At 67.0% G+C, this 55,732-nt stretch carries 50 protein-coding genes, 2 tRNA genes and 1 riboswitch (1 of these 53 only partly in view); of the genes, 16 read left to right on the top strand and 36 right to left on the bottom strand.

Annotated features, from left to right (window positions below; all coding sequences use genetic code 11):
- The 4 genes from ACXJLH_RS23250 to ACXJLH_RS23235 all read left to right on the top strand — a co-directional run.
- On the top strand, positions 1-270 hold the end of the coding sequence (locus tag ACXJLH_RS23250; protein ID WP_457446545.1) for an amidohydrolase family protein. 861 nt of this gene lie to the left of the window's left edge; 270 of the gene's 1,131 nt are visible here — the last part of the coding sequence; its start codon lies off the left edge, out of view; it ends in the stop codon at positions 268-270.
- Positions 267-1,745 (top strand): B12-binding domain-containing radical SAM protein, encoded by a 1,479-nt coding sequence (locus ACXJLH_RS23245; protein WP_457446544.1) that lies wholly within the window; start codon positions 267-269, stop codon positions 1,743-1,745. The genes ACXJLH_RS23250 and ACXJLH_RS23245 overlap by 4 nt, the downstream gene beginning before the upstream one ends.
- A gap of 16 nt (positions 1,746-1,761) precedes the next feature.
- On the top strand, positions 1,762-2,886 hold the full coding sequence (locus ACXJLH_RS23240; protein ID WP_457446542.1) for a glycosyltransferase family 4 protein: 1,125 nt from the start codon (positions 1,762-1,764) through the stop codon (positions 2,884-2,886).
- A 73-nt stretch (positions 2,887-2,959) separates the two neighbouring features.
- Positions 2,960-4,369 carry an oligosaccharide flippase family protein gene (locus tag ACXJLH_RS23235; protein ID WP_457446540.1) on the top strand — a complete coding sequence of 470 codons (1,410 nt, stop codon included), beginning with the start codon at positions 2,960-2,962 and terminating at the stop codon, positions 4,367-4,369.
- On the opposite strand, the gene ACXJLH_RS23230 is transcribed toward ACXJLH_RS23235, so the two are convergent.
- The gene (locus ACXJLH_RS23230; RefSeq protein ID WP_457446538.1) at positions 4,333-5,139 is read right to left on the bottom strand and encodes a class I SAM-dependent methyltransferase; all 807 of its coding nucleotides are present in this window, start codon (positions 5,137-5,139) and stop codon (positions 4,333-4,335) included. The genes ACXJLH_RS23235 and ACXJLH_RS23230 overlap by 37 nt on opposite strands.
- 11 nt (positions 5,140-5,150) lie before the next feature.
- Here ACXJLH_RS23230 and ACXJLH_RS23225 point away from each other — a divergent pair, with 11 nt between their 5' ends.
- On the top strand, positions 5,151-6,242 hold the full coding sequence (locus ACXJLH_RS23225; RefSeq protein WP_457446537.1) for a glycosyltransferase family 4 protein: 1,092 nt from the start codon (positions 5,151-5,153) through the stop codon (positions 6,240-6,242).
- On the opposite strand, the gene ACXJLH_RS23220 is transcribed toward ACXJLH_RS23225, so the two are convergent.
- Positions 6,218-7,447 carry a nucleotidyltransferase family protein gene (locus tag ACXJLH_RS23220; RefSeq protein WP_457446536.1) on the bottom strand — a complete coding sequence of 410 codons (1,230 nt, stop codon included), beginning with the start codon at positions 7,445-7,447 and terminating at the stop codon, positions 6,218-6,220. The two genes, ACXJLH_RS23225 and ACXJLH_RS23220, sit on opposite strands and share 25 nt — an antisense overlap.
- A gap of 13 nt (positions 7,448-7,460) precedes the next feature.
- On the opposite strand from ACXJLH_RS23220, the gene ACXJLH_RS23215 reads away from it, so the two are divergent.
- On the top strand, positions 7,461-8,468 hold the full coding sequence (locus tag ACXJLH_RS23215; RefSeq protein ID WP_457446535.1) for a hypothetical protein: 1,008 nt from the start codon (positions 7,461-7,463) through the stop codon (positions 8,466-8,468).
- Here the strand turns inward: ACXJLH_RS23215 and ACXJLH_RS23210 are convergent.
- Both ACXJLH_RS23210 and ACXJLH_RS23205 read right to left on the bottom strand, forming a co-directional pair.
- Entirely contained in the window at positions 8,458-9,858 is a 1,401-nt protein-coding gene (locus tag ACXJLH_RS23210) for a B12-binding domain-containing radical SAM protein (RefSeq protein ID WP_457446534.1), read from the bottom strand. The two genes, ACXJLH_RS23215 and ACXJLH_RS23210, sit on opposite strands and share 11 nt — an antisense overlap.
- Positions 9,859-9,913: 55 nt before the next feature.
- The gene (locus tag ACXJLH_RS23205) at positions 9,914-10,678 is read right to left on the bottom strand and encodes a PEP-CTERM sorting domain-containing protein (protein WP_457446532.1); all 765 of its coding nucleotides are present in this window, start codon (positions 10,676-10,678) and stop codon (positions 9,914-9,916) included.
- A gap of 205 nt (positions 10,679-10,883) precedes the next feature.
- Between ACXJLH_RS23205 and ACXJLH_RS23200 the strand changes: the two genes are divergently transcribed.
- Positions 10,884-11,873, top strand: coding sequence for a PEP-CTERM sorting domain-containing protein (locus ACXJLH_RS23200; protein WP_457446531.1), 990 nt, complete (start codon positions 10,884-10,886; stop codon positions 11,871-11,873).
- Positions 11,874-12,158: 285 nt separating this feature from the next.
- Positions 12,159-12,779, top strand: a complete 621-nt coding sequence (locus ACXJLH_RS23195) for a PEP-CTERM sorting domain-containing protein (RefSeq protein WP_457446529.1) — start codon at positions 12,159-12,161, stop codon at positions 12,777-12,779.
- Between the two features lie 41 nt (positions 12,780-12,820).
- On the opposite strand, the gene ACXJLH_RS23190 is transcribed toward ACXJLH_RS23195, so the two are convergent.
- The 3 genes from ACXJLH_RS23190 to ACXJLH_RS23180 all read right to left on the bottom strand — a co-directional run bounded on the left by ACXJLH_RS23190 (position 12,821) and on the right by ACXJLH_RS23180 (position 15,268).
- Positions 12,821-13,495, bottom strand: a complete 675-nt coding sequence (locus tag ACXJLH_RS23190) for a hypothetical protein (protein ID WP_457446527.1) — start codon at positions 13,493-13,495, stop codon at positions 12,821-12,823.
- Positions 13,496-13,854: 359 nt separating this feature from the next.
- The gene (locus ACXJLH_RS23185) at positions 13,855-14,481 is read right to left on the bottom strand and encodes a hypothetical protein (protein ID WP_056194817.1); all 627 of its coding nucleotides are present in this window, start codon (positions 14,479-14,481) and stop codon (positions 13,855-13,857) included.
- Positions 14,482-14,926: 445 nt separating this feature from the next.
- Positions 14,927-15,268 (bottom strand): zinc ribbon domain-containing protein YjdM, encoded by a 342-nt coding sequence (locus tag ACXJLH_RS23180; RefSeq protein ID WP_056194822.1) that lies wholly within the window; start codon positions 15,266-15,268, stop codon positions 14,927-14,929.
- Positions 15,269-15,477: 209 nt separating this feature from the next.
- Here ACXJLH_RS23180 and ACXJLH_RS23175 point away from each other — a divergent pair, with 209 nt between their 5' ends.
- Positions 15,478-16,245, top strand: coding sequence for a hypothetical protein (locus ACXJLH_RS23175; RefSeq protein ID WP_457446525.1), 768 nt, complete (start codon positions 15,478-15,480; stop codon positions 16,243-16,245).
- Between the two features lie 167 nt (positions 16,246-16,412).
- On the opposite strand, the gene ACXJLH_RS23170 is transcribed toward ACXJLH_RS23175, so the two are convergent.
- The 6 genes from ACXJLH_RS23170 to ACXJLH_RS23145 form a co-directional block, all read right to left on the bottom strand.
- Positions 16,413-18,293, bottom strand: coding sequence for a DUF262 domain-containing protein (locus ACXJLH_RS23170; protein WP_457446523.1), 1,881 nt, complete (start codon positions 18,291-18,293; stop codon positions 16,413-16,415).
- Positions 18,294-18,470: 177 nt separating this feature from the next.
- A complete protein-coding gene (locus ACXJLH_RS23165) occupies positions 18,471-19,142 on the bottom strand; it encodes a hypothetical protein (RefSeq protein WP_457446522.1) in 672 nt (223 codons plus the stop codon).
- A 133-nt stretch (positions 19,143-19,275) separates the two neighbouring features.
- Complete coding sequence (locus ACXJLH_RS23160; RefSeq protein ID WP_457446520.1) at positions 19,276-19,947, bottom strand: hypothetical protein; 672 nt, start codon at positions 19,945-19,947, stop codon at positions 19,276-19,278.
- 137 nt (positions 19,948-20,084) lie between these two features.
- A tRNA-Asn gene (locus tag ACXJLH_RS23155) sits at positions 20,085-20,160 on the bottom strand.
- An 86-nt stretch (positions 20,161-20,246) separates the two neighbouring features.
- Positions 20,247-20,322, bottom strand: a tRNA-Asn gene (locus ACXJLH_RS23150).
- 36 nt (positions 20,323-20,358) lie between these two features.
- The gene (locus ACXJLH_RS23145) at positions 20,359-22,497 is read right to left on the bottom strand and encodes a TonB-dependent siderophore receptor (RefSeq protein WP_457446518.1); all 2,139 of its coding nucleotides are present in this window, start codon (positions 22,495-22,497) and stop codon (positions 20,359-20,361) included.
- A gap of 66 nt (positions 22,498-22,563) precedes the next feature.
- Positions 22,564-22,665: riboswitch (TPP riboswitch) on the bottom strand.
- Positions 22,666-22,820: 155 nt separating this feature from the next.
- Between ACXJLH_RS23145 and ACXJLH_RS23140 the strand changes: the two genes are divergently transcribed.
- Together ACXJLH_RS23140 and ACXJLH_RS23135 are read left to right on the top strand one after the other, a co-directional pair.
- The gene (locus tag ACXJLH_RS23140; RefSeq protein WP_457446516.1) at positions 22,821-23,090 is read left to right on the top strand and encodes a helix-turn-helix domain-containing protein; all 270 of its coding nucleotides are present in this window, start codon (positions 22,821-22,823) and stop codon (positions 23,088-23,090) included.
- Positions 23,080-24,345, top strand: a complete 1,266-nt coding sequence (locus tag ACXJLH_RS23135; protein WP_457446514.1) for a type II toxin-antitoxin system HipA family toxin — start codon at positions 23,080-23,082, stop codon at positions 24,343-24,345. Before ACXJLH_RS23140 ends, ACXJLH_RS23135 begins: the two co-directional genes overlap by 11 nt.
- A gap of 117 nt (positions 24,346-24,462) precedes the next feature.
- Here the strand turns inward: ACXJLH_RS23135 and ACXJLH_RS23130 are convergent, their stop codons facing one another.
- The 12 genes from ACXJLH_RS23130 to ACXJLH_RS23075 form a co-directional block, all read right to left on the bottom strand.
- Positions 24,463-25,551, bottom strand: coding sequence for an NAD(P)/FAD-dependent oxidoreductase (locus tag ACXJLH_RS23130; protein WP_457446512.1), 1,089 nt, complete (start codon positions 25,549-25,551; stop codon positions 24,463-24,465).
- Between the two features lie 16 nt (positions 25,552-25,567).
- The gene (fdxA, locus tag ACXJLH_RS23125) at positions 25,568-25,891 is read right to left on the bottom strand and encodes a ferredoxin FdxA (RefSeq protein ID WP_056194839.1); all 324 of its coding nucleotides are present in this window, start codon (positions 25,889-25,891) and stop codon (positions 25,568-25,570) included.
- The gene (gene cobA, locus ACXJLH_RS23120; protein WP_457446510.1) at positions 25,888-26,676 is read right to left on the bottom strand and encodes a uroporphyrinogen-III C-methyltransferase; all 789 of its coding nucleotides are present in this window, start codon (positions 26,674-26,676) and stop codon (positions 25,888-25,890) included. Before cobA ends, fdxA begins: the two co-directional genes overlap by 4 nt.
- Complete coding sequence (locus tag ACXJLH_RS23115) at positions 26,676-27,962, bottom strand: sulfate adenylyltransferase subunit 1 (RefSeq protein ID WP_457446508.1); 1,287 nt, start codon at positions 27,960-27,962, stop codon at positions 26,676-26,678. The genes cobA and ACXJLH_RS23115 overlap by 1 nt, the downstream gene beginning before the upstream one ends.
- 79 nt (positions 27,963-28,041) lie before the next feature.
- Complete coding sequence (gene cysD, locus ACXJLH_RS23110; protein ID WP_457446506.1) at positions 28,042-29,007, bottom strand: sulfate adenylyltransferase subunit CysD; 966 nt, start codon at positions 29,005-29,007, stop codon at positions 28,042-28,044.
- Positions 29,004-29,762: a phosphoadenylyl-sulfate reductase gene (locus ACXJLH_RS23105; RefSeq protein ID WP_457446504.1), complete on the bottom strand. Its 759-nt coding sequence runs from the start codon at positions 29,760-29,762 to the stop codon at positions 29,004-29,006. Before ACXJLH_RS23105 ends, cysD begins: the two co-directional genes overlap by 4 nt.
- Positions 29,759-30,253, bottom strand: a complete 495-nt coding sequence (locus ACXJLH_RS23100; protein WP_457446502.1) for a DUF934 domain-containing protein — start codon at positions 30,251-30,253, stop codon at positions 29,759-29,761. Before ACXJLH_RS23100 ends, ACXJLH_RS23105 begins: the two co-directional genes overlap by 4 nt.
- 77 nt (positions 30,254-30,330) lie before the next feature.
- Positions 30,331-32,046: a nitrite/sulfite reductase gene (locus ACXJLH_RS23095; RefSeq protein ID WP_457446500.1), complete on the bottom strand. Its 1,716-nt coding sequence runs from the start codon at positions 32,044-32,046 to the stop codon at positions 30,331-30,333.
- 2 nt (positions 32,047-32,048) lie between these two features.
- Complete coding sequence (locus tag ACXJLH_RS23090; protein WP_457394181.1) at positions 32,049-32,816, bottom strand: sulfite exporter TauE/SafE family protein; 768 nt, start codon at positions 32,814-32,816, stop codon at positions 32,049-32,051.
- Positions 32,817-32,930: 114 nt separating this feature from the next.
- Positions 32,931-33,854: a DNA-binding protein YbiB gene (gene ybiB / locus ACXJLH_RS23085; protein ID WP_457446498.1), complete on the bottom strand. Its 924-nt coding sequence runs from the start codon at positions 33,852-33,854 to the stop codon at positions 32,931-32,933.
- A 70-nt stretch (positions 33,855-33,924) separates the two neighbouring features.
- Entirely contained in the window at positions 33,925-34,482 is a 558-nt protein-coding gene (locus tag ACXJLH_RS23080; RefSeq protein WP_056194856.1) for an outer membrane beta-barrel protein, read from the bottom strand.
- 229 nt (positions 34,483-34,711) lie between these two features.
- Positions 34,712-35,287, bottom strand: coding sequence for an outer membrane beta-barrel protein (locus ACXJLH_RS23075; RefSeq protein WP_457394172.1), 576 nt, complete (start codon positions 35,285-35,287; stop codon positions 34,712-34,714).
- A 209-nt stretch (positions 35,288-35,496) separates the two neighbouring features.
- On the opposite strand from ACXJLH_RS23075, the gene ACXJLH_RS23070 reads away from it, so the two are divergent.
- Complete coding sequence (locus ACXJLH_RS23070) at positions 35,497-38,430, top strand: HD domain-containing phosphohydrolase (RefSeq protein ID WP_457446496.1); 2,934 nt, start codon at positions 35,497-35,499, stop codon at positions 38,428-38,430.
- Here the strand turns inward: ACXJLH_RS23070 and ACXJLH_RS23065 are convergent.
- Both ACXJLH_RS23065 and ACXJLH_RS23060 read right to left on the bottom strand, forming a co-directional pair.
- The gene (locus ACXJLH_RS23065; RefSeq protein ID WP_457446494.1) at positions 38,418-39,323 is read right to left on the bottom strand and encodes a DUF4399 domain-containing protein; all 906 of its coding nucleotides are present in this window, start codon (positions 39,321-39,323) and stop codon (positions 38,418-38,420) included. The genes ACXJLH_RS23070 and ACXJLH_RS23065 overlap by 13 nt on opposite strands.
- A 341-nt stretch (positions 39,324-39,664) precedes the next feature.
- Positions 39,665-40,702 carry an ornithine cyclodeaminase gene (locus tag ACXJLH_RS23060; RefSeq protein ID WP_457446492.1) on the bottom strand — a complete coding sequence of 346 codons (1,038 nt, stop codon included), beginning with the start codon at positions 40,700-40,702 and terminating at the stop codon, positions 39,665-39,667.
- 125 nt (positions 40,703-40,827) lie between these two features.
- Between ACXJLH_RS23060 and ACXJLH_RS23055 the strand changes: the two genes are divergently transcribed.
- Genes ACXJLH_RS23055 through ACXJLH_RS23045 form a run of 3 tightly spaced genes read left to right on the top strand, consistent with a single transcriptional unit; the run spans position 40,828 to position 42,861 of the window.
- Positions 40,828-41,253, top strand: a complete 426-nt coding sequence (locus ACXJLH_RS23055; protein ID WP_056194870.1) for an Lrp/AsnC family transcriptional regulator — start codon at positions 40,828-40,830, stop codon at positions 41,251-41,253.
- 41 nt (positions 41,254-41,294) lie between these two features.
- Positions 41,295-42,224 (top strand): patatin-like phospholipase family protein, encoded by a 930-nt coding sequence (locus tag ACXJLH_RS23050; protein ID WP_457446491.1) that lies wholly within the window; start codon positions 41,295-41,297, stop codon positions 42,222-42,224.
- Positions 42,225-42,228: 4 nt separating this feature from the next.
- Complete coding sequence (locus ACXJLH_RS23045; protein ID WP_457446489.1) at positions 42,229-42,861, top strand: LON peptidase substrate-binding domain-containing protein; 633 nt, start codon at positions 42,229-42,231, stop codon at positions 42,859-42,861.
- Here the strand turns inward: ACXJLH_RS23045 and ACXJLH_RS23040 are convergent.
- The 3 genes from ACXJLH_RS23040 to ACXJLH_RS23030 are packed head-to-tail and all read right to left on the bottom strand — an operon-like array spanning position 42,839 to position 47,583.
- Entirely contained in the window at positions 42,839-43,669 is an 831-nt protein-coding gene (locus ACXJLH_RS23040; RefSeq protein WP_457446487.1) for an alpha/beta hydrolase, read from the bottom strand. The two genes, ACXJLH_RS23045 and ACXJLH_RS23040, sit on opposite strands and share 23 nt — an antisense overlap.
- Positions 43,666-44,577 (bottom strand): YihY/virulence factor BrkB family protein, encoded by a 912-nt coding sequence (locus ACXJLH_RS23035; protein ID WP_457446485.1) that lies wholly within the window; start codon positions 44,575-44,577, stop codon positions 43,666-43,668. Before ACXJLH_RS23035 ends, ACXJLH_RS23040 begins: the two co-directional genes overlap by 4 nt.
- Positions 44,578-44,628: 51 nt before the next feature.
- Positions 44,629-47,583 (bottom strand): TonB-dependent receptor plug domain-containing protein, encoded by a 2,955-nt coding sequence (locus ACXJLH_RS23030; protein ID WP_457446483.1) that lies wholly within the window; start codon positions 47,581-47,583, stop codon positions 44,629-44,631.
- Between the two features lie 247 nt (positions 47,584-47,830).
- On the opposite strand from ACXJLH_RS23030, the gene gntR reads away from it, so the two are divergent.
- Positions 47,831-48,871, top strand: coding sequence for an HTH-type transcriptional regulator GntR (gntR, locus tag ACXJLH_RS23025; protein WP_457446482.1), 1,041 nt, complete (start codon positions 47,831-47,833; stop codon positions 48,869-48,871).
- Here gntR and ACXJLH_RS23020 read toward each other — a convergent pair.
- The 6 genes from ACXJLH_RS23020 to ACXJLH_RS22995 form a co-directional block, all read right to left on the bottom strand.
- Positions 48,863-51,193, bottom strand: a complete 2,331-nt coding sequence (locus tag ACXJLH_RS23020; RefSeq protein ID WP_457446480.1) for a GH36-type glycosyl hydrolase domain-containing protein — start codon at positions 51,191-51,193, stop codon at positions 48,863-48,865. The two genes, gntR and ACXJLH_RS23020, sit on opposite strands and share 9 nt — an antisense overlap.
- A 5-nt stretch (positions 51,194-51,198) precedes the next feature.
- On the bottom strand, positions 51,199-52,554 hold the full coding sequence (locus ACXJLH_RS23015) for an MFS transporter (protein WP_457391657.1): 1,356 nt from the start codon (positions 52,552-52,554) through the stop codon (positions 51,199-51,201).
- A complete protein-coding gene (locus ACXJLH_RS23010) occupies positions 52,551-53,060 on the bottom strand; it encodes a gluconokinase (RefSeq protein ID WP_457446479.1) in 510 nt (169 codons plus the stop codon). Before ACXJLH_RS23010 ends, ACXJLH_RS23015 begins: the two co-directional genes overlap by 4 nt.
- 105 nt (positions 53,061-53,165) lie before the next feature.
- Positions 53,166-53,894, bottom strand: coding sequence for a LytR/AlgR family response regulator transcription factor (locus tag ACXJLH_RS23005; protein WP_457446477.1), 729 nt, complete (start codon positions 53,892-53,894; stop codon positions 53,166-53,168).
- A complete protein-coding gene (locus ACXJLH_RS23000; protein WP_457446476.1) occupies positions 53,891-54,955 on the bottom strand; it encodes a sensor histidine kinase in 1,065 nt (354 codons plus the stop codon). The genes ACXJLH_RS23005 and ACXJLH_RS23000 overlap by 4 nt, the downstream gene beginning before the upstream one ends.
- 1 nt (position 54,956) lies before the next feature.
- On the bottom strand, positions 54,957-55,685 hold the full coding sequence (locus tag ACXJLH_RS22995) for a LiaI-LiaF-like domain-containing protein (RefSeq protein WP_457325673.1): 729 nt from the start codon (positions 55,683-55,685) through the stop codon (positions 54,957-54,959).
- Positions 55,686-55,732 lie beyond the last annotated feature (47 nt).

Genomic DNA, 55,732 nt, shown 5'->3' with positions numbered 1-55,732 from the left:
GGCCGGCTTGACGTGGGGTTGCGCGCCGACCTGGTCGCGCTGCCGGCCGGCCTGCCGCTTGCCAGCGCGACGCGGGCCGACCTGCGCATGGTCGTCGTTGGCGGCCGGCCGCTGTATGCCGATGCCGATCTCGGCGAGGCCCTCGGCCTCGTGCCGGTTCGCATCGACGGCCGGCCCAAGGCGCTGGCGCCGCATCTCGTCGCCGCGCTGCAGGCAACGCCTTTGCGTGAGCCCGGGCTGGAGCTGCTGCAAGAGGAAGTGCTGGCATGAACCGCATACTGCTGATCAACCCGCGCATCACCTCCAATGCGCGCTTCCCGCTGGCCGTCATGCACCTGGCCGCGGCGCTCAAGGGCCGCTACGAAACGCGCATCCTTGACGGCAACCTCGACCGCCATCTGCCTGAGACCGCCGCGGCAGCGGTGCGCGACGGTGGCTATGCGGCCGTGGGCCTGTCGGTCATGGGCGGGCCGCAACTGCCGGCGGCGCTGGCCGTGTCGCGCGCCATCCGCGCCGTCGCGCCGGAGCTGCCCATCGTCTGGGGCGGCTATTTCCCGACGCTGTGCACGGACGCGGCGCTGAACAGCGACTGCGTCGACTACGCGCTGCGCGGCCAGGGCGAGCAGGGCTTCATGGAGCTGCTCGATGCGCTGAACAAACGCACACCGCTGGACGAAGTTGCCGGCCTGTCATGGCGCCGCGACGGCGAGATCGTGCACAACGCCGACCGCGCTTTCTCGACGGCACCGCTGCAACTCGACGTCAGCTACGCCGAGGTCGACGACCCGCAGCGCTATGTCGGCCCGACCTATCTCGGCCGCCGCACCACCGGCTACCAGGCGGCCCTGGGCTGCCGCTACCGCTGCACCTTTTGCGGCGTGGCCGCGATGTTCCGCGGCAAGACGGCGTTACCCGAGGCCGAACGCCTGGAGCGCGACCTGCGGCTATTGCAGACCCGCTTCGGCGCGGACTCGGTGCAGTTCTACGACCACAACTTCTTCGACCGCGAGGTCGACATGCAGCCGCTCCTGGAGGTGCTGGCGCGGCTGCAGATGCCGTGGTGGTGCTATGCCCGCGCCGATGCGCTGCAGGGCCTGTCCGTCGCGTCCTGGGCGCTGGTGCGGCGCAGCCGGCTGCGCATGGCTTATATCGGCGCCGAGTCGCCCAACGACAGCATGCTGCGCGACATGCGCAAGGGCACAAGGGTCGACCAGACCCTGGCCGTCGTCGAAACCTGCCGCGCCAATGGCGTGGTGCCCGAGCTGTCCTTCATGCTGGCGCCGCCGCATGACCCCGAGGGCGAGACGGAGAAGACCTTCGCCTTCATCCGCCAGGTCAAGCGCCTGCACCCGGCCGCCGAGATCATGCTGCACATCCACACGCCGTTGCCACCGCGGCGCATGGGAGAAGGCCGCTGGACACCGCGCGACCCGGCGCTGCCCAAGGGTTTCGTCTTTCCCGACAGCGCTGACGCCTGGGCGCAGAAGGAGTGGGTGGACTACTGGTGCCACAAGGACGCGCCCTGGCTCAGCGCCGCGCTGCGTGAGCGCATCCGTGACTTCCGCACCGTGCTGGGCTGCCGCTTTCCGACGCTGACCGACATCCGCGCGCCCGGCTGGCAGAAGGCGGCGCTGCGTGCCGCTTCGGCCTGGCGCTACCGGACGGCGCGCTACGACAGCCCGCGGGAACTGCGCTGGCTGGAGCGCGCCGTGAAGCTGTGGGATCCGCAGCTGCACGCCCTCTGAGCACCAAGGCCAGGCCATGGTCCGAGTTGTCCAGATCAACCCTTTCCTCGACACGCTTGGCAGGCCGCCGGAGCAGCTGTTGCAGGACTGGTCGACCCTGGTGCATTGCGGGCGGTCGGCCGCCGAGGCCGGCGCACGGGTCAGCGTCGTGCAATGCAGCACCCGGTGCGATCATCTAGCGCAGGACGGCGTGGACTATCACTTCCTGCCGCTGGACGCAGGCGATGGGCGCCGCCCGTCCGTACCTCTGGCGGAGTTGCTGGCGCGCCTGCGCCCCGATGTGCTGCATCTGCAGGGCCTGGACTTTGCACGCGAGATCCACTGGCTTGCCGCGCTGGCCCCCACGGTGCCGCTGCTGTTGCAGGACCATGCTGCCCGCCCACCCGGCAGGCCCTGGACGTGGTGGCGCTGGCGGCGTGCGCTCGCGCGGGCACGTGGCCTGATGTTCTGCGCCCGTGAACAGGCCCAGCCCTTCGTGCGGCGCGGCCTCGTCGCGGCCCGCACCCGGATCTACGAGGTGCCCGAGTCCAGCAGCGACTTCCGCCCACGCGATCGCGACGACGCGCGGCGCATCACCGGCCTGGCGGGCGCGCCTGGCCTGCTCTGGGTTGGGCACTTGAACGCGAACAAGGACCCGCTGGCGGTGCTCGACGGCATTGCCCTGGCGGTGCCGCGCCTGCCGGGCCTGCAGTTGTGGATGTGCTTTGGCAAGGCGCCGCTCTACGACGCCGTCCGCGAGCGGCTCAGGGACCCGCTGCTGGCCGGCCGCGTGTACCTGCTGGGCACCCAGCCGCACGCCGCCATCGAGCAGCTGATGTCGGCGGCCGACTTTCTCGTCCAGGGCAGCCACCGCGAGGGCTCGGGCTACAGCGTCATCGAGGCGCTGGCCTGCGGGCTGAGCCCCATCGTCACTGACATTCCCTCGTTCCGCGGCCTGCTCGGCACACTGCCGGGCGAGCAGGCGGCACGGCTGTGGCCAGTGGGCGATGCGGCACGGCTGGCCGACGCTCTGGTTGAGCTCGCCAACGAGCCGTGGTCGCAGCGGCGCCAGCGCGTGCGCGCGCGCTTCGATGCCCATTGCTCGCTCGCTGCGCTTGGCCGCAGCCTCGTGTCTGCCTACTCGGATGCGCTCACGGCATGAGCGCCGCGCCGGGCCGTCCCAAGCAAGCTCGCTCCCGCTTGGCGGGACAGGCCGCAGGCCGAAGGGTGCACCAATGAGCGCCGCGCCGCTTGCTCTGGGCCATGTCGACGTGCGTCGCGCCGCGCTGGGCAATCTGCTGTCCTCCATCGGCGAAACCGGCATGCGCTTCCTGCTGGGCCTGGTGCTGGCGCGCTTGCTGCTGCCCGCCGAGCTGGGCCTGTTTGCGCTGGCGATGGCGGTGTTCAGCGTCGCCCAGCTGCTGCGCGACTTCGGCGTGTCGGCTTATCTGCAGCGTGAACCCCAGCTGACGCCGGCACGCTTTTCTGCATGCCTGGGCCTGATGGTGTCCACGACGCTGGTGACGACCCTGGCGCTGGCGCTGCTGGCCGAGCCGCTGGCACGGCTGCTTGATCAGCCGGGCCTGGCGCCACTGTTGCAGGTACTGGCATTGGGCCTGCCGTTGTCGGCCTTCGGCAGCGTGATGGCGGCGCTGCAGCTGCGCGCACTGGCGGCGGCGCGCATTGCGCGCGTGTCGTGGCTGGGCGTGCTGACGCAGGCGCTGGTGGGGGTGGCGCTGTGCGCCAGTGGCGCGGGCGCGATGGGGTTGGTCTGGGCGCAGCTCGCGGCCGCGGCCGCCTGCGGCCTGGTCTACGCCGGCATGCGGCCCGAGGGCCTGAGTTGGCGGCCGGCCTGGCATGGCTGGAGCGGGATGCTGGGCTTTGGCGGAGCCACGTTGTTGTCCAGCAGTCTGGCCAGCCTGAACGGCCTGCTGCCGGACCTGCTGCTGGGGCGCCTGGGCGGGGCGCATCAACTGGGGCTGTTTGGTCGTGCGCAGGCGGTGGTGAGCCTGCTGCAGACGGTGGCCGGCCGTGCCCTGAGCTTCGGCGTATTGCCGCTGCTGGCCGACCGGCATGCGCGGGCGCTGGCGCTGGAACCGACGCTGYGCCGCGCGACGGCACTGCTGACCGGCCTGGGCTGGCCGCTGCTCGCCCTCACCGTGGCCTATCGCGAACCGCTGGTGCGGCTGCTCTACGGCCCGGCCTGGGCCGATTGCACGCCGGCTGTGCTGCCGCTCGCGCTGGTAGCGGCTCTGGGCCTCGTGTTTACGCAGCTCAACGCCGCGCTGGCCGCGGTCGGGCGGCCGGAGCTGGCCGCACTGCCGACGGGCGTGACGCTGGCCGCGCGGCTGGCGTTGGGCGCCGTGCTCTTTGATGGCAGCCTGCAGTCCTTCGCCTGGGCGCTGTGCGCGGCGGCGGCCGTCGCCCTGCCGGTGCAGCTCTGGCTGATGGCTCGGCATCTCGGCCAGCCGCCCCGTGCGCTGGGCGCGGCGCTGGGTGGCAGTGCGCTCGCGGCGCTGGCCGTGCTGGCCGTGCCGCTGACGCTGGCGCCCATCGCCTGTGTGGCGGCCTTGCGCTGGTGCCGCCACCCCCTGCTCGACGAGGTCGCTCAGCTCATGCGCCGGCGCATGACGAGCAGGAAATGATCACCCAGGCGGTTGATGCCCGGCCAGCCGGCCACGCGCCGGTCCAGGGCCCAGAGCCGCTCGTGCCAGCGCGGGTGGCGCTCGGCCAGCCAGGTCAGGTAGGGCGGCGGCACGAAGACGCACAGGCCGCGCTGCACTTCCAGCTCGAAGTGCAGCGCGAAGGCGGCGTAGAACTCGGCCGGCGTGTAGTAGCGCGTCCAGATCGTGCGGCCGTTCATGCCCACGGCCACCGTGTCGCGCGCGAAGCGGATGCCGGCGCGGGCCCAACGGCGCTGGCGCACATAGTGGGCCACCTCCCAGGGGCAATAGCGCCCGATGACGGTGAAGACGAGGCGGCCACCGGGTTTGATGAGGCGGGCGCATTCCGCCGCCACGGCGCCCAGGTCGGGCACGCAGTTCAGCGGGCCGAGGTTGGAATAGGCGCCGTCGAAGCTCCCCTCCAACCGGTTCAGCTCGTGCGCGCCGATGGCGCGCGCGTCCACATCGAGACCGGCGTCGCGAGCGCGGTCCCGCGTGCGTTCGACCATGCGCTCGGACCAGTCGGTCGCCGTCACATGGTGGCCCTGGCTCGCCAGATGCACGGCGTCCAGCCCGGTGCCGCAGCCCAGGTCGATGAGGCGGCTGCCGGGCGCAAAGCTCAGGTCCAGCCAGCGCCACATCTCGTCGCGCATGGCCTGGATGGCGATGTTGTTGCCGCGCGGGCCGTCGTAGTCGGCGGCGACGCTGTCGAAGGCTTGCTGCGTGTCCAGCAGTCGGGTGTCGGTGTTCATGGAGTGGCTTCGTGAAGATCGCGGTCGTCGTGCCTGGCGGCGTAGACCGCTCGGGCGAGGTGAGGGTGGTGCCGGCGCTGCTGGCCTTGCTCAAGCGCCTGGCTGTGCGGCATGAGGTGCATGTGTTCGCGCTGCGGCAGGAGGCCGAGCCGGGCGAGTGGTGGCTGTGCGGCGCGCGCGTGCACAACATCGGCGGGCGGTTGACCGTGCCGCGGGCGGTGCGGGCCATCGTGCAGGAGCACGGCCGCGGCCGCTTTGACCTCGTGCAATCCGTCTGGTCGAGCAGTTGCGGCGTGGTGGCGGTTGCGGCGGCGAAGTGGCTCGGGCTGCGCAGCGCCGTGCATGTTGCCGGCGGTGAACTCGTCGCGTTGCGCGACATCGGCTACGGCGGCCGCCTGGGCTGGCGTGGCCGGCTGCGCGAGGCCTGGGTGCTGCGCGGCGCCGATGTGCTGACGGCCGCGAGCCGGCCGGTGCTCGATCAACTGGCCGCGCTGGGCCATGCGGGGCGACGCCTTCCGTTGGGTGTGGGCCTCGACGCCTGGCCACCCCGCGAGCCGCGTCGACGTGAAGCCGGTGATGTGCTGCGCCTCGTCCAGGTCGCCAGCCTCAATCGCGTGAAGGACCAGGCCTGCCTGCTGCAGGCGCTGGCGCAACTGCCCCTGGCCGAGCTGGATCTCATCGGCGAGGACACGCTGCGTGGCGAGGTGCAGGACTTGGCGGCACGGCTGGGCGTGGCCGGACGCGTGCGTTTTCACGGCTTCATGAGGCAGGCCGAACTGCAACCCTTGCTGGCACGCGCCCATCTGCATGTCATCACTTCCCGCCACGAGGCCGGCCCGCTGGCCGTGCTGGAAGCGGCGGTGATGGGTGTGCCCAGCGTCGGTACGGCGGTCGGCCATCTGGCCGAATGGGCGCCACAGGCGGCGCTGGTCGTCGAGCCGGGCGACGCTGCCGGCCTGGCCGCGCTGATCCAGCGAGTGGATGGCGACGAAGCATTGCGGCTGCAGCTCGCCCACGAGGCCCAGCGCCGCGCGCTCGCCGAGGACGCGGACTTCAGCCATGAGCAGTTCGAGCGCCTTCATACCGAGCTGGCGGGCCGGTAGGCGAGGGCGCGATGCACGGAATACAGCGTCTGCGCCCGCGGTGGTGTGCCGAGCAGGAAGCTCAGTGCCTTGCGCCAATGCGGCTGGCGCGTCCAGGCCGAACCGGCCAGCGAGTGCTGGCGCGGCAGGATCTGCGCGGTGACGGCCTGCTCCTGGGGACGCAGGCGCAGCCAGGCCAGGCCCAGCGCGTCGGCCGGGCCGCGCGACCATTCGAGGCCCGGCAGCAGCGGGATGCCCAGCCGCGACAGGGACACGTCGGCCAACTGGTAGCCGGCACTGGCCCGGCGCAGCCAGGGCGGACAGGCGGCAAGCGCGGCCGCAGCAGCGGGTGGCAACCGGCCGGGGAAGAGGCGCTGGGCCAGCGTCAGCGGCGGCACGGCCCACCAGGCGGCGCGGCCGTCGTTCGCCGGTGCCAGGGCTTCAGCCCAATCGGCTTTGTTCAGTCGCGCGCCCAGCGCGGCGATGTCGTGCAGCTGGATCAGCCTCACGCTGCGGCTGCACAGGTTGCCGGCCGTGTGCAGCAGCAGATGGCGCATCAAGGCTGCCGGGCTGTCGTAGCTGTTCAGGCCGGGCTGCGCGTCGCGCGACGCCAGGCCCGCGGTGATGTCGATCTCGCGCAGCGGCAGCGGCTCGCGCACGGCCCCGTGCAGCTCGATCTTGATCGGGTTGTCCTCATGCTCGCCAAAGGCCCGGTCGGCGCGCTGCTGCAGGGGCTCGTAGGCAATATGGCGGCGCTTGCCGGTGCCAGCCGCATAGCCTGTCGCGGTGATGAGGCGATCAGCGGCGTCCATGTCGCGGGGGTGGGCCAGCAGGTCCACGTCGCTCATCGGCCGCTCGCCCGGCGCATAGACATCGAGCTGCAGCAGCGCCGAGCCCTTGAGTCCGAGCAACGGCAGGCCTGCTGCTACGGCCGAGTGGTGCAGCCGCGCCAGCAATGCTCGCACACGCGCCTCGCGCCTGCGGCCCTGCTCGGCCTGCTCGGCCAGGAAGGCCTGCCAGTGCCCCGGCCCGGCCCAGGCCAGCCGGCCGGCGAGCAGGCCGCTGATGCCATGCATGACGGACACGGCCATGGCGGCCCGCCATTCGAAGTCGTTCCAGGCCGGGGCGACGGGCACGGGGCTGGCCAGCTCGGCAGCCAGGCGGTCCGTCGTCGACCTCAGCGCGGTTTGCAATGCCGCGGCGCTGGGCAATTCAATCTCTTTCACGGAACCCTCCTTCATGAGCACCTGGCGCGCTGATCCACGGCAGATCGCCGACCCCTTTGGCGAGCGTGCACCGCTCGCCCTGCAATGCGGCTTCACGCTGCTTGGCGCCGCTGTCGAGTTCCGCAGCGACAGCGCCGAGTTGCTGGCCCTCGCCGATGCCGCCTATCGCGGCCTGCCCGCGCACGACCTGGGTGGCCCGGCGCTGCAAGTCGAGCTGAGGCTGGTGGAGGGCGGCTGCGAGTTCGATACCGAACCACCCGCCGCGCGCATGCTGGGCGGCGCCGGCCTGCTCGGGGCGGCCATGGATGAGAGCAATGTCGTGCTGGTCAATGCCGCTGCAGGCTGTGCGGTGGTGCAGATGTCGCGCGCGCTGCTGGCCTGGCCGTACCACGCACGCTACGAGCTCATCGAGTTCGCGGTTTTCAGCCTGGCCTGCCGCGCCCAGGGCCTGGTGCCGCTGCATGCGGGCTGCGTGGGCTGGGGCGGCGTCGGCGCGTTGATCGTCGGCGAGAGCGGCGCGGGCAAGTCGACGCTGGCCTTGCATGCGATGCAGCAGGGGCTGGACTTCCTGACCGAGGACGCCAGCTTTGTCGACCCCCACCTGCTGCGGGCCACCGGTGTTGCCAACTTCCTGCACCTGCGCTTCGATGCGCTGCGCTGGGTGGATGACGCGTCCCTGAGTGAGCGCATCCAGGCTTCGCCGGTGATCCGCCGGCGCAGTGGCGTCGAGAAGTACGAGCTGGACCTGCGCGGCGGCTGGGCACCCCTGTCGGCCGAGCCGTTGCGCCTCGCCCATCTCGTTTTCGCCTCGCCCGAGAGTGCAGCCGACGATGCGTTGCTGCGGCCGCTGGATACCGACGAACTGCTGGAGCGCCTGCACATCAGCCAGCCCTATGCCGCCGGCCAGCCGGGCTGGGCGGCCTTTGTCGAGGGCTGCGGCCGGCTTCATGGCTGGGAGCTGCGCCGCGGCAGCCACCCGCGCACGGGGGCGCTGGCCTTGAAGGGTTTGCTCATGGCATGAGGGCGGCGGCGGGGCTCAGGCTTTCGATCAGCTGAGCCCAGCGGCGCTTGATTTCGTCGCCCGCGCGGTGGCGGGCTGCAGCGTCGAGGCCGCCGAGGCTCACCTGCTCATGCAGCAGGTCGCGCACCACCCGGTAGACCTCGCTGCCGAAGGTGCCGCGGAACATCATGGCGAGGTCGCCGCTGTCGTCCCAATGCGTCTTCGCGCCCAGCTGGGCCTTGACCTGCTCGTGAAAGCGCGTGCCGGGCAGCGGGTAGGACACGCTGACGCCGATGTCGTCGGGCCGTGCCTCCTCGATCAGCTGGCGCGTCTGCAGCAGCTCGGGCAGGCCTTCGCCCAGATAGCCGAGCTGGATGAAGAAGCCCACGCGCACGCCCGCGGCCTTCAGGCGCTGGCGGGATTGCAGGATCTCGTCAACCGTCGTGCCCTTGTTCATCGCGTCCAGCACCTGCTGGCTGCCGCTCTCGGCGCCTATCCAGGCCTCGCGGCAGCCGGCGTCGGCAAGGGCCCGGGCCATCGTCTCGCTGACGAGGTCGGCGCGGGTCTGGATGGTGAAAGGCACGCCGCCGCCGCGGGCGTCGAGTTCGGCGGCGAAGCGCTGCACCCAGTCGGCGCGAAAGCCGAAGATGTCGTCGGCGAACCAGATGTGGTCGGGCGCGAAGCGGGCCTTGAGCTCGGCCATCTCGGCCGCCACCGCTGCGGCGCTGCGCTGCTGGTAGCGCTGGCCCCAGATGGGCTTGGCGCACCAGTTGCAGCGAAAGGAGCAGCCCTTGGACGCCGCCATGTTGAGGCTGAAATAGCCATGGGCGGCAACCCAGGTGGTGCGGTAGCGCTCGATGTCGACGAGATCCCAGGCGGCCGGGGCCTCTAGCTCGGCGTGGTCACCGCGTGGCTGCAGCGTGACGGGCTGGGCCAGGCCGGCGAGAAGTTCGTCGCCCGGCAGCGCGGGCTCGGCCTCCAGGCGGCGCAGCAGCGCGGGTAGCACGTCCAAGCCCTCGCCGCGCAGTGCGACGTCGGCGCCGGCGCGCAGGTAGTGGTCGGGTGCGTCGCTGGCATCCGAACCGGCGACGATGACGCGCGCCCCGGCCCGCCGGGCGCTGGCGACCATGGCGCAGGCGGCCTCGCGCATCTTGGCCAGGCACATCTTGCTGAGGTAGTTGTAGTTGTCCTCGTAGAGCAGCACCACCTGCGGCTGCACGGCGGCGAGCTGGCGGTCGAAGTCCTGCGTGCCCGTGGCCAGCATCGCATCGAAGAGGGCGACCTCATGCCCCTGGCGGCGCAGCAGTTCCGCCACCTGCAGGGTGGCCAACGGGGGATAGGGCTTGGCGCGCTCGAACTGCTTGGTGTCGAAGCGCAGAAAGAAGCTGTGGCCGACCAGGATGGAAAGCACGCCTTCTCCTGAAAGTGGGAGTTGGGGCGTAGGTGCCGGCGCGGGGCCGGCAGGTTCAATCGTGAGTTAGGGGAGGACTTGTGCGAGCGCCCTGAGAACGCCGTGACCGACGCTTCACCAGCCACGGCAGCAGCGCTCCACCGGCTGCGAACAGGGCCCACGAGCCGGGCTCGGGCACGGGTGAGATGCTGACGATGAAAGCCACGCTGTCGATGCTGGCACTGCCGGTCCCGTATGACAGCGCCGTGCCGTCTTCTCCCTCGACATAGCTGGCCGCGACCGTGAAGCCGGTCTGGAAGTCGGCGGCGGCCGGATCGAGTGGGACCATGGCGGTGAAGTTCTGGTCGACCCACTGGAGCGGGCCGGGCAAGGACAGTCCCCCATAGCCGTTGCCCACCAGGGAGAAGCTGCCCTTCACCACGGCCTGAAGGCCGGTGATCTGGTAGCCCGGTTCAGCAGTGAATGACAGACCGGTGAACTGCAGCGTGGCTGCGACTTCAAACAATCCCTGGATACCACTGCCACCCACGCTGGCGTACATCTGAGGCAGGAATGTGAAGCCGTCGCTGCCCGCCGTGTGCGTGACCTGCAGCGTTGGCAGGAACTGCGGGTTCACGCCGTAGTAGGCATCCGTGCCATTCACCAGCACTGCCTCCGCGTAGTAGGACGCAGCGCCGGTTGCGAAGTTTGCCGACGCACGGCCGAGGTCAATGGTGCAGGGGTCGCTCGACCCGTCGCAGGGCGCTGCCGCTACTGCGGATGCCACGAATTGCAAGCTCAAAAGCAGGGCGATTGAGGGCAGTCTCCAGGATCTATGCATATGAATTCCTTCGGTTTCGGCGTTACGGTCGGGCCGAGGGAATCTAGTCAAATCGCGCGCCGGGCGCGAATTCAATCGTGGTGGGTGCCATTACCCGAACAGGGTGGTTGGCGCCATCAACAGTGACGACGCGGGCCGGGCTGGCGCTATACGGGGCGGTGTTTCCATGCGTCAATCCGCCGCTTCAGCGACATCGGAGATTGGCATGGCCCGTTCAACCGCACTCGTTCTGGCCGCCTGCCTGTTGTCGATCGGGGCTGCCGCGCAAGCGGCGACCCCAAAATTCTCGGCCACAGCTTCGGCGGGCAGCGGCACCATCAATATTCCTGGCCCGACCGACTACCACTCCAACGCGGAAGCGGTGCCCGTCAGTTTCACGGCCACGTCTTCGCAGTTCGAAGCGGCCGGCGGCGGGGCGGCGGTGTCCACGGGGCTGGGCCGTTCCAATGCCTCAGCCTCCGCCGGGCTGGGCGCCTTGCATCTGCTGGGCGAAGCCAGCGCCAACCTGACCAGCACGAACGGCGCCGCGATGTACGCGAATGGCAGCAGTTCGGCCAATGGCAGCATTGACGACGCATTCACGATCAATGCCGTCAATTGCCAGAACCTGAGTCTGTGCGGCCCCGGCGCCTTGGGGCTGCTGACCTTCTCGATCGGCGCCTCGGGGAGCATCGGCGGCAACGGCAACGTGAGTGGCAACTGGTCCGTCATCGGGCAGTGGACGGCCGACGTCACATTGAACGCGGGCTATCTGCCCGGGTCGCCCCTGTCACCCAGCGCTGCCTGGCATGGGGATCATTCGATTTCCCGCAATGGCAACGGTGCCCTGTTCGAGTCCAGCAATGGAGAGTTCGGCAGCCAGACGTTCACTGTCAGCTTTGCCTTCGGCACGCCGATCGCGCTGCACTTTGCCGGCACCGTGAGCGCTTCTGCCTCAGCGGGCTATGTGTTCGGCGCCAGCTCGGCCAGCGACGCCGCTTTCCGCAGCGATCTGTCGCATACCGTGGCCTGGGGCGGCATATCGGGCCTGACGGATGCCAACGGCAATGCTGTTGCCTTTACCGCAATGAGCGAAGGCAGCGGTGCCGATTTCGCCAAGTCCTTTGCCAGCCCGGTTCCTGAGCCGGGCAGCGTGGGTCTGCTGGCATTCGGGCTGGTCGTGCTGATGCTTCGGGTGCGCCGTTCACAGCGTTGACTTGGCCGGCATGCAATCCGACATCGCACCGTAAAGGGCTGGGTCTTCACCGGCTCGTCGATCGTGGTGGTTCGCATGCTGGCGCAGACCAGAATCAATCTGTCTTCGGTTGGCCCTGCGACGCGGGCATCTCATGGCGATGTTGGCGCAAAGTTCGAGGACCTCGTCGATGAGAGCAGCGCAGTGAGGCATGGGTGACGACATTCGCAGAGGCCGGTCCACGAACCTCATGGCGGCCCTAACCAGCTAAGCTTGCGCGATGCCTTAGTTCTCAAGGAGTCGATGATGAAAGCTGAAACCCGCCGGCTTGTCCCTCGTCTGCCTCTTCTGATGGGCACGCTTTTCGCACTTGCGTTGGCGCCTGCCACGACGCACGCGGTGGTGGTGATAGACCAGCCCCAGTCGATAGGCTTCGGTGTGATTTACCCCTTCATGCCCGGGCAAACCTTCACCGCGGTCGGTACGCGCATCGACACCATTGGCGTCGAGTTGCGCAACATGAACAAGTCTCGGCCGGGAAGCCTTGTCTCTCTGAGCTTGTACGAGGGTGAGGGCAGCGGCGGCACATTGCTCGCATCCAGCAGCGTGGATGTGCGGGCCCTTCTTGGTGACGCCGGCGGCGCGGCGCTGGTGGACTTCAACCTTGGAGCCGTGAAGTTGCAGCCAGGGCAAACCTATTCCTTTCAGCTCACTGCATCGGACGAACGCTTCGGGGTGTCCTACTACTCCGTACTCGGCGAAGACGCTTATCCAGGCGGTCACATGTTCAACGCCTTCGAAAGCGAGCCTCTAGGCGACCTGACGTTCAACGTCACCGCAGTTCCGGAGCCGGGCATCGCGGCGCTGCTGCTGATCGGCGGCGGCTGGCTTGCTGGTGTGCGGCTGCGCGCGGGGCGGCGCCGCTGATACGTGCATGCAGAGCCGGAGTGCGAACTGCCCCGCGTCTCTCACGCGCGCCTTCGACGCTGACCAACGATTCCGATCACGCCTAGCCCCATGGCCAACATAGGCCAGGTTTGCAACTCGGGGACAGGCGAACTAACGGCAAAGCGCACGTGTGCTCCTACTAGTTTGTCCGATTCTGCGGTCATACAAGTGAATGCTTGGCAGTTTGAATCTGGCGACGGTGTGAGCACATGCCCTGGAGAAAACGTATAGCTACCGGTAATGCGGATTTCATGACTACTTTCTGTTGATAAGTTGATTTGACGGCCATCGTCCCACCCAACAGCGCCGGCGCCAGACAATTTGTAGTTAATCTTTTGAAGAAAGGTTCCAGACGTAACATCAAAAATATCGAGTTGATAGTCGACGCTCCAATATGAGAATCGAAGTTGTATATCTTTCGGTTCAACAACCGAGAGGCCCGTCTCAATCAAAAGGGTGTAACGCTTGTCTGTCGGGTCCGCCGATTGAAAATAATTGCTCTCAATCGTGAAGGCGCCCATGTGGTGAGTGTCGGTTGCAAAATTTACGCCCCCAATGGGCCCCGCGCTGTAGCTGCTCACATAATCCAGATTGGTCGAATATTCGATCTCAAAGCCGTCGCCTGTCACTGTGGCGGCATTCGAAGCGAATGCGAAAACGGCTGCACAGACTGCCGTAATTAGCTTGTTAATCATTTGATATTCCATAGTTTGTATGCAACGCGGAATGCAGTTGCGCGGCCATTGGGCATGCATTCGCAGCTCACAAGCAATCCCTTGCTCTCAAGGGGAGGAACTTCGCTGTTCCGCCAAAACCCGAAGGGCGAGGCCGGAGTCTGGGCCTGCATGGCTCGCAGCCAACAGGCCACCGCGCCTGCGGTGAATTCGGTTGTCGCGGTAATCGAGCGCGACGCACTGAACAAGCCTGACGAGATGGACCGGCCGACCTCACGATGCGGGGCGTCGTTGGTCCAAGGGAACCATTCGGGAGGTGCGCCGCCGGTCGCCACAGTTCGGCAAAGAAAGAGCCCCCACAGGTCCCCGTTCACTCGTGATCAGCAGTCCAACCCGCGGCGATCTCGGCGCCTCATGAATTGCACGCCGGCCACTGAAGCCAGGCCCAGTAGCAGAAGCTGGTAGGAAGCAAGCTCCGGCACCGTCGAGACACCGAAATAGAGATCCGTCGCCGAAGGCGTGCCGAGCAGGATGGCGCTGCCGCCAGCGTAGTTCCCCTCACTCGACCAGTAGACGCCGTACCGCGCGGACGCCGCAGTGACTTCAAAGCTGTACGGCTGGCCACTCTGCACCGCGACGTTGCCGACGTTGAACTCGACGAGCCCTACCCAGCCTTGCAACGTGCCGATGCGCGAGTCGACGTTGACCGTTGAACTCCCCAGCACGGGGCCGTTGAAACCTTCTCCGGCATACAGATTCAAGGTCAGCGTCTTGTCCTGCGCCAGCTGGGAGTCAATGTTCATGTTGATCACCCACAGCGAGATGGTTCCGACGCTCGGCAGCGTGGGCGTAAACGACTGGCCGAACGGCTGGAAAGCCGCGATCTGGATCTGCCCCACCAAGGAATTCGGCGGGAGCAGCGGGATGGAGACATCTCTCTCGGCATACGCCGGAGCCATGACTGCCACCGTCGAAACGGCAAGGAGGAATTTCTTCAAGGCGGCCATGTCAATCTCCGAATTAAATGCGAACCGGCAGAAGCCGCCGGCGCGACAGCAAGGCCCGTGCGCCCAGCGTGCCGAGCAGCCAGGGGTCGGCTCAGGGATGGGGTAACCGTCAGCTCGAACGTGACCTTATTGCCGTGCAAAGGATAGTGGCCGCCAAGATTGATGCCCTCCCTAATGTGGCCCGCGTGTGGCCGCTTGGCTGGCCCTTTGTCTCAGTGGCAACTCTCGCGGCACCTGTGCCAGTTCGTGGGCGTTTGGCTGGCGGTCGGCGCCTGCGAGAAGACAGGCTTGCGCGAGGGCTGACATCGACGCCAAGAAAAAAGCCCCATCCGCTTGCGCGAATGAGGCTTGATTTGGCTCCCCGACCTGGGCTCGAACCAGGGACCTACGGACTAACAGGTGTATCTCCGATCCGTGAGCCCGCATGTCGGTCAGCGCGGGATGCTCACACCTTCTTCACGAACTCCGACTTCAGGCCCATGGCGCCGATCCCGTCGATCTTGCAGTCGATGTCGTGATCGCCGTCCGTCAGCCGGATGTTCTTGACCTTGGTGCCGACCTTGACGACCAGGGACGAACCCTTGATCTTGAGGTCCTTGATGACCGTCACGGTGTCGCCGTCCTGCAGCACATTGCCCACCGCGTCGCGGATCACACGCACTTCGTCGGCGGCCGGAGCAGCTGCCTCGACCGACCACTCATGGCCGCATTCGGGGCAGACCAACTGCGCGCCGTCCTCGTAGGTGTAGGCGGATTGGCACTTGGGGCAGGCGGGCAGGGCGGACATGCAGGGGTTCGATGGGAAATGAATGGGAAGTCGGCATTGTCATGGGAGGGATTTGCTCTGCCCTTGAGGCATCGCATGAACCGTGTCATGGCCTGGGTGGAAGGTCTTTGCTGTTCATGACGGAGGGGCTCGGAAACAAGCGGCGCGCTGTGCGGGCGAGCGCCAGCGTGGAGGTGGGCGCACTGCGATCGTGACTACATACTTGTTGCATGAACGACGTCGAACCGCTACGTGATATCGAGGAGGTAACTTGGACCAACCTGAGGGCAGACTCCTACTCCGGAAGCCACCGAGACCCGGTTGCACTGTTCCTGAACGACGTTATTAACCCTTCCCTAGATGCGATCGAGGCCCGAATTGGCCACGCGCAGCGTGAAGAAGGGCTGGCCGCCGATTTCGAGTTGATTGATCTGGAACCGCTGCATTCGTCCACATTGCAGGGCTACACCCTGACGGTGCAGTCAGTCTGGGAGCGTCAGCTGAGGGGCTACTTGATCGCGTGCGCAAAGGAGCAAGGCTGGGATGGCGAGAAAATCGACAAGCTGCAGCGCAAAGATTGGGACTGGCTCTGCAAGCGCTTCAAGGATCTGAAGGGCGTTGCTTTGGAGGCGTTCCCGAGCTTTTCAGACCTTGACCTGTTGATGCTGCTGGGACATGCATGTAGGCATGGGGACGGCGCAGCGGCTCGCAAGCTCTTTGACCGATGCCCAGGTCTATGGGTAAATTGGCCGCCGGCACTGCCTGACGGATGGCCCGGCGAGCCTCTGAAGAATGTTCCGAGCTATCCGCCGTTCAAGGACGTGACCCTCACACGCGATTTGTTGACACAGATGGTTATTGGCGTGATCTGGTTCTGGGAAGACTGGGAGCTGATCTACACCAACAGCCTGAAGCGGAAACACTGGTCGGTGCACGAAACCGTCAAGCAGATGCGCCGGAGGCGTGCCGAGCGCGTGCGGGTGTGGAGCCCTGTTTGACCAGGTCGCATAGACGTGTCAAGCCGGAACATTCTTCCAGCCGACCATGGAGCGAGCCCGCCTGCGTACCCATCCAGATAATGGGCTGATTGCAACCCACATCTGCGATCGCTGTCTTCAATCGCGGCGCTGTGCCAAGAAGTACCGCCTCGTTGGTGATCGACCCGTTACCTCGCATAGAGCCCTATGGCCGCCTCTGCCAGTGTCTTGCCGCGGTGAAGGATCGTGCTCTCGTCCCAGCGCCCTAGCGGAAGCAGCTTCACATTAAGACTGAGGTTCGTGTTCTCGATCAACAGCTCTTTCTTTATCGGAAACGCTTTGTTCTGGGCCTGCCGGTTGACGCTGAAATTCAGCAAGGTCAGGTTCCCCAGCGTGGGAATGCTGTTCGAACGGTTGCGAAGCGCGGTCTGGCGATCCGACAGCACGCTACCGCCAATCTCAAGGATGTGCGCGGCTGAGTCCTCGGCATGGGTTGCTTTGGTTCCATCAAGCAGTGGCCAATGCTCGTACCAGGACTGGGGCAGGATATGGTCTACATCGAGATTGGATAGGTCAGGAATTTGGGGTTCTTCCGTCCGTTTTTGCTGCCGCATCCAGCCTTCAAGCTCAGTCAACAGCATCCGGCACCGGGCTGCATCGAGGCGCCCAGGATAGGCGGCGCCAGTCATGATTGCGTTAGTGAACTCAGCGTCGTCCGGCCATCGCGACGCTTCTGTGATTGATGCCACCATCAAATCCTTGAGGGCCTGGCTTGATACGGTTCCCTTCGACAGCTGGCGCAGTATCGACATGAACCAGTTGTTGTAGTTCTTCGGCGTAAGCCCGCATACGGTGCGGCGCACGATGTACGACACGATCATGTTGAACATCACGACCTTCTCATCCCGCGAGATGGACGCCGTCGAGATCTTCAGCGCCAGAGGATGCGTGGTGGTCGTGTCATAGGCCTGAAGCCGGCGACCGAATCGAGCAATGGGCAGGTCACCCTTCCCGGTGATCAATTCGAGGTAGTGCTTGCCGTAGTTGTCCAGCATGTCGAGTTGCTGGGTCGCCGACAACGGCTTATTGCCGTTCTGGGCGTAGCCCTTGAAGTCGACATACAGCCGGCCCAAGTCGCCCTCCTGACCAGTCTCCGCGCGGACTGCGGAGAAGATCAGCCATTCAAGCCTCGGCTTGGTAATGCGGCCCCGACGCTCGCCAATCTTCCAGACGGTTTGCTCAAACTGCTTCCACTTTCCGTCGTACAGCTTGGCCGGGTCTTCCGATCGTTGATTCACGCTCATGAACAAGTGATTGCGGATGAGGTCCGTGGCATGCAGTTCGGCACCACGTCCGTTCAATGTCTCGAATATGACCTGGGCGTCGTCGCCTTTTTCCAGCTGAATCAGGACGACTTTCAAATCCTTCAGGACAGCCATCACCAGGGCCTCCATGGCGGAGCAGCCTCCGTTCTCTCGAACCCATGTCTTCGCCCACTCGGCGAAGTTCCAGGTGGCTTCAAGAGATCCGGGATGGGTGATGCCAACTTTTCGGAAGTTCCCCGCCAGGGTGAAATGCTCCGGGTAGCGCAGCTTCAACGCGGCCAACCGGTCGGCGGTCATGGAAGCGACGAAATGCTTCTGATCGCTGAATGTCGGCCACACCTTGAAGACTTCCACCTCCGGCGCAGCCATCGTGTCGGGGTTCGGGTTGTCAAGGACGCCTGCCAGAAAAGACTCGACTTCTTTCACACCGAGTTCCCTGGATGCCAATCGAAGGCCGGCCAGGACGTACTGAAGTGTGGTCAGGCGTTGCTGTCCATCAATGATGTGAAGGGTGTCCACGCCTCGCAAGGACATGCGTTCCTGAGGCTCGACAACGATGGCACCAAGGAAATGCGGAGCAGGAGTTGCGCCCAATAGCCGCTCTGCTGCCTTGTCCTTGATGTCGGCCCAGAGCAGCTCCCACTGGCCCTTCAGGGTCCATACGTAGGCCCGCTGATAGAAGGGCACCTTGTACTGGCGCCGATCCTGGAACACCTGCTGAATGGTCCACGTCTCAGACTTCATCCCCCGCTCCAAGTGCTTTCCCTGTGTCGAAGAATTGTGCCTGCTGGAATGACCTTGATCGCGACGGTGAGGTAGGTGCTGTTCGTCCACCCGCTTGTGCGAATGAGGCTACATGGGCGCGTGACGGCCGTCTTGATGGGGGGCGTATGACGCTTCGCGTCAGTGCTTCCTGGTGGTCTATGTTCGACCAATGAGTCCGGAAGTGCGCCGCTGCCGGCGCGTGATTAAGGTCAGCAGTGGGATCGCTGCAAGCAAGTATTGGCCGGTGCCTGGCTCGGGCACAGCAGTCAGCGTATCGATAGCGCCATGGACGCCCCAGAAGAAGTAGCCCGGTGCTTGGCCGTCTGTCGAGTAGGCAGTTATCGAGAACCACGGGTTTGGCTGCTCTGTCAGCGACAGCGTGCGGGGCAGCGTCATGTCCAGGATCGGCGCGAGAAAGTTCAGGCGGATGACGGTGGTGTAGCCTTGCAGGCCAGCGGGGAGCTTGGTGGCGTCGTTGTCTACGGCGGCGAGGAAGACGTTGTCAGGGTAGTTCGGATAGCTGTCAAAGAGCTGGACTTCCCAACTGGAGCCAGACACGCTGATGTCGTTGACTGTCACCGTGTTGGCACCCATCGGCCCAGCGAATAAGGCGCGTCCAGGTTGGATCAAGTACTGGAACGGCGCATCCGGGTCATAGTAGAAGCTACCCGAGAAGCTGTCCCCCAGGCTGGCGTGGGCCTTGATGGTGGCTGTGCCTGTGTAGTTGCGAACCTCGGTGACGTGACCGGTATACGCGTACTGTGTTTGCGTCGCCATTGCCGCAGGCGCGCTGGCGGAAACAACGGCAGATAGCAAGAACTTGTTCATGATCCTCCCCGAATGGTCTTGTTAGCTCGGATTGCGATGCTATGGCTTTGTCTAGAAGGCGGTCTCGCGGAGGCCGCCACTTGCTTGCGAGCGTTGACCTGTCCTGTCATGCGGCGCTTCGAACGCGCTAGAACTAGATGTGCCCATGTCGAAACCGCTGAAGCGCATCCCTGTCGTCAGCCTCGACCCATTTGGCCATGCTCTCGCAATCGTCAGCTTGAAACTTCAACATGAAGGCGGCGCTTCGGAGCTGCTCGCGGCGGTTGAATACATTTCCTTTGAGCAGGGCAACTTCGTCGCAGAGGGCTGTCGCTCGGGCTTTCGCTAGGTTCCATAGGATCAGCTCGGCGCCACATGTCATCTGCACGGGCTGAAAGCTATTCATGCCATTGCGCGCCTCAAGAAGTGTTGTTTCGATTTCTCGGACCCTCGGCCAATCGATCTTGTCGACGAAGCGCGACTCCATGATCGGATCAATGCACTTTACAAATGCAAGTTCGTCAACCTCGTAGCCCAACTTCGACATGGACCTCAGCAGGTCGCCACGAAGCCTGACGCCGGCTGCCTCTTGGCGACGGGTGCTGGACGCGGCATGTTGTGCTTGCCTTTGGAACACCCATACAGCCACCAGAATCGCACCGACAGAACCGACAGCCTGAGTCCAAGCCGCTCCGTCGAAGTCTTTGAATGTGGTGCCTTTGGCGGCCAGGAATGCGAGCAGCACCAAGCTGCAATACGCGATCGAAGCGACCACCAAGACGCCGATCCCGCAGATCAGCAGTCGTCGCGCGGTGTCAGGTGCCACGCTACCTCCCTTGGCGCGTATCCGCAGCGCCTTTGCGCGGTGGATCCTAAGCGATGGGTTCAGGGGCGCAGTTCCAGCGCGCTGGCCAGGGCCGCAAGAAAAAGCCCCATCCGCTTTCGCGAATGAGGCTTCTGATTTGGCTCCCCGACCTGGGCTCGAACCAGGGACCTACGGATTAACAGTCCGGCGCTCTACCGACTGAGCTATCGAGGAATTGATCGGTATTTTTGCTTGCCGTGCGGTTGCGGCTCGCTGTTGTTGCAAAGGCTGGCGATGGGCCAGCCTTTGCGGGTTTTCTGTGGCTCCCCGACCTGGGCTCGAACCAGGGACCTACGGATTAACAGTCCGGCGCTCTACCGACTGAGCTATCGAGGAACAGAGCCCGTGACTATAGCAGTTCTTTCAGGGGCCTCAGAGCCGGACCTCGAGACTCGTGCGGAAAGTCCGCGGTGCGAGGGGGTAGAGGTAGCTGTGCTCGAACTGCCACGGCGACTCGCGCCAGGCGCGGCGGTTGGTCAGGTTGTCGACGGCCACGCGCCAGATCCAGGTCTGGTTGCCCACGCCCTGCATGTAGCGCAGGCCCGCGTCGGCCACAGTCCACGCCGGCACGGCGATGCCGTTGTCGGGCGTGGCGAAGCGGCTGCCCTCATGGCGGATGCCGAGTTGGGCCTGCAGGCCGGGCAGCAGGTCCTGGCGCACATGGGCCTTGAGCGTGGTCTCCGGCACATTCGGCGGCTGCAGGCCGTTGAGGCTGGCGTCGGCGCTGCCTTGGCGGCGCGCTTGCAGGCGCATGGCGCTGGCGAACAGGCCGCCGCCGCTCCACTTCAGGTCGGCGCTGGCTTCGACGCCGCGATGGCGGGCATAGCCGTCGGCGCGGCGCTCGCAGCTGTTGTCGGCGCTGCATTCCGTGAAACCAGGCAGCACGATGTCGCGCCACGCGGGGCGGCGGATGTCGAAGACGGTCAGCGAGCCTTCGACGCGCTGGGTGCCGGTTTTCAGGCCGATCTCCGTCTGGCGGCTCTTCAGCGCGGGCAGCGCCTGGCCGGCATTGACGAAGCGCTTGCGGTTGGGCGCCACTTCGCTTTCGATGCCCTGGCCCCAGCTCGCGTAGAGCAGCCAGTCGCTGGCGATCGCATGGCTGAGCGCGATCCAGGGCGTGGTGACGCCCTGTGAGTAATCCGTTGCACGCGAGCCGTCCGTGCGCACGCTCTCGCGATGCAGGCGGGTGTGGCGCAAGCCCAGCCAAGCGCTGGTGTCGGCGCTCAGCGCCACGCGGTCGCGCAGGTAGAGCTCGTTGCTGCGCTCGTCGCGGTTGGTGTTCTCGTCGGTCAAGTCGGGCGCGGCGGGCGTCACGGCGCTGCCGTCGACGTTGCCGGTGCCCGCGTAGTTGTAGGCCTGGCGCTGGAAGCGGCTCTTGAACTGGCTGCTCAGTCCGCCGACGGTGAGGTCATGGCGCAGGCCGGCGAGCTGCACGGGGCCGCTGGCGGAGACGTCCAGCGCCGTCGTGTCGCGGTGCTCGTTCTCGCTGCGGAAGTCGTAGAGGTCGTAGCTGCCGTCCGGGCAGAAGCGGTCGGCGTAGTAATCGCCATTGGCGTCGCTACAGCCGTAGGCATAGGCTAGGCGGTCGTCGGTGCGCAGGCGTTGGATGCCCAGCGCCGCCTGGGCGCGCCATTCACCGGCCAGCTTCTGCTGCACGCGCAGCGAGGCGTGCGTGTTGTCGAAGACGACGGGCAGGCTCCAGGGCTGGTTGTTCAGGTTCAGGTTGGGGTCGACGCTCTTGGCGTCGGGCAGGCGGTTGCCGAGCAGGCTGAAGCCCTGCTGGCTGGGCTGGCTCTGGCGGTTGAATTCGACCTCGGCCTCGACGAGGGTGTCGGGGCCGATGCGCCAGTCGGTGGCCAGCGCGGCAGTGTGCGAGCGGCCCTTGCTGTCACGCAGCGTCGGGTCCAGGTGGGCCGCGGCGAGGTTGACGCGAACGCCGAACTCGCGGTTGGCGCCGAAGCGCTGCGAGTGGTCGACGCTCGCCTGCACCGAACCGCCCTGGATGGCTTCCAACATCAGTGCCGTGCCGTCCTCGGCCAGCGGGCGCTTGACGACGAAGTTGACGATGCCGGCCGGCGAACTGGTGCCGGCCTGCATGCCGGAGCTGCCCTTCAGCACCTCGATGCCGGACTTGTTGACCAGCGACAGCGCGGTCTCGCCCGTGATGGGCAGGCCGTCGCGGCGCAGGTTGAAGCGGTTGTCGAGATCGAAGCCGCGGATCTTGAGCTGCGACCAGTAGCCGACGGCGTTGTAGGCGTCGGAGATGGAAGCGTCGAGCTTGGTGATGCCCGAGAGCTGGCTGATGCCGAGGTCATCCAGCCGCTCCGCCGACAGGCTCAGCGCTTGCATCGGCAACTTGGCCGGCGGGTCGTTGAAGCCGGACAGGCTGGGCACGGCCTCGGTGGCTTTGCCCGAGACGCTGACTTGGGGCAGGGTCTGGGCCGAAGCGAGGCTGGCGGCGAGCAGCGCGGAGGCGGCGCCGAGAACGGAAAGGGAAAAGAGTCGTGCCATCGGAATGCAAAGCGATGGCAGGTCGGCAAACGACAGGGCCCAGGGGCGGGAGACGAAGATTCGGCCTGGGCTTTCAGCGTGCTTCCCTGCGCGAGGATTACCTCAATCAGGTTCAAAGGGACTGTCTCAGTCGATGGCGCCAGGCCATCAACACCCCTAGCGAAGACGCGCCACACGGGGCGGCGCGCGGGTCGGATTCTATGGGTTACGGAGCGTTCCGGCCTTCGCGCTTGGCGACTTGGCCTGGCTCGCTGCAGATCTGCAGTGGTGATGCATGCAAGTCATGGCTTGCAAAGTTCTGATATTTATAGAAAATGCAAGCTATGACTGGCAGTATTCGACTTCCCGCCGAACTTGGCGACCTGCTGCAGCAGCGGCGCGAAGCCCTGGGCCTGAGCAAGAAGGCCGTGGCCGAGCGGGCGGGGCGGGTGCGTGAAGTGATCTACCGCCTGGAGGGCGGCGAGGAGGCTTCCGTGTCGTCGCTGTTCGACGTGCTGCGCTCTTTGAATCTGGCCATGCGTCTGGAGCCGGTGGGCCTGCCGACGATGGAGGAAGTGGCCGCGGCCTTCAACAAGGACGACGATGCTGCCTGAGCGCATCGCGCAGCTCGATGTGTCCATCGGGTCGCGCGTGGGTGCGGGCCAATTGCTCAAGGCGTCGACTTACGAGTTCCGGTACCTGGAGGCGTCTGCCGAGCAGCCTTCCGTCGCGCTGCTGATGCCGGCGGCGGCCAGGCTCACGTGGACGGACGGGGACCTCTTCCCGCCCATGGACCAGAACCTGCCCGAGGGCGATCTGTTCATGCGCATCCGGGCGTTGTTCCCCAAGCAGCAGACCACGGCCATGCACCTGCTCGCCCTCATCGGCGACAACGGCATTGGTCGCCTCGGCTATCGCATCCCGGGTGCTGACACGCCGCAGCCAGCGGTGCCGCTGAGCAAGGAGAGCCTACTTGGCATGGCCTACTCGCCCCAGGTGTTCAACGACCTGGTGGCGGCCTATCTGAGCACCGGCGCGGGCATTGCCGGCATGCAGCCCAAGATCATGGTGCCCGAGGTGCGGATCGCTGTTCCCATTCCCACGCTCATCGTGAAGGTGGCGAGCGAGGCCTATCCCGGTTTGGCGGCCAACGAATACCTGTGCCTGCGTGCAGCCAACCTGGGCGGCATCCCTACGCCGGTGTTTGACCTGTCGCACGACGGCCAGATGCTGGTGCTGGAGCGCTTCGACGCCGTTCTGAAGCCGGATGGGGCGGTGGAGCGCCTGGGCTTCGAAGACATCGCAGCGCTATCCGGCCAGCGCGTGCGCGACACACTCTCCGACCGCAAGTACCACGGCAGCTACGAGCGCATCGCGGGGCTGCTGAGGCAGTTGCAGTTGCCCCAAGCCGACCTCGACCGCTTCTTCGAGCAGGTCGCCTTCTCCGTCATGGTCCGCAATGGCGACGCGCATCTGAAGAACTTTGGCCTGCTGTACCGCTCATCCAGCGACATCTGGCTGGCGCCGATGTTCGATGTCGTCACAACGGCCATCTACCGCTACACACAGTACGCCGGTGGCCCCGAGCTTGAGGACCGCACGCTGGCGCTCAAGCTCTTTGCCGGCAAGCACACGAGCAAGGCCTATCCGACGACGCAGGAACTGCTCGCCTTTGGCGCCAAGGTTTGCAATGTGAAGGCGCCGGCCACCGTGCTTCAACGCCTGGCGCAGGGCATGCAGCAGGCGCTGCAGGAAGCGAAGTCCGACGAACGCATCCCGCGCGAGCTGCTGTCGCGCATGCGGGAGGTCTGGGAGTCAGGGCTGGCCTATGGCGATGCCGAAACGGCAAAGCCGCGCAGGCCGCATTGAGGCTCTCGCCAGGCTTGCGCAATGGCGTCGCAGCAAGGCGCAAAGGTGAAGACAGTAGCAGCGCTACGGCTAGCCTTTGCAACGCCGCTGTGGCGTCATTTCGCAGGTCCGATGCCTTCAGTCGAAGACCGGTGACTCCACGCCCAATACCTTGTGCAGCTTGGGGCTGGTCGTCGTGTACTGCAGGTGGATGCGCTTGTCCGGGAACACATACGGCGCCGCGCCGAATGCCGCCAGCGCGGTCTCGTGGAAGCCGCTCAGGATGAGCTTTTTCTTGCCCGGGTAGGTGTTGACGTCGCCGACGGCAAAGATCCCCGGCACGCTGGTCTCGAACTTCTCGGTGTCGACAACGATCTGCTTGCGCTCCAGCGCCAGGCCCCACTCGGCGATGGGGCCGAGCTTGGGGGACAGGCCAAAGAAGGCCAGCACCTGGTCGCAGGGCACGACGCGCGTGATGCCGTCGTTGCCGGTGATCTTGACGCCGGTCAGTTGCCCGTTCGCTTCGTCGATGCCGGTGGCCTGGCCGACGATGAACTGCATCTCCATTGCGTCGCAGAGTTCGCGCATCCTGGCCACGCTGGCTGGCGCGGCGCGGAACTCGTCGCGGCGGTGCACGACGATGACGCTCTCGGCCTTGTGCGGGTTGCCGTCGGGATTGGCGGCGCAGAAGTTCAGCGCCCAATCCAGGGCCGAATCGCCGCCGCCAATGATGAGCAGGTTCTTGCCGGCGAACTGGGCCGGCGCCTTGACGCGGTAGTGGACCTGCGTGCCCTCGTAGGGCTCGACGCCGTCGACCTTCAGCGTGCGCGGCTGGAAGCTGCCGACGCCGCCGGCGATGAAGACGGCCTTGGCCAGCAGCTGCGTGCCTTTGCTGGTCTCGATCAGAAAGCGGCCATCGTCCTGCTTTTGCACGACGGTGACTTCCTGGCCCAGGTGGAAGGTCGCGCCAAAGGGTTGGATCTGCTTGAGCAGGTTGTCTGTCAGCTCCTTGCCGGTGCACACGGGCACGGCCGGGATGTCGTAGATGGGCTTGTCGGGATAGAGCTCGATGCACTGGCCGCCGGGATAGGCCAGGCTGTCGATGATGTGGGCCTTGATCTCCAGCAGGCCGAGTTCGAAGACCTGGAACAGGCCGACCGGCCCGGCGCCGACGATGACGGCGTCCGTCTGAATCGCATCGGGCCTGATCTGTACTGCTGCCTGCATGAGGAGAGAAGAAAGCTCAGCGGATCAGCTCGGGCAGCTTGCCCGTCTTGTCTTTCCACTCGTCGGCATCCGGCAGCGCCGGCTTGCGCTTGGTGATGCTGGGCCAGCCCTTGGCGAGGTCGGCGTTGATCTTGATCATGTGGATCTGATCGCCGGGCACGTCCTCCTCGGGCAGGATCGCGTTGACGGGGCATTCGGGAATGCAGACCGCGCAATCGATGCACTCATCGGGGTCGATGGTGAGGAAGTTCGGGCCTTCGCGGAAGCAGTCGACCGGGCAGACGTCGACGCAGTCGGTGTATTTGCAGCGGATGCAGGCTTCGGTGACGACGTGGGTCATGAGCGGCTCTGGGAAGTAAGGGGCGCCCCGATGGGCAATGATTCGGGCGAAACGACGATTTTAAGGTCGGCGTGGTTTTGATCCTGCGCGCGGACCCGGCTGGCTCCTGTCCCGACCGTGACGACCGTGGGGCGGCCGCGGTGGAGCAGGGCGGCGTGGGCGAGGTCAGCCAGCGCGTGCTCGCTGGTGATGGCATCGGCACAGCCGGCACGGCTGACGACCAGCGTGGGGGTGTCGGACGCCCAACCAGCGGCAAGCAACTGGCGGCTCAAGGCGGCCAATTGGCGGCCGGCCATGTAGAACACTTCGGTGTCGGCCGAGCGCGCGGCTTTCAGTTCGCCTGCTTCGGTCATCGCGGTGGTCAGCGACACGCTGCGGCCGCGGCCGCGGCGGGTCAGCGGGCGTTGCGCCTGGGCGGCGGCGGCAAGAGCCGCGGTCACGCCGGGCACCACTTCACTGGCGATGCCAGCTTCGGCCAGCGCGATGAGCTCTTCCTCCAGCCGGCCGAAGATGCTGGCGTCGCCGCCCTTGAGCCGCACGACGAGGCCATGTTCTTGCGCGGCCTTGACGAGCAGCGCATTGATCTCGGTCTGCTTGGCCGAATGCTCAAAGCCGCGCTTTCCGACCGAGATCCACTTGGCTTGCGGCGCCAGGTCGCGCAGGGCCGGGTCGGCCAACGCGTCGGCCAGCACGACGTCGGCCTGCGACAGCGCACGGGCACCGCGCAACGTGATCAGGTCGGCGGCGCCGGGGCCGGCGCTGACGAAGATCACCTTGCCGGCCATCACCAGGCCTCTTCCGCCGGAGCGGCTTGCACGTCCACCAGCAGCGCGCCGCTGGTGCGGTGGCTGGCGGGGTCGACGACGATCAGTGCGCCGCCGACGCGGTTGTCCACGAAGGGCTCGACGGGCAGCTCATGCTGCACCTCCATCTGCACGCGGCCGATGGTGTTGACGGGCAGTTCGTGGGCGTCCTGCGGCGTCAGCGTGTTGATGTCCAGCACCGAGTCGATGGCCGAGATGCGCGCCTGCACCCAACGGTTGCCGTGGCGCACCCAGTACTTGCGGCCGGGCTTGGCGGCCTCGGTGTCCAGCCAGGCCAGCGTTGCAGAGAAGTTCTTGGTGACCGCAGCGCTGCCCGGCGTGACGATCCAGTCGCCGCGGCTGACGTCGAGCTGGCGGTCCAGCACCAGGCCGGCCGAGTCGCCGGCTTCGGCGCTGGGCACGGCCTCGCCGGCCAGGCGAACCTCGGAAACGACAGCCGTCTGCTTCGACGGCAACACTTCGATGGTGTCGCCCGCCTTCACTGCGCCGTGGGCAATGCGGCCCCACAGCACGCGCGGCTGGAAGCCGGTGCCGGCGGATTGGTAGGCGTCCTTCTGCACGTACTGCACGGGCAGGGACAGCGGCGCGTCGGCGCGCTCGCTCAGCGTGGGCAGGCGCTCCAGCACCTGCAGCAGGCTCTCGCCGTTCCACCAGGGCGAGTCCAGCGGCTGGGTGACGTTGTCGCCGCGCAGGGCGCTCACCGGCACCGTGGCCGCGACGTTAAGGCCGGCGGCGGCAGCGAACTTGTCGAGCGCCGTCTTGACCTTGGCAAAGCCCGCGCCGGCGTCATCGAGCGCGTCGATCTTGTTGATGGCGAAGACGATGCTCGGCACGCGCAGCAACTGGGCCAGCAGCGAGTGGCGGCGCGTCTGCGGCAGCAGCGTCACTTCGGCTTCAGTCAGGTCGAGCTTGGTGATGTCCACCAGCACGACGGCGGCATCGGAGCCGGCGGCGGCCGTGACCATGTTGCGCGTGTACTGCTCATGGCCCGGCGCGTCGGCAATGATGAACTTGCGCGTCTTGGTCGCGAAGTAGCGGTAGGCCACGTCGATGGTGATGCCCTGCTCGCGCTCGGCCTCGAGGCCGTCGGTCAGCAGGCTCAGGTCGATGGGGCGGCCGGCGGCGCGGCGCTCCAGCGTGTCGAGCTGGTCGGCCAGGATGGCCTGGCCATCGAACAGCAGGCGGCCGATCAGCGTGGACTTGCCGTCGTCAACGGAGCCCGCCGTGAGGAATCGCAGCGCCTTCATCGCGCGGCCCGCCCGGCCGCCCGAAGGGCCGCGACGCCCCCTCGGGGGGCAGTGAACAAAGTGAACGTGGGGGCGGTCATTAAAAGTACCCTTCCTTCTTGCGCTTCTCCATGGAAGCTTCACTGGTGCGGTCGTCCATGCGCGTGGCGCCGCGTTCGCTGACGGTCACGGTCAGCGTCTCGGCCACCACCTCGCTCGCGTTGGCGGCGGGGCTCTCGACCGGGCAGGTGCAGGTCATGTCGCCGACGGTGCGAAAACGCACGGTCGCGGTCTCGACGGTCTCGCCTTCTTCCGGCGGCGTCACGTCGGTCAGCGGCACCAGCAGGCCCTTGCGGCGGATGACCTGACGCTCGTGCGCGAAGTACATCTGCGGCAGCGGGATGTTCTCGCGGGCGATGTAGAGCCACACGTCCAGTTCGGTCCAGTTGCTGATGGGGAAGCAGCGGAAATGCTCGCCCGGGCGGATGCGCGTGTTGAACAGCGTCCACAGCTCGGGGCGCTGCTCCTTGGGCTGCCATTGGCCGAAGCTGTCGCGATGGCTGAAGATGCGCTCCTTGGCGCGCGCCTTTTCCTCATCGCGGCGGGCGCCGCCGATCAGGCAGTCGAACTTGTGCTCCTCGATGGTCTCCAGCAGCGTCACCGTCTGGTGGCCGTTGCGGCTTTCCAGCGGGTGCGACAGGCGGATCGTGCCCTTGGCCATGCTGTCTTCCAGATGGCCGACGACCAGGCGCTCGCCCATGTCGGCGACGCGCTGGTCACGGAAGGTGATGACTTCGGGGAAGTTGTGGCCCGTGTCGATATGCACCAGCGGGAAGGGCAGATGGCCCGAGTAACCACTCGGGTGCGCCGCGTTCTTCATCTTGAAGGCCTTCTCGGCCAGGCGCAGCACGACGCAGCTGTCCTTGCCGCCCGAGAAGAGCAGGGCAGGGCGCTCGAAGCTCGCGGCCACCTCGCGCAGGATGAAGATGGCTTCCTCTTCCAGCGCGTCCAGGTGGGCGTGGTCGACGTCGGCAATGAGTTGTTCGGGTTTCACAGCAGCATTCATGATTTGGCGTGCAGGCCGCATTCCTTGGTGGAGTCTTCCCACCACCAGCGGCCCGCTCTGAAGTCTTCGCCGACCGCAATGGCGCGCGTGCAGGGTGCGCAGCCGATCGAGGGCATGAACTGGTCATGCAGCGGGTTGTACGGAACCTCGTATTTTTGAACATACGCCCAGACCTCGGCCCAGGTCCAGTCGGCGATGGGGCTGATCTTGCGGCGGTTGTTGCCGTCGTCCTCGTCAAAGGCCACGTCACCGCGGGCACCGCTCTGCTCGCGGCGCAGGCCGGTGATCCAGGCTGAACGGCCCTTCAGCATGCGGCCCAGCGGCTCCATCTTGCGCAGGCCGCAGCAGGCTTTGCGCAGCTCGATGCTCTTGTACATCGCCTCCTCGCCCTCCTTGCGGACGAACTGGATGACGGCGTCGGCCGCCGGCTTGAAGACCTCGACCTCGCGGCCATAGCGTTCCCGGATGCGCGGGATCAGCGCCAGCGTCTCGGCGTGCAGCTTGCCCGTGTCCAGCGTGGCGATGGCGATGGGCAGCTGGGTGCGGGCGATCAGGTCGGTGATGACCATGTCTTCCACGCCCAGGCTGCTGCTCTGCACGAGGCTGTCGCCATGCTCAATGCTGGCGTCACGCAAGCGCTGCAGGGCGGCCTCGATCTTGGCGTCCAGCGCCGGCGTCCATTTGGCGTAGAGGCCAATCGCATTGCCGGCCGCAGGCGCGGCGGCCCAGGGCAGGCTGCTGACTTCGGTGTTCACGCCGCACTCCGCAGGAACCAGGGGCGCGTCTCGCCGACACCACCCTGGTAAAAGCCCACCGGCGCGAACAGGTCCAAGGCCTTCTGTGCGGCGGCCTGGGATTGGTCGCCGCGCATGACGGCTTCGTCGAAACCGGTGCGGGTCAACAACTGCATCATGTCGACCAGCACTTCACCGCGGGCGCGGATGGCGCCCTTGAACTTGAAGCGACTGCGCAGGATGTGGGCCTGGCTGTAGGCGCGGCCGTCGGTCCACTTCGGGAAGTCGAGCACGACAACGGCGATGCGGTCCAGGTCGGGAGCGAGCTGGTTGATGTCGGCATCGTTCGGGAACTCGATGGCGACCGGCGTGTTCGCAGGCCAGCGGGTCTTCACGGCATGCCATTGCTCCAGCGAGAGCAGGCGGTTGGGCGCCGGATCGGGATCGGGCTTGGGGCCGTCTTCGCCGATGGCGTGCTTCCATTGGCAGGTGGTGGCGTTGATGAATTTCATGCTCAGTGAGTGCTGGGCCGCCCCGAACTCACTGGCGCCCCCTTGGGGGGCAGTGAGCGAAGCGAGCGTGGGGGCGTTCATACTTTTGCGGTCGAGACGCGAACGGCGTTGGCCGCCGTCTTGAAGGGGTCGAGGCCCAGGCGCTTCACCGCGTTGACGAAGTGTTCTCCAGCCAAGCGCTCGCGCTTGAAGGTGTCGATGACGGCATCGATGGCGTCGGCGATCTCGTCGGCCGCAAAGCTCGGGCCGATGACCTTGCCGGCCACCGTCGTGCCCGACAGCACGGTGCCGTCGCTGCCACCCAGCGTCAGCTGGTACCACTCGGTGCCGTCCTTGTCGACGCCGAGGATGCCGATGTGGCCGCTGTGGTGGTGGCCGCAGCTGTTGATGCAGCCGCTGATGTGCAGGTCGATCTCGCCGAGGTCTTCGAGCTCATCCTGATCCTGGTAGCGCTCGGCGATCTCGGCGGCCAGCGGCAGCGAACGGGCGTTGGCCAGCGCGCAGAAGTCGCCGCCGGGGCAGGCGATCTGGTCGGTCAGCAGGCGGGCGTTGGGTGTGGCGAAGCCGGCGGCGCGGGCGGCCTGGAAGAGCTCGGGCAGGTCAGACGCCTTCACCCAGGGCAGCACGAGGTTCTGGCGGTGGGTGACGCGCAGCTCGCCATGGCTGAACTGGTCGGCCAGGGCCGCGGCGGTGTCCATCACGTCGGCGCTGGTATCGCCCGGCGCGATGCCGACGCGCTTGAGGCTGAGCGTCACGGCGCGGTAGCCGGCGACGCGGTGGCCGTCGACATTGCGCGCCAGCCAGCGTGCGAAAGCCGGGTCGCTGGTGTCGAGCACGGGCTCGGCGACGGGCGCGACGCCGGCCGGGTCGACAAAGCAGGCCGCCACGCGGTCCAGCTCGGCCTGGGGAATGATGTGCTCGTGGCCGCCGTTGTCGTCGGCCAGGATACGGCGGTATTCCTCGTTGACGGCGTCGAAGAACTTCTGGCCCTCGGCCTTGACGAGGATCTTGATGCGGGCCTTGTAGAGGTTGTCGCGGCGGCCGGCCAGGTTGTAGCAACGCACGATGGCCTCGATGTAGACGAGGATCTGCTGCCAGGGCACGAAGGCGTTGATCTCGACGCCCGGAATCGGCGTGCGGCCCATGCCGCCACCCACCAGCACCTGGAAGCCGACCTCGCCAGCGGCGTTCTTCTTCAGCTGCAGGCCGATGTCATGCCAGCCGATGGCGGCGCGGTCTTCCTTGGCGCCCGAGACGGCGATCTTGAACTTGCGCGGCAGGTGGGCGAACTCGGGGTGCAGGGTGCTCCACTGGCGCAGGATCTCGCAGTAGGGGCGGGCATCGACGATGTCGTCCGGCGCGATGCCGACGAAGGCGTCGCTGGTGATGTTGCGGATGCAGTTGCCGCTGGTCTGGATGCCGTGCATGTCGACCTCGGCCAGCAGCTCCATCACCGTGGCGCTGTCCACCAGCGGGATCCAGTTGTATTGCAGGTTCTGGCGCGTCGTGAAGTGGCCGTAACCGCCCTGGCCGGCGAACGGGCCATCGGGCTGGCGGTCGTACTCGCGGGCGATCTTGGCGAGCTGGCGCAGCTGGCGCGACGACAGCTCGCCATAGGGCACGGCCACGCGCAGCATGGGTGCGTGGCGCTGGATGTACCAGCCGTTTTGCAGGCGCAGCGCGCGGAACTCATCGGTGCCGAGGGTGCCGGCGAGGTGGCGCTCGAGCTGGTCGCGGTATTGCGCGGCGCGGGCGTGGACGAAGCGGCGGTCGAAGTCGGTGTACTGATACATGGTTAGTGGATGACCTTCCAGCCGGCCATCAGAAGAGAAACGCAGAGCAGGCTGCGCACGACGCCATCGGGCAGCCGACGGGTCAATTGGGCGCCCAGCCAGATGCCAGGTAAAGAGCCGATGAGCAGCGGCACCAGTAGCGTCCAGTTGACGTTGCCCAGCGTGGCGTGGCCGATGCCGGCGACCAGCGTCAAGGGCACGGCATGGGCAATATCGGTGCCGACGATGTCGCGGGCCTGCATGCGTGGGTAGATCAGCAGGATCAGCGTCGCGCCGATGGCGCCGGCGCCAATGGAAGACAGTGATACCAGCACGCCCAGCACAGCGCCGCTGAGGATGGTCAGCGCCGGCTTGCGGGCTTCGGGAATCCAGCGCTCCAGCCGAAGGCCCAGCGCCAGCCAGCTCTTCTTGAAGGCGACGACGACGGCCGTCAGCAACAGCGCGATGCCCAGCGAAAAGGTCAGCGCCGAGGCCCAGCCCTTGGTGACGCCAGTCAGGTGCATCAACGCCACGGTGGCCAAGGACGCAGGGATGGAGCCGGTCAGCAGGCGGCGGGTGATGGCCCACTGCACATGGCCATGCCGGGCGTGGGCCACGGAGCCGCTCATCTTGGTCAGCGCGGCAAACCACAGGTCGGTGCCGATGGCGACCGCAGGGTTGAGCTTGAAGACGGACAGCAGCAGCGGCGTCATCAGCGAGCCGCCGCCCACGCCGGTGATCCCGACGATGAGGCCGACTCCCAATCCACTTGCAATCGCAATCCAGTCCAGCACGCTGTCCCCTGAGGCGACCCATGCCACCCGAGGGCGCGACTCTAAGCAATGTTGCGGTGCGGAAGAACTACAGAATTTTTGGGGCTATATGCCCATGCCGAATAAGCAACTTCAGTTTGTGGCGAGAAGCCGCAGTGCGGCGACCTGCTCCAGGATGCGCGGCGGCACGGTTTCGCGGCCCTCCAACATGGCGCGGATGAGGGCGGCGTTCTCGGCTGGCGTGCAGGCTGGCGACAGCGGCCAGTCCAGATCCGCCGTGTCGGCCGGATGCAGGGGCGCGGTGTCGCCGTCCTGGAAACCGATCAGATGGGCCTTGCGGCGCAGATGGGCATAGGCCTCGCCCTCGCTGGCGCGCATCAACAGCGCCCGGCCACCGCCGGCGGTCAGTGTGGGCAGGGCGTGGCTCATGCTGTCGAGGTATTCCGGATGCGTCACCGCGACGACACGCACACCGCGGCCGACCGGGAAGGGGTCGAGCAGCTTGGCCAGGCTGTGGGAGCTGTTGCGCACGCCCAGGCGCGGGCGCAAGGCCATCAAGCTGTTCAAGCCAGGGTTGAGCATCTGCAAAGGCAGGACGGCCAATCTGTCGCCTGCCAGCCGCGTCTGGGCATCGGTCAGCGAGGGGCTGGCGTGCAGCCCCAGGGCGCCCAGCAACTCGAAGGGGCTGTGGCGGCTGTCGAAGTCGTGCCGTCCGAAGATCAGCACCGGCACGCCCTCGCGGGCCAGCAGCAGCGCGACCAGCGGCATCAGATTGGCCTGCTTGCGGGCACCGTTGAAGCTGGGCAGCAGCACGGTGCGCGGGCCGTCGGGGGCGGCCAGGCGGGCCGTTCGTGCCTGCATTGCGGCCAGGAACCCAGCCACCTCGTCGGCGCTCTCGCCCTTCACGCGCAGCGCGATCAGCATGGCGCCCAGCTCCATGTCGGGCACCTGGCCGTCGAGCATCTCACCGAAGAGCGCTTCAGCCTGCTCGCGATTCAGATCGCGCGCACCTCGGGCGCCGCGGCCCATTTCCTTGATCAATGAGGCGTAGTCCATGGCCGCAGTGTAGGAAGAGCCATGAGAAAGGGCCGCACGAGGCGGCCCTTCGAGTGGGATGCGTTCTCGATCAGAACGCGAAGATCGCGCCCAGGGAAACCAGGCGCAGCGTGCCCTTTTCGCCAGCGAATTGGGCCTGGGTCGAATCGACGCCCAGCTCCAGCTTGACGCTCTGGGTAATGGCATAGGTCAGGCCCAGCCCGGCGTAGACCTTGGCCTTGCTCTCGGAGTCGGAGCCGCTCAACGTGCCGAGGGTGGCGCTGGCTTGGGTCTTCACCTGGGCGACGCCCAGGCGGACGTTCATGCCCCAGTCGGTGCTCAGCGGCAGCGCGAAAGCAGCGCCCAGCATGAGCGCGGTCGGCTTGATGGCGACGGACATCGTGGCGTCCGCAGCCTTGAACTTGCCAAAGGCGATGTAGCCGGCTTCCAGGCTGAAGCCGTTGCCGAAGTTGTAGCCGCCCACCAGCTTGGCGCCGGTGTCGCTCGTGTCGCAGCTGGTGGAGCCTGTGCAGTCCAGATTGGCGTGCGAGACGCCACCGGCGGTGCCGATGTAACCGTGGGCCTGCGATTCGGCGTGGGCAGCGGTGGCGGCCAGCAGTGCGGCCAGGACGATGGTTTGTTTTTTCATGAGAACACTCCCTTTTTCTCTTGATGGATGGGCCGACCGGCGTGGCCGGCCTCGGCGCCTTTCTGAGGCGGCGCGCATGCTATTCGCGGCGCCTGTACGCCCTTGATGACGCTGTCGCGCGGATGAGACGGCAATGCCCCCGGCTCGGGGGCGATGTGAAAAAAACCGCCTGACCGCGCTTTAAGCGGCCAGGCGGCTCGGGTGGTCTCGCAGCGGCGTGTTTGGGCCGTCAGAAGGCCATGCGCGCGCCCAGCGACACCATGCGCACGTTCTGGCGCTCACCCTGGATCTGGGCCCGCGTTGCGTCCACGCCCAGCTCGACGCGGGTCGACGGCGTCAGCGCGTAGTTGACGGCCAGGCCAGCGATGGGCTGGGTCTTGCTCTCGCTGCTTGAGCCGGTCAGCGCGCCGACCTCTGCGTTCACCTTGGTGCGCACGCGGGCCACGCCCAGGCGGCCGACCAGACCCCAGTCAGGGCTCAAGTTGGCCGTGTAGGCGCCGCTCAACGACAGGGCTTCGGGTCGTCCGCTCAGCCCCACGGCGCCCTGGGACGCGCGGAATTTGCCGAAATTGGTGTAGCCGCCTTCGACTGCAAAGCCATTGCCAAAGGCATGGCCGAACATGGCCTTGCCACCGAATGCGTTCCTGTCGCAGGTCTGCACGCCGGTGCAGTCGACGTTGAGATGGCCTTGGCCCAGGGACAACAGGCCGTAGTTGTGCTCCGCATTGCTGCTGGAACGGGTGGTTTGGGCCTGGGCGGCAGTGGCCAGGGCGAGGGCGGCAAGGCTGATTGCGATCTTCTTCATGGGGAACTTCTCTCCTACTTCATCCATCGGAGCGCAGGCGCCGGGTGGGGCCTGCGGCGATATGCGACCGGTCGTCGCCAAGCCATCCTCATTGGCGCTGGGGGCTCGTCTTGTAGGACTTGGGCACTCTTGCCGGCTGGTCTGGTAACCGCAGGCAAAGTGCTGGCGGCACGGGGATACTGCTGCAACGCTGCTGCCCTTCAGGTTCCATGCCGCATCTCAAGCCCAAGACGCTTTACATCACGCTGAGCTTGTTGATGGTGGGCCTGGTCGCCCTGGTGTACAGCGTGCTGCTGCTGTACGAGCGCTCACGCAGCGATGCACTGATGCTGCAGCAGGCTGGCGCGGCGGCCAGGCGCATCGGCCGCGAGGCCGCGGCGGCCGTCGAGACCGAGCTGCGGCCGGCGCGGGTCAGCGTGGCCCTGCTGGCGACCGGCGCCCTGGGCCGGGCCAGCAACGAGGCCGAGCGCCTGACTGCGCTGCCGCAGATGGCGGCGGCCCTGCGCGCCAATGCCTCGGTCTCGGCCGTCTATGTCGGCACCTCGGGCGGATCCTTCGTGCTGTTGCGCCGCCTTGTCGATGCGGCAACACGCAAGCGCATGGATGCGCCGGCCGAGGCTGCATTCGGCCTGCAGAGTGTGAGCCGCGATGGCGGCGCGGCCCCGCGTGGCGCCTACCGCTTCTACGACGCAGCGCTGCGCGAGCTGCAGCGCCGTGATCGGCCCGACTACGACTTCGACCCGCGCACCCGGCCCTGGTTCGCGCTGGCGAGCGAGGCCGGCGAAGGCAAGCTCGTGCAATCGGCGCCCTATCTGTTCTTCACGACCGGCGAACCCGGCGTGACGTTGGCCCAAGCCCATGGTGGCGCCGTCGTGGGCGCCGACGTCAGCCTGCAGGCTCTCAGCGAGATGCTGACGCGGCCGCAGATCAGCCGTTCGGCCGAACTGCTCATCGCCACCCAAGGCGGCGAGATGCTGGCCGAGGCCCGGCGCGAGAGCGGCACGCCGCCGAAGGACGGCCAGGCCCTGCCGCGCGTGGCCGAGCGTGCGTCGGCGCTGATGCGCGCGCTGTGGCAGCGCCGCGATGGCGAGGGTCATCTCACACCCGTGCAGGTGGTCGACGGGCGCGAATGGGTCAGCCACGCCTTGCCGCTGCAGGGTGCCGTGGAGGCCGGCGCGCCGCTGGTGCTGCTGATGGCCGCGCCGCGCGAGGAGCTGCAGGCCTTCCAGATTGAAAGCCGCCGCCAGAGCTTCTACATCTCGCTGGGATTGATGCTGCTGTTGCTGCCCCTGGTCCACCTGCTGGCCGATCGCGTGTCGCGGCCGCTGCGCAACCTGGCCCGCCAGGCCGAGGCGATCGAGCGTTTCGAGTTCGACGGGCCCGATCCCCAACGCAGCCTGATCCGCGAGGTCGACCGCCTGGCCATCGCGATGACGGCGATGAAGCATTCGCTGCGGCGCTTTCTCGACATCAGCAACGCGCTGAGTGCCGAGCGAGATTTCGACACCCTGCTCGACCTCATCCTGCGCGAGACCATCGCCGTGGCCGGCGCCAGTGGCGGCTCGGTCCACCTGCTGTCGGCCGATGGCCAGACGCTGGAGCCCGCGGCTTCGCGCGTGCGTGGCGAGACCGCGTCGCGCCGCGGCCTGACCTGGCAGGTGAACGTGCCCGACAGCGTCGCCGCGCCGGTGCGTGCCCTGCAGACGAACGCACCGGTCGAGATCGATCTGAGCTGGGACAACCCGACCCACCTGGCCGCCTACCAGCGGCTGTTCGCCGCCCTGGGCGTCGCCAAGATGCGCCTGCTGGCCCTGCCGCTGAAGAACAGCCAGCACGAGACCATCGGCACGCTGACATTGACCTTCCCGCTGTCGGCCGATGGGCCGTCCGAACCACTGGGCGCCGCACGCGTGGCCTTTGTCAGTGCGCTGTCGGGCACGGCCGCCGTGGCCATCGACAACCAGCTGCTGCTGCGCGCGCGCAAGGAGCTGCTGGAGAGCTTCATCCAGCTCGTTGCAGGCGCCATCGACGCCAAGAGCCCCTATACCGGCGGCCATTGCCAGCGCGTGCCCGAGCTGACCAAGATGCTGGCCCAGGCCGCCTGCGAGGCGACCGAGGGGCCGTATGCCGGTTTCACGATGGACGCTGACCAATGGGAGGCGCTGCACATCGCCGCCTGGTTGCACGACTGCGGCAAGGTCACCACGCCGGAGTACGTCGTCGACAAGGCCACCAAGCTGGAGACGATCTACAACCGCGTCCATGAGGTCCGCACGCGCTTCGAGGTGCTCAAGCGCGACGCGCTGATCGAGAAGCTGGAGGCCGAGCTGGGCGACGCGGGCGTGCAGCGCGCCCGTGCCGCGGCGGCGCCGGCCCAGGGCGAACTGGATGCCGACTACGCCTTCGTCGCGACTAGCAATGTGGGTGGCGAAACGCTGGACCCCGAAGCCGTTGCCCGGCTGCGCCGCATCGGCGAGAGGCGCTGGTTGCGCACGCTCGACGACACGCTCGGCCTGTCCATCGAGGAGCTGCGCCGCCAGCCCAAACCGCGCCCGCCGCTGCCTGCTCCTGAGCGCCTGCTGCAGGACCGGCCCGAGCACATCCTGCCGCGCCCCGCCACCGACCAACTGGGCGGTGACAACCGCTGGGGCTTCAAACTCAAGCAGCCCGAACACCTCTATCACCGGGGGGAGCTGCACAACCTCACGATCTCGCGTGGCACGCTGACGGAGGAGGAGCGCTACAAGATCAACGACCACATCGTGCAGACGCTGAAGATGCTGCACGAGCTGCCTTTCCCCAAGCATCTGCGCGAGGTGCCCGAGATCGCGGGTGGCCATCATGAGCGCATGGACGGCAAGGGCTACCCGCGCGGCCTGACCGGCGCACAGATGAGCCCGCAGGCCCGCATGATGGCCATTGCGGATGTCTTCGAGGCACTGACGGCCGATGACCGGCCCTACAAGCCGGGCAAGCGCCTGTCCGAGGCCTTAGGCCTCATGCGGCGCATGGTGGCCGAGGGCCATCTCGACCCGGGCCTGTTTGAACTTTTCCTACGCTCGGGCGTCTGCCTGACCTATGCGCGGCGCTTCATGGCGGCAGCGCTGATCGACGTGGAGGACGTTGGCGCCTACCTGTCGTGACGGGTGACGCTGAACTTCAGCGGCGCGGCCTTGAGCAGGAACTCTCCGGCGCCGTCGTGCAGGCTGACAACCGCCTCGTACTCGCCCAGGGGCAGGTCGACGATGGCCTCGGTGCGGCCGTCGACGAGGTTCTGGCGCACCGTATTGCCGCCGCCCTTGGGCGCAAAGCTGAGGCGGAAATGCCCCGTGTCCTTGATGGCGGTGCCGGCCGGCGCCACGCCCAGGCCGGCGCCGAGCACGCCCAGGGACAGCGTGAAGGGGCTCGACACCGCCTCTTCATCGCGCAGGTTCTTCACATAGACCTCGCGGCCGGCTGAGGCGCGTGGCGCGGCGCGCAAGTCCTCGTACCAGGCCTCGCAGGTGTCGCGGTCACCCGCAACGACCTTGGGCGCCGGGGCGTCGGCGCGCTTGCCCACGACCTCGATGGCAATCTCGTTGCTGAAGACGAAATAGGGTTTGTGGGCGTGGTCGGCGAACAGCAGCCGCATGGTGTGGCGGCCCGGCGGCAGGTCGATCTCGGTGCCGGTCTGGGCCTTGCCGAAATGCTTGTGCGTATTGGAGAAGGGGATGGGTGCGGTGTGGTCGCGCGGCAGCGGCGTGTCGATGAGGATGTGGTGGTGGCCGGCCTTCTCGTTGGCATTGCCGGCCGGAATGACGCCCATGCCACGGATGCCGAACTCCACCCAGAAGGGCGAGCGCACGCGGTAGCCGGTCTTGACGTTGCTGAAGTGCACCGAGACCGGCTCACGCAGGTCGAGGGCCGTGCGCTGGGCCGTGTGTGACAGCCAGCATTGACGCTCCAGCGGATCGGTAGGCAGTGGCTCGGCCGCGGCCAGCGCGGGCAGCAGACCCAGTGGCCAAAAGTGGCGGGTCAGTCGAGCGGCAGATCCCATGCGAGCCCTCCGGCAGCGTGCGCCACCGATTCTGGGGGCGCGCGCTGGCGAGGAACGTCGTGAAAGTTGCGGACGCCAGGGCCTGTTCACGCTACGGGGATCGGATGCGTTGCCACCCAAAAGCCCGCGAGCAAGGCGCAAAGTCGAAGCTGGGGTCGGCCCCAGCGAGGCTTCGCAACGCCGCGCGCGGGCTTTTGGGTGGCAACCCTTCGGGAGAGGGCCTGCGCGGGCGCATGGCGTTGTTGCGCGCCTGGCCTGGGCACGAGCCCAGGCGGCGCCGCACGCCTAGCCCTGCACCCGCGCAGACCCTCTCGCACCGATTCCCGTAGCGTGAACAGGCCCTAAGCCACCTGAAGCTGGTGGGTCAGATGCAGTTCGCCGAACAAATCCTTGGGGTCAGCCATCTGCGGGATCAGGTCCAGCGGCGCGCCCAGGCCAAGCTGATTGCTCACGTCGCGCAGCAGGCGCAGCGCGGAGAAGTCCTCCAGCGCGAAGCCGACCGAGTCGAACACGGTGACCTGGCTGGCCGACTCGCGGCCCGGGGCCTGGCCGGCGAGCACTCGCCAGAACTCGGTGACGGGGAAATCGGCCGGCATCTGCTGCATGTCGCCTTCGATGCGGCTCTGTGGCTCGAACTCGCAGATCACGCGGGCCATCTCCAGCACGCCGCGGTGCAGCTCGGTCTTGCCCGGGCAATCGCCGCCGACGCCGTTGATGTGCATGCCGGGCTCGATCATGTCGGGCGTCAGGATGGTGGCGTTGGATTTGTCCGCGGTCACGGTGGTGACGATGTCGGCCCCCCTGACGGCCTCGGCCGTGGAGGCGCACACGGTCAGCGTCAGGCCGGGCGTTTGCTGAAGGTGGCGCACCAGCTTGGCCGTCGCGGCCGGGTCGATGTCGTAGAGGCGCAGCTCGCGGATGCCGAGCAGGTGGTGGAAGGCCAGGGCCTGGAACTCGCTCTGGGCGCCGTTGCCGATCAGGGCCATCACGCGGCTGTCGGGGCGGGCGAGGCGCTTGGCCACCATGACCGAGGTGGCGGCGGTGCGCATGGCGGTGGTCAGGGTCAGCTCGGAGAGCAAGGCGGGGGCGCCGGTCGCCACGTCGGCGAGCACGCCGAAAGCCATCACGGTCGGCAGGCCGAAGCGGTGGTTTTTGGGGTGGCCGTTGACGTATTTGAAGCTGTAGAGGCTGGCGTCGGCGATGGGCATCAGCTCGATGACGCCGTCTTGTGAATGGGCGGCGACACGGGGCGTCTTGTCGAATTCGGCCCATCGCAGGTAGTCGGATTCGAGGTAGCTGACAAGGCGGCGAAGTAAATCGGGAAGTCCGACACGTTGGACAAGGCGGGCGACGTCTTGGGTGGTGAGGACGGTGGTCATGGCAGTCTCGCGGAATGTGTTGAGGCGATTCTTCCGGGGCCATGTGCCAAACAGAAGCTCAACTCTTGCCACGTAATGCATCGCGATTTGGCAAAATGGCAGTGGAAATTGCCGAATTGCTCAAAATGGATGCCCTTGACCAGCAACTCCTCGCCCTGCTGCGCACCGATGCCCGGGCCAGCGTCGCCACGCTCGCGGCCAAGCTCAAGGTCTCGCGCGGCACCGTCACCAACCGCATCGCACGGCTGGAAGACAGCGGCGTCATCACCGGCTACACGGTGCGCCTGCGGCCCGACTCGGTGCCCGACCAGATCACGGCATGGATGAGCATCACGGTTGAAGGCAACCGCACGCGCGAGGTGGTGGCCATGCTGCTCGGCGAGCCCGGCATCACGGGACTCTTCGACACCAACGGCCGCTGGGACCTGCTGGCCGAGATCCGCAGCTCCAGCTTGCAGGAGCTGGCCGACGTGCTGGAGCGGGTGCGCCTCATCAAGGGCATCGCCGGCACCGAGACCTCCATCCATCTGCAAAGCTACAAGCTGGCCTGATCGGCCTCGGTTATCGTGCGCCGCGCTCCCTCTGCCTTGAAATGAATCCTGTCCTGATCCGCCGTGCCTGGCTCGCGGCCTCCCTTGTCGCGCTGGCCGGTTGCTCCATGCTGCCCAGCCAGCCACCCCAGCCGCCGGTCGTCGTCGTCCCGACGCCGCCGCCTGAGCCGCCACCCGTCATCAAGCCAGCCCCGAAACCGCCACGCATCGGCCTGGCCCTGGGCGGCGGCGCCGCGCGCGGCTTTGCCCACATTGGCGTCATCCAGGTGTTCGAAGAGAACGGCATCAAGGTCGACCTGGTCGCCGGCACCTCGGCCGGCAGTCTCGTCGCATCGCTCTACGCCTCGGGCAAGACCGGCAAGGAGATGCAGACCCTGGCCGAGACCATGGACGAGGGCGCGATCACCGACTGGTCCTTCCCGCTGCGCGGCCTGATCCGCGGCGAGGCGCTGGCGCGCTTCATCCGCGACAAGACGGGCGGCAAGAACATCGAGCAGATGGTGGTGCCGCTGGGCATCGTCGCCACTGACCTGTCCGACGGCTCCTCCATCCTGTTCCGCAGTGGCGATACCGGCACGGCCGTGCGCGCCTCCAGCGCCGTGCCAGCCGTGTTCCAGCCGGTGCGCATCGGCCAGCGCGAATTTGTCGACGGCGGCCTGGTGTCACCGGTGCCGGTGCGCTTTGCCAGGGAAATGGGCGCGCAGCTCGTCGTCGCGGTGGACATCACCTCGCCGCCCGAGAAGGACCCGCCGGGCGACGCCTTTCGCATGCTGATGCAGACCTTTTCCATCATGGGGCGCAGCATCAACATGTTCGAGCTGCGTGAGGCGGATGTCGTCATCCGGCCCAGGCTCGATGGCGTGGGCAGTGCCGACTTCACGGCGCGGCGCCGTGCGGTGCAGGCGGGTCGCGAGGCGGCGCAAGCCGTCTTGCCGATCCTGCGCCAGCGCATCGCCGAGAAGACCCGCTGAAGCTATGGATGCCGAGACGCCGCTGTTCCCGCTGCGCTCGGTGTTCTTTCCCGGCGGCCATCTGGCGCTGCGCATCTTCGAGCCGCGTTACCTGGACATGGTGCAGCGCTGCCATGCGCGCGGCGAGCCCTTTGGCATCGTGGCGTTGACTTCGGGCGAGGAGGTGCGCCGGCGCGAGGGCGAGGGCTTTCGGGCCGAGGCTTTTCACGACGTCGGCACGCTGGCCCGCATCGAGGATTTCGAGCACGCGCAGGCCGGCCTCATCAACATCCGCATCTGCGGCACACAGCGCTTTCGCGTGCAGGGCTCGCGCAACCTCAGCCATGGCCTGTGGGTCGGCCGGCTTGAGCTGTTGGCCGGCGACGTCGCGGTGCCGGTGCCAGACGATCTGCGCCAGGCCGCTCAGCAACTGCAGGACCTGCTCGCCGGCTGGAAGGCCCGCGGCGCCGCGGACGACCTGCCCGTGCAGCCGCCCTACCAGTGGGACGACGCGGGCTGGCTGGCCAACCGCTGGGCCGAGCTGCTGCCCATGCCGGTCGAGGCGCGCCAGCGGCTGATGGTGATGGACAACCCGCTGCTGAGATTGGAGCTCATCGTCGACCGGCTTGACGCGCTTACGCGTTCAGCCAATCGGTAAGCGTCTTCAGCACCTCGGCCTTCTCGGGCTCGTTGAAGATCTCGTGGAAGAGGCCGGGCCAGGGCTTGGTGGCGACGACATTGGCGGGTGCGCCAGACGCAAAGGCCTCGCTGCCGCGCGGTGACACGCAGCGGTCCGCGCCGGCCCACATCAGCAGCGTGCGCAGCTTCCAGCGCGGTGCGTCGCCAATGGCACGGGCGCCGCTGTCGACGATGAAGCGCGTCAGCCGCGCCGTGATGCGGTCATGCACCAGCGGGTCGGTCGCGTAGGTCTTGACGACGGCGGTGTCGCGGCTGATCCATTCGGGCTTGAGGCCGTTGCTGACGGCCAGGCCCGGGGCGAGCGATCCCGCCGCGGCAAGCAGCAGCTTCTGAAAACCGGACAGGCCCGCATCCAGCGCGGGGGAAGACAGCACCAGGCCATCCAGCGGCCGGCTCCAGGCCGCGGGCTTGCCTGTCAGCGCCTCCGCTGCAAAGCGCGCGGCGATCAGCCCGCCCATGCTGTGGCCGAGCAGCACGAAACGCTTGCCCGGCTGGCGCACGGCGTCGATGACGCGTGCCGTGTCGCGCAGCAGCGCGTCGTGCGCGGGGATGTCGCCCTTGCGTCCATCGCTGCGCCCGTGGCCGCGGTGGTCCCAGCCGTGCACATCCCAACCGGCCGCGTTCAGTGCCGCGGCGACATGGGCATAGCGCTCGATGTGTTCGCCCAGGCCATGGCAGATGAGCAACTGGCCGCGTGCGGAAGCCGCGGTGGTGGGCCAGTGGCGCAGGTGGAGCTTGAGGCCGTCGTCGGTGGTGGTGGTCGTCATCGCGTCGCGGTCTGGGAATCGGTGCGCAAGTTTGCACGAGCTTCGTCCGTTTCCCGTCGCGAACCCAACACTCTTGCGTAGGCCCAGGTGAACTCGGCGCCGATCAACAGGATCTGCGCCGAGAAGTACACCCACACCAGCAGGGCCACCACCGAGGCCGCGGCGCCAAAGCCCGAGGCGACGCCGCTGCGCTGCAGATAGGCGCCGATGCCATAGCGGCCCAGGGCAAACAGGCCCGCCGTGACGAAGGCGCCGAGCAGCACGTCGCGCCAGGCGACGTGAACGCGTGGCATCCACTTGAAGATCAGCGCGAACACGGCCACCACCAGGCCCTGGCTGAACACCGTGTTGGCCAGAGCAGCGACGCGCAGCCAGTCGCCGAACCAGGGCTGCCACCAGGTCTGGGCGGCCGACATGACGGCGTCCAGCAGCAGCGACACCAGCAGCAGAAAGCTCAGGCCAAAGATGAGGCCGAAGCTCAGCAGGCGCGCGCGCAGCCAGTTCAGCCAGCCTTGCACCGGGCGGGCCGGCACGCGCCAGATGGTGTCCAGCGCATCCTGTAGCTCGGCGAACATCGTCGTCGCACCGACCAGCATCAGCCCCAGCCCGACAACCGTGCTGAGCCAGCCGCCGGCCGGCCAGGAGACCGACTTCAGCATGCTTTCGACTGTCGAGGCGGCCGTCGCGCCGAGCAGCGCGGCGAGCTGGTCGAAGAGCTCGCCGCGCACCGCCTCGCCGCCCCAGACCAGGCCGGCCACGGACACGACGATGAGCAGCAGCGGTGCCAGCGAGAACAGCGTGTAGTAGGCGAGTGCCGCGCCCATGCGCGGGCCGCGGTCGTCGAGGAAGCCGTCGAAGGTCAGCTTCAGCACGCGTCCCAGCGGTCGGATCTGATCAAGCCAGCGCATGCGCGAAGTCTCGCGGCATGCGCTGGCCGCCGCTGTAGGACGCGACCGGCGTCAGAACGTCATGCGGGCGCCCACGCGGTACTGGCGGCCCAGCACGTCGAACAGCGAGGGGTTCACGCCATAGCCGGTGTTGGTGCCCGGGGCGTTGGGCGGCGCGACGTCGGTGACGTTGTCGATCTTGAAGTAGGCGGTGATGTTTTTGTTGATCTTGTAGTTGCCGGCGAGATCCCAGTAGAAAGCGCCCTTCATGTGGTTGTTGTCGATGGTCTGGTGCATGGCGGTGGAGACTGGGCAGGTGGTCTGGCACTCGATGAACTCGTTGCTGTAGACGCCATTGCTGACCCAGCGCTGGCCCACCGTGAAGCTGGCCTTTTCGCCTTCCCAGGATTGCGAGAACTGGGCCTTCCACGTCGGCGTGTCGCCGAGGTTGACGCCTGCGCGCTCGGCCGGGATGGTGCCCACGATGCCCGATGTGACCAGGAAGCTGTTGGTGTGCGTTGCCAGGCCACGCAGCGTGAGCTTGCCGGGCAGATTGACGCTGGCCAGGTTGAATCGGTAGAGAGCTTCCATGTCGAAGCCCTTGCTGCGCATCCTGGCCAGATTGAAGGCCTGCAGCGTCACGTACTTCACGGGGCTGACAAGATCCATCGCGGCGCAGATCTCTTGGTTGCCGGCAGCGCAGAGGTCCACTTCCTGCTGGGCTCCGAGGGTGGAGATCACGTCCTTCAACTTGATGTCGAAGTAGTCGATCGACGCACTGAAGCCTGGCGCCCACTTGGGCTGCGACAACACCAGGCCGAGGATGCGGTTGTTGGCCAGCTCGGGGCGAAGGTTGACGTTGCCGATGGTGCGTTGCTGCACGTTGTAGGTGTTGCCCTGGAAGTTGACGGCCTGGTTGATGACCACCGGCGCGGCAAACAGCTCGGAGAGATTCGGCGCACGCACATCACGCGAGGCGACGTAGCGAACGCGCAGGCCATCGACCCCGGTCTTCCAGGTCGAGCCGATCTTCCAACTGTTGATGCCGCCGGCGGTGCTGTAGAGCGTGCGACGCACGGCCGCGTTGAGGTTGGCCTCGCCCAGGCTGTCGGACTTGAACATCGGAGCGTTCACTTCGACGAAAGCTTCTTTCACGTTGTAGGCGCCCGCCGCAGCGTGGTAGTTGCCGGCGAACCAGTTGTTGCCCACAGTGGTGTTGAGGAGTGGGTCAGCCGGGTAGTCGGCCGTATTGGGCGTTGCGGGGTAGACGCCATTGCCGTAGGGGTCGCCCGTCACCCAGTAACCTTCCTTGCGAGCTTCCGCCCCGAAGGCGACGGCCACCGGTCCTGCCCAGTTCGAGAACGGCTGGCCGTTGACGTTGAAGCTGGCCACCGTCTGACGCTGCACCGACAACTGATGCGGACCGACGGCCGGGAACACATAGGCCAGCGCGGCCGGATCCTGCTGCACATCGCCGATGATGTTCAGCGGCGCGCAGCCCGCGGCCACAGCGGTGGCGTTTCGGCAGACGATCTGGCCGGACGAATTGCGCACGGCGTCGATGGCGGCGTTGAAGCGCGGGTTCAGCATGATGTTGCTGACCTTCAGATCGATGCTGTTTTCGCCGTGCTCGAAGTAGCCGTCATACGACCAAGTCTGGCCTAGCGCGCTAGCCTTGCCGGTCGCACCCAGCACGAACCGCTTCTGTTCGCGGATCGGGTTGACCTCGATGTCCTTGGGCTGGTTGCCGTAGGCCGTGCCGAACTTGAAGCTGGTGATGCCCTTGTCCACGCAGGCCTGCTTGATGGAGGCCGGCACGTAGGGGTTCTCGCACTGGATGGTCAAGTTGTCCAGCTTGGGCGAACCGGGGTTGGGCGTGTTGCGAGCGTTGGTCCTGGCCAGGTTGACCGTGAAGTAGACCTCGTTGTCATCGTCCAGCTCATAGCTACCACGGGTGTAGAAGACCTGACGCTGCAGGTTCATGCCCATGGTGGTGCCGCCGCCGATGGTGCCGGAGAGGTCGCCGCCCACGCAGAAGGGTGTGATGCAGCCTGTCACTGCACCCGTGCCTGTGGGCACGCCGTTGGAGCCGTAGTCGAACTTGTAGGGCACGCCGTCCTTGCCGAAGGCGGTGCCCTGCAGCGGACCCTGGGTGATCAAGCCGTACTTGGAGTACTGGAACTGTTGGGCGTTGCGGATGTCGAACAGCTGCGGCCTGCCGTCCGTGGTCTGGCCGGTAGGGCGCTGTTGCCAGGCCGGATTGTTGAACCAGGTGCGGCCGTTGGCGCCCTGGCCACCAAAGCGGGGTGAGGGCACGCCCTTTTCACGGACGAGTTCCACGCTCACGGCAACGTGCGCACGGTCGTTGAGGAAGCTCCGGCCCCAGGCGGCTTGCAGTGCGCCGTTCTTGTCGTCGCCGTAGTTGGTCTGGCCAGCTTCGATGTTGGCCTTGAAGCCCTTGAAGCGCTTGTCGGTGATGAAGTTCACCACGCCGCCGACGGCGTCGGAGCCGTAAGAGGCGCCGGCACCGCCGGTCACCACGTCGACTTGTGTGACGAGGAGCTGTGGGAACTGGCTGATGTCAGCCACGCCGGTCACGTTGGCCGGCACCACGCGTTGGCCATCGAGCAGGGTCAGCGTGCGGATCGGGGTCAGGCCGCGCAGACTCAGGGAGCTGAGGCCCTGCAAGCCGCTGCTGGTGCTGTTGGTGAAGGTGGTGCGACCCGTGCTGCCCTGGAGCGCAGGCAACTCAACGAGGCTCTGGAAAATGTTCGGGTGAGCCGCCTTCTCGAGGTCCGAGGCGGTGAGGCGCGTGGTCGGCGTCGGTTGCGTGAAGCCGCGCGCCGAGATGCGCGAGCCCGTAATGACCACAGTGCTCAGCACGCTGGCGCCGGGATTGACCTCTGGCGCGGCGTCAGGCGTTGTGGCCGGTGTCTCAGCGCTTTGGGCCAGGGCGGGAAGCGCCAGCACGGCGCAAGCCGTGAGGGCCGCCAGATGGATCAGGGTCTTGGAACCGGGATTTCGCATGGGAGGTCTCCTGAGGTGGCACGGTGGGCCGCTGCCTTGTGGTCGTTGAGCCGGTATTCGGTAAACAAACTTGGTTACTGGATAGCGCTGTCCTGGAAGCTTAAAAAAACCGGATGGCTTAGGTTGAAACTCGCCCGAACACGCGATCCCCAAGGTTTGAACAGCTGCGCCGTGGGCTATCGCGTTTCGGGATTGCGCTATCCTAGGCATCGAATTCCCCCTCCGATATGGGGGATACCATGTAGAAATGCCGAGCAGCAAGACGACATCAGCCGCCTCCCCCAGACGCACCAGGGCCACCGGCCGGGTGACGCTGGCGGACGTGGCGCAGGCCGCCGGCGTCAGCCCCATCACCGTGTCGCGGGCCCTGCGTGGCGAGCGGGCGGTGGCGCAGGAGCTGTGCGAGCGCGTCCAGGCCGCCGCCACTGCGCTGGGCTACGTGCCCGATCCGGCCGCCCGCGCGCTGGCCTCCAGCCGCAGCTCCCATGTCGCGGTGCTGATCCCCAAGCTGAGCAACACGCTGTTCGTAGAGCTGCTCGACGCGGTGCAGACCACGCTCGTGCCGGCCGGCTACCAGACGCTGATCGGCGTCACCCATTACGACGCCAGCGAAGAGGAGGCCGTGCTGCGCAGCTTTCTGGCACACCGGCCGGCCGGTCTCATCGTCACCGGCCGCGATCGCAGCCCGGCGGCGGCCGCTCTGATCGAGGGCAGCGGCGTTCCCTGCGTGCATGTGATGGAGGTGGAGCCGGGCAGCCACAGCGTGGGCTTCTCGCAACGCGATGCCGGGCGGGCCATCACGCAGCATCTGCTCGATTCGGGTCGGCGCCGCGTCGTCTACGTTGCCGCCCAGCTCGACCCACGCACCTTGGAACGCGGTGAGGGCTACAAGGAGGCGCTGGTGCAAGCCGGCCTGGGCGAGAGCGTGAACAAGGTGCTGATCGCCGAGCCCTCGTCCATGGCGCTCGGTGGCGCGATGCTGGAGCGTGTGCTGCGCGAGTCGCCTGAGACCGACGCCATCTTCTTCTGCAACGACGACCTTGCGCAGGGCGCGCTGCTGGCGGCCTTGCGCCTGGGGGTGGCCGTGCCTGGCCGCGTGGCGGTGGCCGGCTTCAACGACCTGCCGGGCAGCGACCAGATGGTGCCGCCACTCACTACCGTGGCCACGCCGCGCCGTCAGATCGGCGAGCAGGCGGCGCAGATGTTGATGAAACTGATGCGCGGCCAGCCGGTGGAGCAGCCCAACGTGGACCTGGGCTTCCAGGTCGTGCGGCGGGCGTCAACCTAGCTCGACGTCCAGCCGGTAGCTGCGGCCGGGCTCGATGTCGCGCACCAGGCCATCTGGCAATGGCTGGCCATCCAGAAGTACGCGGTTTTGGCCGGTGCGGCGAACCTGCAGGTGAAAGCGCGCACCGCGGAACTCGCGTTCAGCGCTGAGCTCGTCCCAGCCCGAGGGCAGTTGCGGCTTCACTCGCAGGCCTTTCGCATCGCCGCGCAGGCCGCAAAGGCCTTCGATGACGCAGCGATAGGCCCAGGCCGCGGTGCCGGTGTTGAAGAGCTGGCTGGAGCGGCCGGCCGTACGCGGGAACTGCTGGTGCGCGCCGCGGTAGTAGTTGGGAATGAAGACCGGCAACTGGCCGCGCTGCAGATAGTCGGCCTCGTCAGGGCCCGGAATCATTCGGCGCAGCGCGCTGTAGGCGCGGTCGCTCTCGCCGGCGTCGTACAGCGCATGCACGTAGAAGCTGGCAGCGTGGTTGTAGACGGCGCCGTTCTCGGCCGAGCCGGGATGCTTCTGCGTCACGCGGCCGACGTCGTCGCGCATGCCGGAGTAGGGCGGGTTGAACATCGCCATGCCGTGCGGCGTGTCGAGCTGCGCGTCGATGGCGGCCAGCATCTTCACGCGCTGCTCGCCGCTCGCGGCACCGCTGAGCATGGCCCAGGACTGCGGGTTGAGATAGATGCGGCCTTCGGTGTCGGCGCTGACGCCGAAGATCACATCGTCATCAGTAATGCCGCGTGCGAACCAGGCGCCATCCCACAGATGACGGTTGGCGGCGGCATTCAGGTCCTCGACCGCAGCCTGCCAGCGCGCGGCTTGGTCGGAGCGGCCGGCGCTGGCGCAGATACCGCCCCACAGCCGCATTGCATAGGCGGCCGCAACAGTGAGCCAGCCCGACACGCCGCGGCCCTTGTAGCCCACCATGTTCATCGGGTCGCACCAATCGCCCTGGGCGATGTAGCTCAGGCCGCGCGCGTCGCGGTCCTGTCTCAGCCAGGTCATGGCGGCGTCCAGCCGTTCGGCGACGGTGAGGTCGTTCACCACCACATCCAACAGCGCGAAGTCGCCCGTCTCGTCCAGGTAGGCCTGCAGGCACACAGGCAGCCAAACGCAGTGGTCGGTGTGCGGCACCTGGTTGATGTACTTCAGCTCGGCGCCTTCGATGAGCAGGATGCCGTCCGGCATGGAGCCGTTGGCGGCCTGTTGGCTCAGCGCATGCAACAGTGCGCCGCGCGTGACGCTCGGCGCGATATAGGCCATGCCGAGGTTGTCCTGCAAGTAGTTGCGCGTCTGCGGGTCGGTACTGAGGCGGTTCACGTCGCCGTGATAGAAAACCTGGCGCGGCAGCCAGTGGTTCACGAAGCGGTCGAAGTCGGCGTCGGGCGTCGTGATGCGCAGGCAGCCTCGGCCGCCGTCGACGTAGTCGGCATAGGCAGCGTGGGCGCGGGCGAAGCCGGCTTCGCTGAGGTAGGTCTCGCGTACGCTGGCGATCTCGGCGTCGTCCAGCGCAGGGCCGAAGAGGAAGCGCCAGGTCTGGCCCTCGTTGGGCTGCAGCGTCAGCCTGTACTGCACACAGGCAGCAGGCGTTTCGTAGCGGGCGTCGCCACCGGCGAGCTGCTCGACCTGCAGCGCGCTCGGGCGGTGCAGGCCGCCTTCGCCTTCAAACGCGCTCTGGCTGGCCTCCCAGGCATCAGGTGCGCGCTCGCAGAGGAAATAGGTCTTGTCCTTAAGCTGCAGGTTCTTGAAGTAGTCCGCCACCTTCTGGTAGGGCGTCACGCTGCTGGCAACGATGCCGCCCAGGTCGGCGCGCCACTCGGCCGACTGGTTCATCCACGACATGTAGCCGATGGGAAAGTAGGGCACGACGCTGATGCGCCGTGGCCGGCCCGAAAGGTTGGTGACGCGAACCTCCCACAGCTCGACGACATCGTCGGTCGGCAGGCCTAACGCCATCTCCACGCGCAGGCCGAGGTGCTCCACCGTCCAGCTCAGGTCGTGCCGGCCGACGAAGAAGCTGAAGCTGTCGACCGGCGCGCGCACCGGCTCATACGGCGCCGAGAACAGCTCGCCGGTGCCCTCGTCCTTCACGTAGACGAAGCGGCCGGGGTGGTGGGCGTAGTAGGCCTGCTCCGGCTGCATGAAGGTCTTGGCCTCCAGGTTGGGCGCATGGGCGTACTTGGCCGGCTCGGGCTGCATGAACTGCGCGGTGGCGTAGCCGCGGCAGGTCACCTGGATCATCATGCGGCGGTTCCACAGGAAGCCGGCGGCCTGGGGCAGGGCGGTGGGGCTGGTGAGCTCGCAGCGCTCGCCGTCATCGAGGTGTCGCAGCATGGGCGTCAGACCGGTGAAGTGGAGAACTTGCGCGCGGCCAGGTCGGCCTGGATGCGCGCCATGGTGGGGTTGTCCAGCGTGTAGAAGACCATGATGACGGCGGCCAGCAGCGTGAAGCCGGCCGGGATCACGGACATCAGCCAGACGATGCCGGCCTGGGAGTCGGCCGATTGCACCGCGTTGGGCACATAGCCCAGCGCCGTGAACAGCGTGCCGATGACGCCGACGGCGACAGCCGTGCCGAGCTTCTGCGCGAACGAGCTGGCCGCGAAGGTCATGCCCGTCGCGCGGCGGCCGTTGCGCCATTCGTTGAAGTCGGCCGAATCGGCCAGCATCGAAAAGGACAGCGGCGATTTCGGGCCGAGGACGAGACCGAGCGCGATCTGCAGCGCATACATCAGCGCGATCTGATCGGCGTCGACGAACAGGAAGGCCATCGACAGCACGGTGGAAGCGAGCATCAACCCGATCAGCAGCTTGCGCTTGTCGATGAAGCGAGTGAGGAAGGGCGTGCACGCCGTGCCGGCCGCCGCGGCCAGCAGGTAGGCCGGCATGAAGGTGGCCAGAAGCTCGGGCCGGTTGACCACGTACTTGAAGTAGTAGGCCGCGCTGGTCATGCGCAGCGTGATGCTGAGCATGATGATCAGCGCCAGGAAGAACAGCAGGATCCAGGGCAGGTTGCTGCGCAGGTCGGCCAGGTCCTGGCGCACGCTGGAGGGCTCGGCCTGTACCGGCTGGACGCGCTCGGTCGTCGCGCTGAAGGTGAAGGCGAAGATCAGCGCGGCGGCAACGCCCCAGAACACCATGGTCAGCGTCCAGCCCAGGGCTGGGTCGCCACCGCCGAACCAGCCCACCAGTCGGGGCGACACGGCCGTGACGAGGGTGCCGCCCGCAAAGCCGCAGACGAAACGGGACGCGTTGACAGCATTGCGCTCCCGCGCGTCGCCCGAGATCACCCCCGACAAGGCGCTGTAGGGCAGGTTGACGCTGGTGTAGACCGTCATCAAGAGCAGGTAGGTCACGTAGGCCCACACCAGCTTGCCCGTGGGGCCGAAGTCGGGCGTGGAATAGGTCAGCACACCGATCACCGCCAGCGGCACCGGCATGAAGAGCAGATAGGGCCGGAACTTGCCCCAGCGCGTCTGCGTGCGGTCGGCGAAGGCGCCGATCATGGGGTCGGTGAAGGCGTTGAAGATCTTGATGACGAACAACATCGTCGCGGCGGCGGCTGCGGTGATGCCGAACACGTCGGTGTAGAAGATCAGCAGGAAGGTCGAGATGTTGGTCCAGTAGAAGTTGAACCCCATGTCGCCCAGGCCGTAGCCGACGATCTCGCGCCGAGTGAGCGGGCGCGCGCTCATGCTGTGCTCTGCAACCAGGCGAACACCTGCGCCTGCAACTGGTCCAGCGGGGCGAGTGCATCCAGGTGCAGCACGCCAGGCTCGCCGACGGGCGACTCCAGCGTCTCGAACTGGCTGTCGACCAGGCTGACGGAGAAGAAATGGCCGCCGCGTGCCTCGATGCGACGGCGGGCCTCGGCCCGGTCGACATCCAGGAAGGCGAAGCGCAGGCCCGGTGAGGCTTGGCGGAGCTGGTCACGGTAGCGGCGCTTGAGCGCTGAGCATGCGGCCATGGCGCCTAGCGGGTGGCAACGCAGTTGCTCGCACAGCGCGGCGAGCCAGCCGGCGCGGTCATCGTCGGTCAGCGGCTGGCCCTGGGCCATCTTGCGGCGGTTGGCCTCGCTGTGGAAGTCGTCGCCCTCCAGCCAGACACGGCCGGCTCTATGAGCGACGGCAGCGCCCAGCGCGGATTTACCGCTGCCGGCGACGCCCATGAAGACGAGGGATTCGGGCGCAAGGTGGGTCATGGGGCGCGAGCGAGAGCGGATCTGAGGGCTTTGGATAGCGCTATCCTAATGTCAATGCCGCCTATGACGCTCCGTGTTTTCCCGCCGCAGCCTTCGCGCCGAGCGTCAGAGTACCGCGCGCAGCCTGTCGTAGCCGCTGCGGCTGACGGGAATGCGCTTGCCATTCCTCATGCGCGCGACGTGGGCGTCGCTGTCCGTCTTCTCCAGAGCCTGCAGCGCCGTGAGGTTGATGATGAAGGAGCGGTGTACGCGCACGAAGCGGCTGGGGTCGAGCCGGGCCTCCAGGTCCGAGATGCGCTGGGCCTTCAGGTGGTCGCGGCCGGCGCTGTGGAAGGCGACGTTGTCGGCCTGGGCCTCGATGTAGTCGATGGCGTCGACCGCCAGCACCTGCATGCCCCCGCTGCGCTCGGCGTCGCGTACGAGCACACGGCTCAGCGCCTGCGGCGAGACGAGTTTGTCCAGCCCGGGCTGAGCCTGACCTAGCAAGCGGCGCGCGCGTGTCAGCGCGGTGTCGAAGCGGGGCTGGTTGAAGGGCTTGAGCAAATAGTCCACCGCATGCAGCTCGAAGGCGCGCATGGCGTGCTGGTCATGTGCCGTCGTGAAGATGACGCCGTCGCGCCGGCCGGTCAGCTCCAGCACTTCGAGGCCCGTCAGGCGCGGCATCTGGATGTCGAGAAAGACGAGGTCGGGCTTGAGCTCGGTGATGGCGCGGGCGGCGTCCAGGCCGTTATCGGCCTCGGCGGCTATGGCGATGTCGGCGTGGGCTTTCAGGAACTCGCGCAGCAGGCGGCGGGCCAGGGGTTCGTCGTCGGCAATGAGGGCTTGCAGCGTCATGGCGTCTCGTTCTCGAATGGAATGCTGATCTCGACCGCGAAGCCCTCGCGCGTCGCGCCCCAGCTCACACGGGCACGGTCGCGGTACTGCGCGGCCAGTCGCTCGCGCAGATGGCGCAGGCCCTGGCCCAAACCAGCCTCGCGCGTGGGTTCGGCGGGCACGGGGTTGCGCACGGCCAGGTGCAGCCAGCCGTCGCGCACCAGGGCGTGGATCTGCACGAGGCCGCCCTCGTCCAGCGCGCGCAGGCCGTGCTTGAGGGCGTTTTCGACCAGGGGCTGCAGCGTCAGCGGCGGCAGCAGGCCGGCCAGGGTCTCGGGCGGCGCATCAATGGCGCTGCGCAGCTTGTCGCCCAGGCGTTGGCGCTCGATGGCGAGGTAATGGCCGATGAGGTCGAGCTCGTCCTCCAGGCGGATGCGCTCGCGGCCGGCCAGCGCCAGGGTCTGCCGGAAGAACTGGGCCAGGTCGATGCTCATCTGCCGCGCGCCAGCGGGGTCGAAGCTGGTCAGCGCGCTGATGGAGTTCAGGCTGTTGAAGAGGAAATGCGGGTCGATCTGCAGGCGCAGCAGCTGCAGCTCCATGTCGCGGGCCAGCAGCCGCGCCTCGGCCTCGCGGGTGGCGGAGGCTTGCGCGGATTCGACGGCCAGCAGCAGGTCGTGGGCCAGCACCGACAGCGTCAGCAGGATGAGATTGGCCAGCAGCAAGAAGCCCCAGGTCGCCGGGGTCATCGTGACCAGGCCGGCCGGGCGGCCGAGGGCGAGGCCCGCTGCATTCCAGCCTGCCGCGAGTGCGAGCGCCGCGCCGCCGAGCAGCAGCACGGCCGCAATCCGTGCAGCCAGTGCCCGCGGCCAGCGGCCGGCACCGAAGGGCTGGCTGCGGCAGAGGTGATACAGCGACAGTGCGACAAAGCTCAGCACTGTGCTCAGCGGCAATGCCCAGGCCAGGGCCCAGGGAGCGTCGGCCAACCCCTCGATGACCAGCAGCGCGGCCAGCACCGCGCCCGCCAGCGCGGCGGCCAGCAGGCAGGCGGCCAGGCCGCGCCGGTGCACCAGCAGCGGGTGCACTTCAGTTCTTGACTTCGACGCCGCCGAACATCGCGTCGCCCCGCAGCACGAGGCGTTGCGTCGGGTTCATGGGCGGCACCGTACGGTCCTCCACGCCGCCCAGCGTGGGCGCGATGTCGACAATGACTTGCCAGTCGCGCGGCACGCGCAGCTCGACACCGCTGAAGCGGGCCGAGATCTCGAGCACGGCCTCAGGGCCCTCGATCGCGGCCTGGCGCAGGTCCAGCTCGACGCCGCCGAAGGTCACGTCGATGCGGCCGCCCTTGAAGGCGCGCGAATCGTTCTGCTGGCGGATGGCGCTGAAGCTTGCGTCGATGGCAATGCGGTCGCCGTGCTCGAGCGTCGACGGCGTGTCGGCGCAAGCCCCTGCTCCGCGGTAGCGCGGGAACATGCCACGCGCCAGGATGGACAGGCCAGCCAGGATGATGAAGACGGGCCACCAGTCGCGCAGCCGGATGCTGACGAGGTCCAGGTTCTGTGCGGTCATCACGGCGCCGACGATGACCAGGGCGATGCCGAACAGCCAGTTGCCCGCGTGGCGTGGCCAGACGATGCGACTCAGCCCGAACAGCACCAGGGCCAGCGGCCAGAAGGTGCGCAGCAGCGGCATGCCGAAGACGTGAAGGTTGTCCAGCAGGGCCAGCGTGCCGATGCCGATAACGCCCAGCCCGAAGACGACGCGGTGTGCCGGGTGGTACGGCGGGCGATGGCGGATGCGGTTGGGTCTCATGGTGCGGTTCTCGACTTGCGATGGCATGAGTAGACACGCCCGTCGCA

This window comes from Roseateles sp. P5_E4, from assembly GCF_054049255.1.
This window is presented reverse-complemented; position numbering and strand designations above follow the sequence as displayed.

Bases quoted from the DNA above. Each gene is read 5' to 3' on its own strand.
- ACXJLH_RS23140 (WP_457446516.1), top strand. From the start codon at position 22,821: ATGACTGGCAGTATTCGACTTCCCGCCGAACTTGGCGACCTGCTGCAG.
- ACXJLH_RS23005 (WP_457446477.1), bottom strand. From the start codon at position 53,894: ATGACGCTGCAAGCCCTCATTGCCGACGACGAACCCCTGGCCCGCCGC.
- cysD (WP_457446506.1), bottom strand. From the start codon at position 29,007: ATGAATGCTGCTGTGAAACCCGAACAACTCATTGCCGACGTCGACCAC.
- ACXJLH_RS23170 (WP_457446523.1), bottom strand. From the start codon at position 18,293: ATGAAGTCTGAGACGTGGACCATTCAGCAGGTGTTCCAGGATCGGCGC.
- fdxA (WP_056194839.1), bottom strand. From the start codon at position 25,891: ATGACCCACGTCGTCACCGAAGCCTGCATCCGCTGCAAATACACCGAC.
- ACXJLH_RS23065 (WP_457446494.1), bottom strand. From the start codon at position 39,323: ATGGGATCTGCCGCTCGACTGACCCGCCACTTTTGGCCACTGGGTCTG.
- ACXJLH_RS23145 (WP_457446518.1), bottom strand. From the start codon at position 22,497: ATGGCACGACTCTTTTCCCTTTCCGTTCTCGGCGCCGCCTCCGCGCTG.
- ACXJLH_RS23035 (WP_457446485.1), bottom strand. From the start codon at position 44,577: ATGCGCTGGCTTGATCAGATCCGACCGCTGGGACGCGTGCTGAAGCTG.
- ybiB (WP_457446498.1), bottom strand. From the start codon at position 33,854: ATGGACTACGCCTCATTGATCAAGGAAATGGGCCGCGGCGCCCGAGGT.
- ACXJLH_RS23015 (WP_457391657.1), bottom strand. From the start codon at position 52,554: ATGAGCGCGCGCCCGCTCACTCGGCGCGAGATCGTCGGCTACGGCCTG.
- ACXJLH_RS23115 (WP_457446508.1), bottom strand. From the start codon at position 27,962: ATGAAGGCGCTGCGATTCCTCACGGCGGGCTCCGTTGACGACGGCAAG.
- ACXJLH_RS23215 (WP_457446535.1), top strand. From the start codon at position 7,461: ATGAGCACCTGGCGCGCTGATCCACGGCAGATCGCCGACCCCTTTGGC.
- ACXJLH_RS23070 (WP_457446496.1), top strand. From the start codon at position 35,497: ATGCCGCATCTCAAGCCCAAGACGCTTTACATCACGCTGAGCTTGTTG.
- ACXJLH_RS23130 (WP_457446512.1), bottom strand. From the start codon at position 25,551: ATGCAGGCAGCAGTACAGATCAGGCCCGATGCGATTCAGACGGACGCC.
- ACXJLH_RS23185 (WP_056194817.1), bottom strand. From the start codon at position 14,481: ATGGCCGCCTTGAAGAAATTCCTCCTTGCCGTTTCGACGGTGGCAGTC.
- ACXJLH_RS23175 (WP_457446525.1), top strand. From the start codon at position 15,478: ATGAACGACGTCGAACCGCTACGTGATATCGAGGAGGTAACTTGGACC.
- gntR (WP_457446482.1), top strand. From the start codon at position 47,831: ATGCCGAGCAGCAAGACGACATCAGCCGCCTCCCCCAGACGCACCAGG.
- ACXJLH_RS22995 (WP_457325673.1), bottom strand. From the start codon at position 55,685: ATGAGACCCAACCGCATCCGCCATCGCCCGCCGTACCACCCGGCACAC.
- ACXJLH_RS23010 (WP_457446479.1), bottom strand. From the start codon at position 53,060: ATGACCCACCTTGCGCCCGAATCCCTCGTCTTCATGGGCGTCGCCGGC.
- ACXJLH_RS23050 (WP_457446491.1), top strand. From the start codon at position 41,295: ATGAATCCTGTCCTGATCCGCCGTGCCTGGCTCGCGGCCTCCCTTGTC.
- ACXJLH_RS23040 (WP_457446487.1), bottom strand. From the start codon at position 43,669: ATGACGACCACCACCACCGACGACGGCCTCAAGCTCCACCTGCGCCAC.
- ACXJLH_RS23180 (WP_056194822.1), bottom strand. From the start codon at position 15,268: ATGTCCGCCCTGCCCGCCTGCCCCAAGTGCCAATCCGCCTACACCTAC.
- ACXJLH_RS23165 (WP_457446522.1), bottom strand. From the start codon at position 19,142: ATGAACAAGTTCTTGCTATCTGCCGTTGTTTCCGCCAGCGCGCCTGCG.
- ACXJLH_RS23055 (WP_056194870.1), top strand. From the start codon at position 40,828: ATGGATGCCCTTGACCAGCAACTCCTCGCCCTGCTGCGCACCGATGCC.
- ACXJLH_RS23095 (WP_457446500.1), bottom strand. From the start codon at position 32,046: ATGTATCAGTACACCGACTTCGACCGCCGCTTCGTCCACGCCCGCGCC.
- ACXJLH_RS23230 (WP_457446538.1), bottom strand. From the start codon at position 5,139: ATGAACACCGACACCCGACTGCTGGACACGCAGCAAGCCTTCGACAGC.
- ACXJLH_RS23080 (WP_056194856.1), bottom strand. From the start codon at position 34,482: ATGAAAAAACAAACCATCGTCCTGGCCGCACTGCTGGCCGCCACCGCT.
- ACXJLH_RS23020 (WP_457446480.1), bottom strand. From the start codon at position 51,193: ATGCTGCGACACCTCGATGACGGCGAGCGCTGCGAGCTCACCAGCCCC.
- ACXJLH_RS23240 (WP_457446542.1), top strand. From the start codon at position 1,762: ATGGTCCGAGTTGTCCAGATCAACCCTTTCCTCGACACGCTTGGCAGG.
- ACXJLH_RS23075 (WP_457394172.1), bottom strand. From the start codon at position 35,287: ATGAAGAAGATCGCAATCAGCCTTGCCGCCCTCGCCCTGGCCACTGCC.
- ACXJLH_RS23200 (WP_457446531.1), top strand. From the start codon at position 10,884: ATGGCCCGTTCAACCGCACTCGTTCTGGCCGCCTGCCTGTTGTCGATC.
- ACXJLH_RS23135 (WP_457446514.1), top strand. From the start codon at position 23,080: ATGCTGCCTGAGCGCATCGCGCAGCTCGATGTGTCCATCGGGTCGCGC.
- ACXJLH_RS23190 (WP_457446527.1), bottom strand. From the start codon at position 13,495: ATGATTAACAAGCTAATTACGGCAGTCTGTGCAGCCGTTTTCGCATTC.
- ACXJLH_RS23030 (WP_457446483.1), bottom strand. From the start codon at position 47,583: ATGCGAAATCCCGGTTCCAAGACCCTGATCCATCTGGCGGCCCTCACG.
- ACXJLH_RS23045 (WP_457446489.1), top strand. From the start codon at position 42,229: ATGGATGCCGAGACGCCGCTGTTCCCGCTGCGCTCGGTGTTCTTTCCC.
- ACXJLH_RS23060 (WP_457446492.1), bottom strand. From the start codon at position 40,702: ATGACCACCGTCCTCACCACCCAAGACGTCGCCCGCCTTGTCCAACGT.
- ACXJLH_RS23205 (WP_457446532.1), bottom strand. From the start codon at position 10,678: ATGCATAGATCCTGGAGACTGCCCTCAATCGCCCTGCTTTTGAGCTTG.
- ACXJLH_RS23100 (WP_457446502.1), bottom strand. From the start codon at position 30,253: ATGAAATTCATCAACGCCACCACCTGCCAATGGAAGCACGCCATCGGC.
- ACXJLH_RS23245 (WP_457446544.1), top strand. From the start codon at position 267: ATGAACCGCATACTGCTGATCAACCCGCGCATCACCTCCAATGCGCGC.
- ACXJLH_RS23195 (WP_457446529.1), top strand. From the start codon at position 12,159: ATGAAAGCTGAAACCCGCCGGCTTGTCCCTCGTCTGCCTCTTCTGATG.
- cobA (WP_457446510.1), bottom strand. From the start codon at position 26,676: ATGGCCGGCAAGGTGATCTTCGTCAGCGCCGGCCCCGGCGCCGCCGAC.